Source organism: Paraburkholderia sp. GAS32 (genome assembly GCF_050434225.1).
Taxonomy (GTDB): Bacteria; Pseudomonadota; Gammaproteobacteria; order Burkholderiales; family Burkholderiaceae; genus Paraburkholderia; species Paraburkholderia madseniana.
This window is the reverse complement of the sequence record NZ_JBNPVS010000068.1, coordinates 1-40,441: the sequence shown is the minus strand read 5'-3', so window position 1 is coordinate 40,441 and position 40,441 is coordinate 1. Positions and strand designations below refer to the sequence as shown.

The 40,441-nt window shown below is 61.3% G+C and carries 35 protein-coding genes and 1 pseudogene; 16 read left to right on the top strand and 20 right to left on the bottom strand.

Annotation, left to right across the window (positions count from 1 at the left end; translation table 11 throughout):
- Positions 1-237 precede the first annotated feature (237 nt).
- The gene (locus P3T25_RS44635; RefSeq protein WP_429363808.1) at positions 238-1,086 is read right to left on the bottom strand and encodes a LysR substrate-binding domain-containing protein; all 849 of its coding nucleotides are present in this window, start codon (positions 1,084-1,086) and stop codon (positions 238-240) included.
- Positions 1,087-1,189: 103 nt separating this feature from the next.
- On the opposite strand from P3T25_RS44635, the gene P3T25_RS44630 reads away from it, so the two are divergent.
- Positions 1,190-1,849, top strand: a complete 660-nt coding sequence (locus P3T25_RS44630; protein WP_429363806.1) for a LysE family translocator — start codon at positions 1,190-1,192, stop codon at positions 1,847-1,849.
- Between the two features lie 91 nt (positions 1,850-1,940).
- Here P3T25_RS44630 and P3T25_RS44625 read toward each other — a convergent pair whose 3' ends face one another.
- Positions 1,941-2,747, bottom strand: a complete 807-nt coding sequence (locus P3T25_RS44625; protein ID WP_429363804.1) for a helix-turn-helix transcriptional regulator — start codon at positions 2,745-2,747, stop codon at positions 1,941-1,943.
- Positions 2,748-3,042: 295 nt separating this feature from the next.
- Here P3T25_RS44625 and P3T25_RS44620 point away from each other — a divergent pair, with 295 nt between their 5' ends.
- On the top strand, positions 3,043-3,423 hold the full coding sequence (locus P3T25_RS44620; RefSeq protein ID WP_233468880.1) for a hypothetical protein: 381 nt from the start codon (positions 3,043-3,045) through the stop codon (positions 3,421-3,423).
- Positions 3,424-3,585: 162 nt separating this feature from the next.
- Here the strand turns inward: P3T25_RS44620 and P3T25_RS44615 are convergent, their stop codons facing one another.
- Positions 3,586-4,827 carry an NADH:flavin oxidoreductase/NADH oxidase family protein gene (locus P3T25_RS44615; RefSeq protein WP_171927154.1) on the bottom strand — a complete coding sequence of 414 codons (1,242 nt, stop codon included), beginning with the start codon at positions 4,825-4,827 and terminating at the stop codon, positions 3,586-3,588.
- A gap of 212 nt (positions 4,828-5,039) precedes the next feature.
- Here P3T25_RS44615 and P3T25_RS44610 point away from each other — a divergent pair, with 212 nt between their 5' ends.
- Positions 5,040-5,645, top strand: coding sequence for a TetR/AcrR family transcriptional regulator (locus tag P3T25_RS44610; protein WP_429363802.1), 606 nt, complete (start codon positions 5,040-5,042; stop codon positions 5,643-5,645).
- A gap of 17 nt (positions 5,646-5,662) precedes the next feature.
- On the opposite strand, the gene P3T25_RS44605 is transcribed toward P3T25_RS44610, so the two are convergent.
- Positions 5,663-6,316, bottom strand: coding sequence for a protein-L-isoaspartate(D-aspartate) O-methyltransferase (locus P3T25_RS44605; RefSeq protein WP_429363800.1), 654 nt, complete (start codon positions 6,314-6,316; stop codon positions 5,663-5,665).
- Positions 6,317-6,559: 243 nt separating this feature from the next.
- Between P3T25_RS44605 and fusA the strand changes: the two genes are divergently transcribed.
- A complete protein-coding gene (fusA, locus tag P3T25_RS44600) occupies positions 6,560-8,611 on the top strand; it encodes an elongation factor G (protein WP_429363798.1) in 2,052 nt (683 codons plus the stop codon).
- A 35-nt stretch (positions 8,612-8,646) separates the two neighbouring features.
- A pseudogene (locus P3T25_RS44595) lies at positions 8,647-8,748 on the top strand (DUF1989 domain-containing protein); the annotation flags it as partial.
- A gap of 7 nt (positions 8,749-8,755) precedes the next feature.
- On the opposite strand, the gene P3T25_RS44590 reads toward P3T25_RS44595, so the two are convergent.
- Together P3T25_RS44590 and P3T25_RS44585 are read right to left on the bottom strand one after the other, a co-directional pair.
- Entirely contained in the window at positions 8,756-9,532 is a 777-nt protein-coding gene (locus P3T25_RS44590) for a maleate cis-trans isomerase family protein (protein WP_429363796.1), read from the bottom strand.
- On the bottom strand, positions 9,529-10,773 hold the full coding sequence (locus tag P3T25_RS44585) for a D-amino acid dehydrogenase (RefSeq protein WP_429363794.1): 1,245 nt from the start codon (positions 10,771-10,773) through the stop codon (positions 9,529-9,531). Before P3T25_RS44585 ends, P3T25_RS44590 begins: the two co-directional genes overlap by 4 nt.
- Before the next feature lie 284 nt (positions 10,774-11,057).
- Here P3T25_RS44585 and P3T25_RS44580 point away from each other — a divergent pair, with 284 nt between their 5' ends.
- The 4 genes from P3T25_RS44580 to P3T25_RS44565 are packed head-to-tail and all read left to right on the top strand — an operon-like array spanning position 11,058 to position 15,708.
- Positions 11,058-12,251, top strand: coding sequence for a branched-chain amino acid ABC transporter substrate-binding protein (locus P3T25_RS44580; RefSeq protein ID WP_154560682.1), 1,194 nt, complete (start codon positions 11,058-11,060; stop codon positions 12,249-12,251).
- A gap of 25 nt (positions 12,252-12,276) precedes the next feature.
- On the top strand, positions 12,277-13,176 hold the full coding sequence (locus P3T25_RS44575; protein WP_154560683.1) for a branched-chain amino acid ABC transporter permease: 900 nt from the start codon (positions 12,277-12,279) through the stop codon (positions 13,174-13,176).
- Positions 13,177-13,180: 4 nt separating this feature from the next.
- Positions 13,181-14,989: an ABC transporter permease subunit gene (locus P3T25_RS44570; protein ID WP_154560684.1), complete on the top strand. Its 1,809-nt coding sequence runs from the start codon at positions 13,181-13,183 to the stop codon at positions 14,987-14,989.
- On the top strand, positions 14,977-15,708 hold the full coding sequence (locus tag P3T25_RS44565) for an ABC transporter ATP-binding protein (RefSeq protein ID WP_168435708.1): 732 nt from the start codon (positions 14,977-14,979) through the stop codon (positions 15,706-15,708). The genes P3T25_RS44570 and P3T25_RS44565 overlap by 13 nt, the downstream gene beginning before the upstream one ends.
- Positions 15,709-15,786: 78 nt before the next feature.
- Here P3T25_RS44565 and P3T25_RS44560 read toward each other — a convergent pair whose 3' ends face one another.
- From P3T25_RS44560 to betC, 3 genes are all read right to left on the bottom strand, one after another.
- The gene (locus P3T25_RS44560) at positions 15,787-16,935 is read right to left on the bottom strand and encodes a porin (protein ID WP_154560685.1); all 1,149 of its coding nucleotides are present in this window, start codon (positions 16,933-16,935) and stop codon (positions 15,787-15,789) included.
- 323 nt (positions 16,936-17,258) lie between these two features.
- A complete protein-coding gene (locus P3T25_RS44555; RefSeq protein ID WP_429363790.1) occupies positions 17,259-18,212 on the bottom strand; it encodes a choline ABC transporter substrate-binding protein in 954 nt (317 codons plus the stop codon).
- Between the two features lie 40 nt (positions 18,213-18,252).
- Positions 18,253-19,800, bottom strand: coding sequence for a choline-sulfatase (gene betC / locus P3T25_RS44550; RefSeq protein ID WP_429363788.1), 1,548 nt, complete (start codon positions 19,798-19,800; stop codon positions 18,253-18,255).
- 151 nt (positions 19,801-19,951) lie between these two features.
- Between betC and P3T25_RS44545 the strand changes: the two genes are divergently transcribed.
- The 4 genes from P3T25_RS44545 to purU all read left to right on the top strand — a co-directional run bounded on the left by P3T25_RS44545 (position 19,952) and on the right by purU (position 22,590).
- Positions 19,952-20,866 carry a choline sulfate utilization transcriptional regulator gene (locus tag P3T25_RS44545; protein WP_429363786.1) on the top strand — a complete coding sequence of 305 codons (915 nt, stop codon included), beginning with the start codon at positions 19,952-19,954 and terminating at the stop codon, positions 20,864-20,866.
- A gap of 60 nt (positions 20,867-20,926) precedes the next feature.
- Positions 20,927-21,244, top strand: a complete 318-nt coding sequence (locus P3T25_RS44540; protein ID WP_211610447.1) for a type II toxin-antitoxin system RelE/ParE family toxin — start codon at positions 20,927-20,929, stop codon at positions 21,242-21,244.
- A gap of 3 nt (positions 21,245-21,247) precedes the next feature.
- On the top strand, positions 21,248-21,547 hold the full coding sequence (locus P3T25_RS44535; RefSeq protein WP_266259186.1) for an addiction module antidote protein: 300 nt from the start codon (positions 21,248-21,250) through the stop codon (positions 21,545-21,547).
- Between the two features lie 167 nt (positions 21,548-21,714).
- Positions 21,715-22,590, top strand: coding sequence for a formyltetrahydrofolate deformylase (gene purU, locus P3T25_RS44530; protein ID WP_408326828.1), 876 nt, complete (start codon positions 21,715-21,717; stop codon positions 22,588-22,590).
- Between the two features lie 86 nt (positions 22,591-22,676).
- Here purU and P3T25_RS44525 read toward each other — a convergent pair whose 3' ends face one another.
- The 10 genes from P3T25_RS44525 to P3T25_RS44480 all read right to left on the bottom strand — a co-directional run bounded on the left by P3T25_RS44525 (position 22,677) and on the right by P3T25_RS44480 (position 35,213).
- The gene (locus tag P3T25_RS44525; RefSeq protein ID WP_429363782.1) at positions 22,677-23,534 is read right to left on the bottom strand and encodes a glycine betaine ABC transporter substrate-binding protein; all 858 of its coding nucleotides are present in this window, start codon (positions 23,532-23,534) and stop codon (positions 22,677-22,679) included.
- A gap of 143 nt (positions 23,535-23,677) precedes the next feature.
- The gene (locus tag P3T25_RS44520; RefSeq protein ID WP_429363780.1) at positions 23,678-24,946 is read right to left on the bottom strand and encodes an FAD-binding oxidoreductase; all 1,269 of its coding nucleotides are present in this window, start codon (positions 24,944-24,946) and stop codon (positions 23,678-23,680) included.
- A 33-nt stretch (positions 24,947-24,979) separates the two neighbouring features.
- On the bottom strand, positions 24,980-26,290 hold the full coding sequence (locus tag P3T25_RS44515; protein ID WP_429363778.1) for an aromatic ring-hydroxylating oxygenase subunit alpha: 1,311 nt from the start codon (positions 26,288-26,290) through the stop codon (positions 24,980-24,982).
- A 73-nt stretch (positions 26,291-26,363) separates the two neighbouring features.
- Positions 26,364-27,155, bottom strand: coding sequence for an electron transfer flavoprotein subunit beta/FixA family protein (locus P3T25_RS44510; protein WP_154560692.1), 792 nt, complete (start codon positions 27,153-27,155; stop codon positions 26,364-26,366).
- The gene (locus tag P3T25_RS44505) at positions 27,152-28,330 is read right to left on the bottom strand and encodes an electron transfer flavoprotein subunit alpha/FixB family protein (RefSeq protein WP_429363776.1); all 1,179 of its coding nucleotides are present in this window, start codon (positions 28,328-28,330) and stop codon (positions 27,152-27,154) included. The genes P3T25_RS44510 and P3T25_RS44505 overlap by 4 nt, the downstream gene beginning before the upstream one ends.
- A gap of 4 nt (positions 28,331-28,334) precedes the next feature.
- Positions 28,335-30,248, bottom strand: coding sequence for a (Fe-S)-binding protein (locus tag P3T25_RS44500; RefSeq protein WP_429363774.1), 1,914 nt, complete (start codon positions 30,246-30,248; stop codon positions 28,335-28,337).
- 2 nt (positions 30,249-30,250) lie between these two features.
- Positions 30,251-32,314, bottom strand: a complete 2,064-nt coding sequence (locus tag P3T25_RS44495) for an FAD-dependent oxidoreductase (protein WP_429363772.1) — start codon at positions 32,312-32,314, stop codon at positions 30,251-30,253.
- A gap of 40 nt (positions 32,315-32,354) precedes the next feature.
- Positions 32,355-32,891, bottom strand: a complete 537-nt coding sequence (locus P3T25_RS44490) for a DUF5943 domain-containing protein (protein WP_154560696.1) — start codon at positions 32,889-32,891, stop codon at positions 32,355-32,357.
- A gap of 57 nt (positions 32,892-32,948) precedes the next feature.
- Complete coding sequence (locus P3T25_RS44485; protein ID WP_007177107.1) at positions 32,949-33,920, bottom strand: dipeptidase; 972 nt, start codon at positions 33,918-33,920, stop codon at positions 32,949-32,951.
- A gap of 18 nt (positions 33,921-33,938) precedes the next feature.
- Positions 33,939-35,213, bottom strand: coding sequence for a serine hydroxymethyltransferase (locus P3T25_RS44480; RefSeq protein ID WP_429363769.1), 1,275 nt, complete (start codon positions 35,211-35,213; stop codon positions 33,939-33,941).
- A 456-nt stretch (positions 35,214-35,669) separates the two neighbouring features.
- On the opposite strand from P3T25_RS44480, the gene P3T25_RS44475 reads away from it, so the two are divergent.
- Entirely contained in the window at positions 35,670-36,665 is a 996-nt protein-coding gene (locus tag P3T25_RS44475; protein WP_154560698.1) for a GlxA family transcriptional regulator, read from the top strand.
- 140 nt (positions 36,666-36,805) lie between these two features.
- Here P3T25_RS44475 and fdhA read toward each other — a convergent pair whose 3' ends face one another.
- Positions 36,806-38,005: a formaldehyde dehydrogenase, glutathione-independent gene (fdhA, locus tag P3T25_RS44470; RefSeq protein WP_093644447.1), complete on the bottom strand. Its 1,200-nt coding sequence runs from the start codon at positions 38,003-38,005 to the stop codon at positions 36,806-36,808.
- Positions 38,006-38,257: 252 nt separating this feature from the next.
- Between fdhA and betI the strand changes: the two genes are divergently transcribed.
- Complete coding sequence (gene betI, locus P3T25_RS44465) at positions 38,258-38,845, top strand: transcriptional regulator BetI (RefSeq protein ID WP_154560700.1); 588 nt, start codon at positions 38,258-38,260, stop codon at positions 38,843-38,845.
- Positions 38,846-38,876: 31 nt separating this feature from the next.
- Complete coding sequence (gene betB, locus P3T25_RS44460) at positions 38,877-40,346, top strand: betaine-aldehyde dehydrogenase (RefSeq protein ID WP_429363766.1); 1,470 nt, start codon at positions 38,877-38,879, stop codon at positions 40,344-40,346.
- Positions 40,347-40,441: the final 95 nt, after the last annotated feature.

The window sequence follows — 40,441 nt, the reverse complement described above, 5'->3', positions numbered from 1 at the left end:
CTACCATATGCGCATGTCACGGTTGCGGTATGTAACGTCGTGAGGCCGTGCGCTGAGCAACGGCCCAGAACATACCAAAAGTGTTGATAATTTATATTATGTCAAACAACAAGTACTCGACGACGCCATCACGCCAAACATCTGGCATGAAGGTGTGTTCACGCTTACAGGGACACAGCGGTAAAGCGCAGACAATCGGCGTTTTTAATGTGGCGATTCGGCCATCGAGCGACCGCTTCAAACCCTCAAATCAGCCAGAATCTGTTCAGCAAGAAAATCGCAAGGCGGTCGCCTAGACCGCGCACTGCGGGCCAAAACGACTTCGAGGTCATTCAATGGCGGCAGCCCTTCGTTCTGTGATAGCTGAACGAGGTGCGCCGGTACGCTGCATCTTGCAAGAGGTGCGATCGCGAGCCCTGCTTCGACCATGCTGATAAGGCCCAACAAACTCGGGCTTTCGTAGGACATCCGGTATTTGATATTTTCGCGCTGGAGCGCGCTGATGGCGTGGGCACGCGCAGTACTGCCATGTGCGAAAACGGCAATCGAAAGCGGGCGCTCTTTCCACACTTTTCTTGCTGGCGACCCGACCCACACCATTGGCTCGAATCGGATGAATTCGCCCGCGACGCCCCTTGTTTTCGTGAAACAAGCCAGGTCGAGCGTGTTGTCTTTAAGCAATGGAACAAGCTCACTGCTTGGCAAACCGATCACCCGAATTTCCACACGCGGATGAGCAACCGCGAACTTTGCCAGAACCTGCGGCAGCAACGATGAAGCGTAGTCGTCAGGAACACCGATGGTTACGCGGCCCTTCATCTCCGGGCGAACTACCGACGCCCATGCTTCCTCGCGCATCGCAAGCATTCGACGCCCATAGTCCAGGAGCGTCTTGCCCTCTGCGGTAATCGCTACGTTGCGGGTGCTTCGCACGAAGAGCGGTTTTCCCAGCGCTTTTTCAAGCGCCTTTATCTGCATGCTCACCGCCGACGGCGACCGACGCACGGACTCCGCACCTCGAACAAACGATCCTGTATCGGCGACCGCCACCAACATTTCAAGCACGTCCAGATCGAGTTTTTTCACTTTAGTCAGAAAATCTGAGTAATAGATTCAGTTTAATGCGTTTTACTGGAGTATGCATCAAAGCGATACTACGACCGATGAGCACTTGGGGGAGCCCGGGAAAATGCACGGTACGGTTTCGATTTACGGATTTCTGGCGGTCGGCGGAATGCTTGCTGTGACACCGGGGCCGAACATGATCTACGTGATGTCGCGCTCGATTGCGCAAGGACGCACGGCCGGGCTTATTTCGCTTGCGGGCGTCATGCTCGGATACCTCTTCTATATGTTTGGGGCAGCGTTCGGCATCACCGCCTTTTTCCTGAGCGTGCCTTATGCAGGCAGCGTTCTGGGCGCAGGGGGCGCTGCGTATCTGTTCTATCTGGCATGGCAGGCTGTGAAGCCTGGTGGCCGCTCTCCCCTGGAGGTTCGTGAGTTGCCTCGCGAACAACCTCGCCGGCTCTTCGCGATGGGCGCAACGACTAGTCTGCTGAATCCCAAGCTCGCGATGATCTTTCTGTCCCTGCTGCCGCAATTCATCAACTACCAGGACGGCAGCGTTCTCAGGCAATCGCTCGTGCTCGGTTCGTCGTTGATTGTCGCGTTCGCATCCGTCAATGGTTTCGTGGCGGTCTGCTCTGGGAGCATGGCGACGTTCCTCTCCAGTCGCCCGGGACTCCTGCAGGCTCAACGCTGGACTATGGGCGTTGTTCTGGTTGCCCTCGGCGCACATATGACCATCGATGCATTGAAGGTTTGGCATCATCTGATTGCTGCTCTCTGAATAGATTTGCGGCGAGCACGCGAGGTGGGGCATCGTCGATATAGAGCTACGCCTCGCGTCAGGTCGAGAGCGACCGCTACGCCCGGCTCTGTCACCGCCCTTCCCCGGCGACATATTGAACGCTGCGTCTGTATTGGCTGGGTGTCACGCCTTGCTGACGAACAAAGAAACGCGTGAAATTTCCCGGCGAGTCAAAGCCCAGATCGAGCGCGATATCCCGAAGTGCCATTTCGTGCTGCGAAACACTTTCGATCGACAGGTCCATCCTCAGCATGCTGCTGAAAGTCGCGGGCGTCATGCCTGTCTGCTTGTGGAATAGATGGAAGAAATGCGGACGCGATAGCCCAACCCGTTGTGCAAGATCGTCGAAGTCGGGTGTAAGGCCCATCGCCTGTTTCATTGCTTCGATCGCACGACGAATCCTGATGTCGTACGCGATACCGCCAACGAGTCCGGCTGCTGAAAGTACGTTCCCTTGGGGCGATTTGCCGACCAGTTCGCCTGTCATCTCGGCGATCAGCCCTTGGACCGCTTCAAGCGACCGGCCCTCACGGTCAGTCAGAATATCGAGCAGGTCAGAATGAAGACGGCTGAGCTTCCCCTGCAACAGCACGGAAGAACTCGGAAAGAACCGGGGATGAATACTGTACGCGAAACGCCGGTCGACATCCCTCAACCAATCCGGCTCGAGATAAAGTGCGAGCAGCACCGTCGACTGCGATTGTGGGCGATGCTCATAGAAATGCGGCTCCCACGCATTCACGAGTAGCACGTTCTTGTCTGACAAAACATACTCACGATTGCGGACCCCGAACTGGATGTCAGGACCGCCTTCCTTGAAGATGACGTGAGAAACCCGATGTGCATGGAGGACCATGCTCTTGTCCAGCAGCAGCAACGCCACCCTTCCGAACGGCCCGTGAATGATTCGTAAAGGTTCCGACATGTAATGCCTCCTGCCGTCCTGATGAATTCAAAGCGTTCGCAGTGTCTCGGCCGCATCGCGCAAAAAAGTCACCATACGGAATGATAAATCGGCCTTGTCTGTGACAAGTCTGCATACGGCCGGAGCCTCTACAAGTGGGACATTCGCCTACTCTGCGTACAGGCCCTCTTGCACCGCAGCTATCGAAGTACGGCCTGACGGCCGACCAACACGTTTTGAAGTCCGAACGTGAATGGCGTTTGCTGCAATGCAGGATGCCTCTCGCTACATTCGCACACTCAAGGAGACGATCATGGCTGGTGTCGGCAGTGAAAAGGTATTTGAGAATGACAAAGTCATTGTATGGAACTTCGTTCTCGCTCCAGGCGAGGAAACGCCGGTACATACCCACACGCTTTCATACATGTGGTACGCGATCGAAGGTGCGCCCTTGCATATCTTCGACGAAAACGGCGGGGACCTCGGCATCTTCGAAGTGCCGACGGGCGCGATTTACTCACTCAAATGCGAGAACGGGTATCTGGAAGTGCTGTCCGAAATCGGCAAGGGCGCCAAGGTCCCCGCGACGCACAAGGCACGCAACGAGGGTAGCAACCCATACCGCGAAGTGCTGGTCGAGTACAAATAGCAGTACACCTGACTGAGTCTGTCCTGGCAGTATTCCCGAACGCCCCTTGATGCGAGGCGGTGTTCGGGCGATGCTGCAACTCCGCAGAAAACGCGATGCAAGCTTCACGCGCCGCTCGATGACGCGATACGGAAAACCGGTGGCTCCAGATCTGACAATGACTTAAGCGCGATGCTTCAGCAATGCGGTTATGTTGCGAGTCTCGATCTCCGTGAACTGCTCCACGGCATTGGCACCATCCAGCGACAGATCCGGGTCGAGCCCGTCTGCCAGACGCTCAAGCTGCATGTTATTCCATGGCAGAAGATGAAACGGATGGAGCGCAGCCTCGGGACTAAGCGCACGATCAACTTCACCAGCGAGAATGCGTTTCGGAATCTCAGGATCGGCAATGATCGGACGGCCGAGCCCGATGACATCCAGTTCACCACGCTCCAGCGATTCGATCATGGCTGCCGTCGTGCGAAATCCGCCGACCACCATCACGGGCATCTTCGCTGCGGCACGAACGGAGGCGGCAAAATCCACGAAAAAGGCTTCACGCTTGACGGTGCTTTCGCGCGGTGCGTCTTCCCCCTCGTCCATTAGCGTAAGGCCCGCGATCTTCGGCTGCTCAAGCGAACCGCCCGATAGCTCGAGCAGATCGAGCGAAGAATCGTTGAGCTTCTTCACGAGTTCGATGCACTCGGCGTTGGTGAACCCGCCCTTCTGAAAATCAGATGAATTGAGCTTCAGCGCAACCGGAAAGTCCGGACCAACGGCGGAGCGAACCGCAGCCAGCACCTCGAGCACGAAACGGGAGCGGTTTTCAAGCGAACCTCCCCAGCGGTCCGTGCGCTTGTTGGCGAGCGGGCTAAGGAACTGCGAAATCAGGTAGCCGTGCGCCCCATGCAACGAGACACCGGTGAAACCCGCCTCGCGCACTTTCCTGGCTGCGAAGGCGAATTGCCCGATGGCCTGCTGAATCTGCTCTTCCGTCATTTCGCGCGGCGTGGCGAACGAAAAGCCGGCGCCCCGCATCACGTCGATATCCACTGAAGAAGGCGCAAGGGGTGACGTGTTGATCGCGTCTTGCACCTGCCGTCCGGTATGACTGAGTTGAGCCCAGAAATGCGCGCCTTCCGACGTCCCCGCAGCGGCGAGCCGTGCGAGTTGTTCCTGTCCACTGTCATCGTCGATCACGATATTGCCCGGGCGCTCGAGATGCCACCGGTCCACCTGAATATTGCCGGAGAGAAGCAGCCCGGCGCCAGAACGCGCCCAGCGCCTATACAACGCTTCAAGGCGCGGCGTGGAATGATTGTTAGCGTCGGCCATGCCTTCGCTCATGGCCGCCTTGACGAGGCGGTTTGCGAGAATCGCGCCGCTGGGCAGCCGCAACGATTGTGAAAGAGGATTACTCATCTGAATGTCCATCGGGAAACGGTCACATGTAAGCCGAGCCCTTGCCCAGAAAGGCAAAGTCGACCCGGCACAGTAACGACAGCGATCGCTGTCGTTTGTTGTATAGTGATCGCTGTCGTATCATTCGTCAAGCAGATAAAAGAGGGACACTTATGGTCAAGACCTGGTCGGACGACAATCCGAAAGCCGCCCTGATGTCGCGCAAGCGAACGATGATCGTCGACGCCGCGCTGCGGGCTTTCCTTGAAAACGGCTATGCCGAAAGCTCGGTCAACCGCATCGCCGCGGACGCCGGTGTGTCCATCAAGACGCTATATCGTCACTTCGAGAGCAAGGACGATCTGTTCAGTGCAGTGATGCAGGCGGCCTGCTCGCCTTCCGGCGCACAGTCGGCTGACGCGTCAGAACCCGCACAGCCGGGCGAACCAACCTGGTTTCGCGAACCTCCGGCCGTCGCATTGCCAATTGCGGGCAGCGATTATTTACGACACGCTCTTTCGAAAGAGCAGTTGGACCTTTATCGCGTCGTCACGCGGGACGCACCTCGCTTCCCCGAACTGGCGCGCCGCTATCGCGAGGAGGTGACGGGCACGCGCGACGCATTGTTCACGAGCTATCTTGATCGATGGCTGCCTGTCACGGGCTGGGAAGTAAGAGATAAGTACGGCGCCGGCGCAACCTTCGCGGCACTCCTGAAAGCCACGCTTTTCGACGATGCATTGCTTGGTTTAAAAAGCCCCAGCGAAGAAGATATCGCCGAATGTGCGGGTGATGCGGCCGTCCAGATGCTCGCGCTCATGGAAGCCGGTCGGCTCTAGCGTTGTTGTACCGCTACCTAGTAATCTGCCCAACCGTCCTCACCAATTAGCGGTACGAAGCTCACTTCGCCCAACCAGCACTCGTGATAATCCTGTTCCCCGTGCCGCACCAGTTTGATCAATCGTTGATGGTGACGCTCGCGCCCTACCGGCATCACGATCCGGCCACCAATCGACAGTTGCAAACACCACGCCCGCGGGATACGCGGGCCGCCAGCCCCGGCGATAATCGCGTCATACGGCGCATAGTCGCTCAAACCGACCGTGCCGTCGCCAAGATGAACGGTCACGTTAGAAATGCCCAACCGCGCGAGCGTCTCGCGAGCGGAGTCGGCGAGCACCGGATCGCGCTCAACGGAATGGACGTGCTCCACGATTGCCGCTGCAATTGCCGCGGCATACCCCGAGCCGGTGCCGATGTCGAGAACCCAGTCGCGCGGACCCAGTTCGGCCGCCTCCATCATCTGCGCGACGATGGCGGGCTGCGAAATCGCTTGCTGGCCCGCGATGGGCAACGCGCTATCGTCGTACGCGAATTCACGGAGTTGCGCAGGTACGAATTCTTCGCGCGGCACACGGCGCATCGCGGATAGCACATTGGAATCGCGAATGCCCCGTCCCGCGATTTGCCGTACAACCATCCGCTCCCGGGCTTCGCTGAAATCGATCATTGTGGCCTCCGTCTGAGGGTCGCGCAGGCTTTGCAGCAGGCTGCGCATAGCTTCCACCAAACGATTCAATTTTGCGCCTCGTTCGACGTTGGCGAACGCGCATCGGCCTTGCGTTCGACGCGGCCCGACGAATCAGGTATTCGATGGCCACGCGCTTAAGGGTCCGCACTGATGGCATCGTATGGCACACCGGTCCGTTTTCGCCAATAATGGCCCCACATCCACTACTGGACGAGGGCGGCCATGCATTACAGCCCCGACGCCATCCGCACCATCGCTCTGGTCGGCCATGCCGGATGTGGCAAGACATCGCTTGTCGAAGCCCTGCTCCACCAGGGTGGTGAGTTACGCGCCCCCGGCAGCGTGGAACGCGGCAACACGGTCTGCGATTTCGACCTGCTCGAACGCAAATATCACCACTCCCTTAACTCCGCCGTCGCCCACCTGCACTACCGGGATACCCGCATCTATCTGCTGGATACGCCCGGCTATCCGGACTTTTCCGGGCTGTCGATCAGCGCCCTGCCCGCTGTAGAAACCGTCGCCATTGTCATCAACGCGCAGACCGGCATCGAAATGACCACCCGGCGCATGATGGCGTGGGCGGAAAAACGCAAGCTCTGCAGAATGATCATTGTGAATGGTATCGATCGCGAAAAGGTCGATCTTCCGGGGCTTCTGACGCAAATCCAGGAGACCTTCGGCAAGGAATGCCTGCCCATCAACCTGCCGGCGCAAAGCGGCGGCCAGGTGGTGGACTGCTTTTTCACCCCCGCCGGCGAGGCCGACTTCCTGTCTGTTGCGGCGGCGCACAATGCGCTGGTCGATCAAGTGGTCGAGATCGATCCTGCTTTGATGGAGCTTTACCTGGAACAAGGCGAAGCCATCAGCCCGGAGCAGTTGCATGAGCCCTTCGAGCGGGCGCTGCGCGAAGCTCATCTGGTGCCGATCTGCTTCACGTCAGCGGCCAACGGTGCCGGCATCGTGGAATTGCTCGACGTGTTCGTCCGGCTCCTGCCCAATCCCATGGAAGGCAACCCGCCCCTCTTCTACCGCGATGCCGGCGGCCGCCAGGAAGTCGTGCGTGCCGAACCGGCCGCCGACAAGCATGTATTGGCCCACGCCTTCAAGATCGTCATGGACCCTTACATCGGCAAGATGGCCGTGTTTCGCGTCCATCAGGGCACGATCAGGCGGGATAGCCAGCTCTATATCGGTGACGCGCGGCAATCGTTCAAGGTCGCTCATCTGATGATGCTGCAGGGCAAGGAACACGTGGATGTTCCACAAGCCGGCCCAGGCGATATCTGCGCCACGGCCAAGATCGACGAGATCGGCTTCGACGCCGTGCTGCACGACGCCCCCGAAGACGGCAACATCCACCTGACCCCGCTCGACTTCCCCACACCCATCTATGGACTCGCGATCGAGCCTGCGCGCCGAGGCAACGAGCAGCGCCTCTGGGAGATTCTGCAAAAGCTGAGTGCGGAGGACCCATGTCTGCGCATCGACCACCCGGTCGGCACCAACGAGACGGTGGTGCGCGGTCTGGGCGAGTTGCACCTGCGCCTCATGCTGGAGCGACTATCCGAGCAGTACAAGCTCGAGGTCGTGACGCGGCCACCTAAGATCGCCTATCGGGAAACCATCGGCGCCAAAGCCGAGGGACACCATCGCCACAAGAAGCAAACCGGCGGTGCCGGTCAATTCGGCGAAGTGATGCTGCGCGTGGAGCCACTGCCGCGCGGTACGGGTTTCGAGTTCGTCGACGCCGTCAAGGGCGGCGCCATCCCCGGCCAGTTCATGCCCGCCGTGGAAAAAGGCATTCTTCAGGTTATCGACAGTGGGCCGCTGGCCGGCTTTCCGATGCAGGACGTGCGCGTCACCGTGTTCGACGGCAAGAGCCATTCAGTCGACTCCAAGGAAGTGGCATTCATTTCCGCCGGCCGCAAGGCCTTCATCGACGCGGTGCTGAAAGCTCAGCCCGTCCTGCTCGAACCTATCGTGGACATCGAGGTGATGACCCCGGAAGCCGCGATGGGTGACATTATCGGCGACCTGTCCGCCAAGCGCGGGCAAGTCCATGGCACACGCTCGGCCGCGGGCAACGTCGTGGTCGTCGCAGGCCAGGTGCCGTTGTCCGAACTCAACGACTATCAGTCGCGGCTGAACGCCATCGCAGGCGGGCACGGTAACTACAGCATCCAGCTCAGCCACTACGATCCGGTACCCCCCGCCCAGCAGGAGCGGATGGCGTCGCAACACAAGAAACAGGGCGACGGCGCGGCGCAGTGACCGCCCGCGCGTGCCCTTCCCCATGCTTCTGCACGACAACAGAAGGTCCGCAGGTGGCCGACCTGAACATGTGGAATCGGCACGATCCGCGCGAGCGCATGTGGGCCTCGCGCACGCGTCAGTTGCAGCAAGCGCACGCGCCAGTCACAGCGCAAACAACCTCCCACGCTGAGGTTCGCGGTCTTCCACGCCCGCGAGTCGCAACGCGTGCCAGGCCATCGCGAAGTTGCTCGATATCACCGGCTTGCCGATCCTCGCTTCAAGTTCTGGAACGAGTTCGGCGATCCGCAAGCTCGTGCACGACACGAAAACGGCGTCCACGTCCGGGTGCCGTGCAAGGCGCTCGACAGCAGATTGCAGAGACGCAGTGTCGATCCGCGCCACTTCGTTATCGTTTGCATGTTCGAACGACGCCATGCGCGTAATGCCGACGCCGCGCGCCTCGATGTAGTCGCGCATATAGTCGTTGATCGTACGCACATAGGGCGTCAACAGTGCCGCGCGCTGGACACCCAGTGCGCGTAGCGCAGCAAGCGCAGCGGTAATCGGCGTGGTGCACGCCACGCCCGGGCGCGCTTCGCGGATGCGCGCGAACACGTTTTCCTCGCCGATCACCATCGAGGCCGACGTGCAGCCAAACGCCACGACATCGATCCGCTCCGCCGGACGAATCAGCGCGACCGCCGAAGCGATGCGCGCGTCCATTTCCGCGAGGCGCTCCGGCGTGATGTCCGGCGAGTTGAGCACGCGGCTCTCATAGAAAGCCACCCCATCCTGAGTCAGCAGCTTGCGCCACTCGTATTCGATCGTATGGTCGGTGGCGAGCACCACCAGTCCAATCGCGGCGCGCCGGCAAATGCCGTCGTCCAGCGCGAATTCGAGCCTGACGTAGGCATCGTCCTGCAGTGGTTTCGTGCTCATTTCAGTGTCATCCCTGTCATGTCGAGTTCGGGCTGGCGACCGGCCATGATGTCGGCCAGCAGTTTTGCAGTGCCGCACGACATCGTCCATCCCATGTGCCCGTGGCCGGTGTTCAGGTACAGGTTCCGGTGACGCGTGCGGCCGATCAGCGGTGTCCCTTCGGGGGTCATCGGGCGCAGACCGGCCCAGTACGACGCGCGGCTGTAGTCGGCGCCGTCGGGGAACAACTCGCGGGCGACCTGCAGCATCTGCGTGAAATCAGCGGGCGTGTGGCGAGTGTCGTAGCCAGTGAACTCGGCGGTCGCGGTAAAGCGTAGCCGTTGGCCAAAACGCGCCCACGCCACGAGATTGTTTTCGTCGACGCCCCCCAGATCCGGCGGACGATGCTCGGGTCCGACAGGAAACGTGGCGGAATAGCCCTTTACCGGGTACACCGGCAACCGGTAGCCCAGGCGGCGCGCCAGGATGGGCGACCAGGAACCGAGTGCGAGGACGAACTCGTCGCCCAGGATGAGGCCCGTCGGCGTGTGCACGCCAACGACCCGATCGCCGGACGCTTCGATCGCGCTAATGGGTGTATCGAATTCGAAACGCACGCCGACACGCTCACACGCCGCCTTCAGCTCGCGGGTGAACAAATGCGCATCGCCGCTTTCATCGGTTGGACAATAAATCGCGCCCGCGATCCTGTCACGGGCATGCGCGAGCGCCGGCTCGCGCGCGGCCACCTGCGCCGCATCGAGCGTTTTGAGCGGCAGCCCGTTGTCCGCCAGGATCGACATGTTCTGCGTGCCTCGCGCGAAAGAAGCTTCGTCGCGATACAGGTACAACAGGCCGCGACTGATGCGATCGTATTGCAGGTGTTCGGCCGCGGTCAGTTGCTGCAGTTGACTCTGTGCGTAGCGGCACAGCCGCACCTTACGCGTGGTGTTCTGACGTGAACGCTCCGCCGTGCAATTGCGCAGGAACTGAAAGCACCAGGCCCACATGTGAGGGTCCGCGTTCAGCTTCAGGCGCAGCGCCTGCCCGTCGACGAAGAGCGATTTCAGCAGAATTTTCGGCGCCCGCGGAGAAGCCCACGTGTACGAATGTCCGGGCGCGACCAGCCCGGCGTTGGCAAAGCTGGTTTCGAGCGCGACGCCCGGCTGGCGGTCGATCACCGTCACCTCGCGGCCCTCCCTGGCGAGGTACCAGGCGGCCGTGACGCCCGCAATTCCGCCCCCCAGCACAACGGTTTTCATGGCTGACTCAAGCCCCATGCAGAGCACTTACTCAATATAACGTGGTCGCTACGTTTTTGTACGGTGTCCTATACGCGGATACCCTATACCAGCGAAAGGTGCGGCGAGTTCTATCATGAAAAAACACGCTTTCATGGTAGCGCTGCGATGAGACCGCGAGTCGGGCCGTTGAACTGGCAGATTACAACTTGCATGCGACGTACGTTTCCATCCGTTTTCTGATGCCACCGGGATAGCCGTGTGGTGGATCGCTCCGATCCCTTTCACAATAAGGAGTTTCCAACATGATTGCTCAGAAGAATGGCAGGCCGGCCGCAAGTCGCGTCCTGCGCCAAACGACAATCGCGGCATCGGTGGCTCTGGCCGCGCTCGCCGGCATGGCCCCCAGTCCGGCACAAAGCCAGACCATCAAGATCGGCGTGCCCGTGCCGCTATCGGGCAGTTCCGCCAATGCCGGCACGGACATTCTCAACGGCGCCAAGCTTGCCGCCGCCAAGGTCAATGCCGCGGGTGGCGTGCTCGGCAAGCAGATCGAACTGGTGCCCGAGGACGACGCCTGCGACGCGCAGACTGCCGTGCAGGCGGCACAGAAGCTCGTGGACGCGGGCGTCGTTGCAGTGGCTGGCGGGTACTGCTCCAGTGCGGCGCTGCCGGAACTGACGACCTTTCATCGCGCCGGAATTCCCTATGTGCTGGACGCGTCGACCAATCCCAAGCTGACCGAGATGGGCTACGACAACGTGTTCCGCACGATTGGCCGAGACGACGAACAGGGGCCGTTTGCAGCCAGTTTCATGAAAAACTCGCTACACGCGAAACGCGCGGCCGTGATCAACGACAACACGACCTATGCCAAGGGCCTCGCCGACAACACCGTGGCCGCCCTGAAAAAGGACGGTGTCGAGGTCGTCTACGACGACGCCATCACGCCCGGTCAGATGGACTACTCGCCAACGCTGACCCATGTCGCCTCACTGAAGCCGGACGTGATCTACTACACCGGCTATTTCTCCGAAGCTGGCCTGCTCGTGAAAGAGGCTCGGCAACTCGGCCTGAAGATGACCTTGATGGGCGGCGACGGCACCAACGACCCAACGCTGATGAAGACAGCCGGCCCCGCGGCCAATGACATGATCATCACCACGGCGCCGCTGGCGCAGTTCCTGAGCGGCGCGCACAGCTTCGTCGACGACTATACAAAGGCCTACGGGCAAGGGCCTGGACCGTATTCGGTCTACGAATACGATGCCGTCGGCGTCACGGCGAAGGCGATCGCAGACGCAAAGTCGGCGACGCCCGCCGCGATCACGGCCGCCCTGCACAAGATCTCGAACTACCAGGGCGCAACTGGGACGATCGGCTTTAATCCGAAGGGCGACCGCAGCGTGGCGGTGTACATCACCATCATCGTTCGCGGCGACAATTTCGCCCCCTACCAGAAGCAGGATGCCGCGGGGCACTGGATGGCGATGAAATAGGCCCCGTCGCGCCGCGCGCCTCGCCATGAGCAACTTCTTCCAGTTCGTCATCGAAGGGCTGACGATCGGCTCGTTCTATGCGCTCGTCGCCCTCGGCTACACGATGGTCTACGGGATTATCCGGCTGATCAACTTCGCTCACGGCGACTTGTTCATGGTGGGTGCGTTCATCGGTTGGACCGGTCTGACGGTGCTTGCCGCAGCACACCTGCCGCTCGCGCTGGCGCTGCTGATCGCCCTTGTGGCCGCGATGACGGTCACGGGCGCACTCGGCCTCGCCATCGAACGCGTGGCCTACCAGCCGCTGTTGCGCGCGCCGCGGCTATCCATTCTGATCACCGCACTCGGCGTCTCGCTGGCACTGGAAAACGGCGTGCTGCTGCTTTACGGCGCCGGTTTCAACACCTATCCCCATGTGCTCAGCCAGGCAGGACTCGAATTCCAGGGCGTACAGATCACGTTCGCCCAGGTCAGCATCATCGTCGCCAGCTTTGCGTTGATGCTCGCGTTGTATTTCTTCGTTCACCGCACCTTCGTCGGCACCGCGATGCGCGCGCTGGCGATCGATCAGGACGCGGCGCGTCTGATGGGTATCAATGTCGAGCGACTGATCCAGTTGACCTTCTTCCTGGGCTCGGCGCTGGCCGCCGTGGCCGGCGTCATGGAAGGGCTCTACTACACGCAGATCAATTTCTTCATGGGCTTCGTGCTGGGCCTGCGCGCCTTCACCGCTGCCGTGCTTGGCGGCATCGGCAATATCCCGGGCGCAATGGCGGGCGGCATCCTGATTGGCCTGCTGGAGTCCTTTAGCGCGGGCTATGTCTCATCGCGGTGGACCGATGTGCTCGTGTTCGGCGTCCTGATCGCCGTGCTCGTGATCAAACCGACGGGTTTGTTCGGCGAGCGCGTCGTCGAGAGAATGTAGCGCTATGAGCGCCATGCAGGGGTTATCGCATCGAGCTCGTCCTGCCGGCGTCGCGCTGCTTATCGCCGCGATGGCGCTACCCGCTGTCGCCAGCAACTATATCGTCGATGTCGGCCTAACCATCGCCACCTATTCGATCCTGGGCCTCGGGCTGAACATCGTGGTGGGGTATGCCGGCTTGCTGGATCTGGGCTATGCCGCCTTCTTCGCCATCGGCGCCTACACGACGGCGCTGCTGGAAACGCTGTTGCACTTCTCGTTCTGGGAAACGCTGCCGTTCAGCCTCATATTTGCCGGTGCTTCCGGCATCGTCATCGGCTACCCTACCCTGCGCCTGCGCAGCGACTATCTGGCCATCGTCACGCTCGGGTTCGGCGAGATCACGCGCATCGTTGCCACCAATCTCAACATCACGGGCGGCCCAAACGGGATCTACGGCATCGCCAGCCCCAGCCTGTTCGGTTATGAAATCAGCTCGCCGGCTGCGGTCTACGAACTGGGCATCGCGTTCCTCGTGTTGGTGCTCGTGTTTGCGATCCGGCTTGGCCAGTCGCGGCTCGGGCGCGCCTGGACGAGTATCCGCGAGGATGAGGCGGCTGCCGAGGCCGTCGGCGTGCCGACACTGCGCGTCAAAATGCTGGCGTACATCCTCGGCGCGTTGATCGGCGGCCTCGCCGGAAGCCTGTTCTCCGCACGCTTCGGGACCATCGACCCGACCGGCTTCACTTATCTGCAGTCCGTGACGATCCTGATCGTCGTCGTGCTGGGCGGCCGGGGAAGCATTCCGGGCGTGATACTCGGTGCAGTCATCGTCGCCGGCCTACCCGAGGTGCTGCGTTTCCTCAACCTCTGGCGCATCTTCGGTTTTGCGATCGGGCTCGTGATCCTGATGCTGCTCAGGCCGCAAGGGCTATGGCCGGCACCGCTGCGCCGGGTGGCGGCACCGCGCGCGAGTACGGGCGATCCCGAAGCCCTGCCGCCCCGGGAAAAGGTCACCGATGAAATCCTGCTCGAGGTGCGCAACATGCAGCGCCGCTTCGGCGGCGTGCAGGCGGTCGGCGGTATCAGCTTCACCGTGCGCAACGGGGAAATTCTTAGCCTTATCGGCCCTAACGGTGCGGGCAAGACGACGGTGTTCAACTGCCTGACCGGTGTGATCCGCCCGACCGGCGGCCAGGTGCTTTGGCGCGGGGCCTCGCTGGCAGGCGGCGCGCCGCATCGCATCGTCCACGCCGGGATGGCGCGCACCTTCCAGGGCATCCGTCTGTTTGCCAACATGACGGCCTTCGAGAACGTGCTGATCGGCATGGATCATCGCCTTCATACGCCGCTCGTCGCCGAATTGCTGGCGTTGCCCTCCGCTCGCGCCGAAGAAGCGGATCATGCGGCAGAAGGCCTGCGCTGGCTCACGTTTGTCGGGCTCGAGGCGCGCGCGGGCGAACGCGCGGCCGACCTGCCCTATGGCGATCAACGCCGGCTGGAGATCGCCCGCGCCCTTGCCAGCAACCCGCACCTGCTGCTACTGGACGAGCCGGCAGCGGGGATGAACCCGACCGAGAAGCACGCGCTGATGGAATTGATCCGGCGGATCCGGGATTTCGGCGTGACTGTGCTACTGATCGAACACGACATGATGCTGGTGATGAGCGTGTCAGACCGGATCATCGTCATGGACCACGGCGTCATCATCGCCGAGGGGACGCCATCCGAGATCCAGGCCGACCCGCGCGTGATCGACGCCTATCTCGGCACGGCCGAAGCCGACGAAGCAGCCGACGATGCCGCCGGGGAGAAATCGCTGTGGGACTCCTAGAAATACGCGATCTGCACGTGGGCTATGGGAACGTGGAGGTTCTCCATGGCATCTCGCTGGACGTCGGAGAAGGCGAGATCGTGGCATTGCTCGGCAGCAACGGGGCGGGAAAGACCACGACACTGCGCGCCATTTCCGGCCTGATTCGCCCCCGTGCGGGACAGATCGTGATGGCCGGGCACGCTCTTGCCGGACTGCGCGCACACCAGATCGTGGCGCTCGGTCTTGGTCATGTGCCGGAAGGCCGCCGCATGTTCGGGGCACTGACGGTGGAGGAAAATCTGCGGCTCGGAGGCTATCTGATCCGGCGCGACAGCGCGGTACTCGAGCAGCGAATAATGGACGTGTATCAGACGTTCCCGCGGCTTGGCGAGCGGCGCAGCCAGCTTGCGGGGACGCTGAGCGGCGGCGAGCAACAGATGCTGGCGATCGCCCGTGCACTGATGCTGCGGCCACGCATCATCGTGCTCGACGAACCGTCCATGGGGCTGGCGCCGAAGCTGGTTCGAGCGATTTTCGGCATGATCGCCGACATCTGCAAGGAAGGCACGTCGATCCTTCTTGTCGAACAGAACGCGCGCCAGGCGCTGCGCATCGCGCAGCGGGCCTACGTGCTGGAAAGCGGCCGCATCGCCCTCGCGGGCCCGGCCCACGAATTGGCACAGGACAACCGGGTTCGCGCAGCCTATCTGGGCGGCAGCGCTGTCGCCACGGAGTGACGCCGGCGCTGATGGGGTGTTGCTCCGAGATCCACAGCGCCTGGCTGGCACTTGAGTGCCAGCCCCACCGCAGATGCGTCAGAACGAATGCCGCATCCCGATCCGCACATCGGACTGCGTATTCGACGACGACGGCGCGAAGCTATAGCCGATCACCGCATTCACGCCATTCGACGCACGCAGATAGTCGCCGGAAATATACACATCGGTCCGTTTGGACAACAGGTAGTGCAGTCCGAGCGAGCCCTGGTTCCAGTGATTGCCTTCGAAGCTCGTGTGCTGATAGCCGCCATACAGCGAAAGCGCAGGCGTGAAGTTATACGACGCGCCCCCTTCATAAACCTGCATGTGCGAAGTCTGCCCGAAGCCCTTGATCGTCGTGTAGGTGAAATCGCCGGTGAGCATCAGGTCGCCGATCGTGTAGGCGGCGCCGACCGCAAACGCGCCTTGCTTGTCCACCGGGAATGCCGACGAGCTAAACAGATCCGTCACCGCGCCAGTGGCCGGATCGACGGAAACGGTCGGCTGGCCGAGGAAGGTGCGCGTGCCGATCATCGCGTACGGGTCGAACGCATAGATGCCGAACGGATTGTTCAACTGTGTATAGGCCAGGCCCATGTTGAACGGACCGTGGTCATAATGCGCGCCCACGCTCCATGCGCTCTTCTGATGGAAGTTGCCGGCGGTGTTGCCGAACGAGTACATGCCGCCGAAGGTGAAGCCGGCGAAATCATTGGACAGGAACTTCACCGAGTTCGGCAGACGGTCGCCGTTCATACGGTCGAAGTCGCCCTGGTGAATGGCGTAGCCGCTCGCCCATGCGGAGATGTTGTACAGATAGACGAACTCTTCGGTCATATCGAGCTGGTTACCGAACGAGAATGTCCCCCACGAGTTCTTGATGCCGACATAGGCCTGACGTCCGAATTCAGCACCGCCGAATCCCAATTGCCCATTGCCCAGGTGGAAACCCGATTCGAGTACGAAAACCGCTTGCAGGCCGCCGCCGAGATCTTCCACGCCTTTGAAGCCGATCCGGTTGCCGTACGAAATGCCGTCGTCGAATTTGAACTGGTGTGCGCCACCGGCATTGTTCACGTAGGTGATACCGGCGTCCAGAATCCCGTACAGGGTGACGCTGCTTTGCGCATGGACCGCCGTCGGTGCGCATACCGCGCTTGCCGCGAGGGCGAGTCCCGAAAGACTAACGGCATTTCTCTTCTTCATCTAATTCTCCCCTGCTCTTTGCCTGCGTATTTCGTTAGATAAAGCGATCCCTGCTGCGTGCTGTCTTCCAACGCGCGGCGCTTCTCGCATGACGGGCAGTTCGAAATCGGCTGAGACTGATTGAAACGATTGAAGCTCACTAACGCTGACCAGGCCGCCAAAACTGACTCAGCCGGCCAGGCTGTTTGAAGCTATCGGCACTGCATACGATCATCTGCATGCCTGCATCGACGGGTCAAGAATAAGTGTCCAGATTTAAGAGGATTCGACCGGATGCGACATGAATCTGTCGAGTAGCGACCTCGTAGTCAGGAATGCCGGGGTTATTTCACACCGAGTGCGGTTTGCACCGCTTGCAAGCCATTGGCGCCGCTGGCGGTGTTCACGCCGTCGAGCCATGACTTCAGCAATTCGGGGTGGCGCTTGAGCGCTTCGGTGGCGGCCGTGTCGACACCGGTCTTCTTCTCGAGCACCTCGGTGATCACGCCGTTTTCCAGATCGACATTGAATGTGAGTTGCCTGAACAGGCGGCCGACATTCGGACACTGCTCGGCGTACCCGCTACGCGCAACGGTATTGACCGTGGCGCCTCCGTAGTTCGGCCCGAAGTACCTGTCACCGCCGTCGAGGTAAGTCAGCTTGAACTTCGTGTTCATCAGATGCGGCTCCCATGCAAGGAACACGATCCATTTCTTCTCACGCACCGCGCGGTCGACCTGCGTGAGCATGCCGGTCTCGCTCGATTCGACGAGCTTCCAGCTACCGAGCCCGTATGCCTTGTCGTCGACCATCTTCTTGATGTTCTGATTGGCCGGCGCCCCCGGTTCGATGCCATAGATCTTGCTGTCGAACTTGTCGGCGTTCTTCGCAAGGTCCGCGAAGGAATGCACGCCCGCGGCCGCCACGTAGTCCGGCACCGCGAGCGTGAACTTCGCGTTGCTCAGATTCGGATGCACGACCTCGATCGATTTTTCATCCTCGAACGGCTTCACGACCGGTGCTTGCGCCGGCATCCAGTTGCCGAGAAACACGTCGATCTGCCCTTTCTTCAGGCCTTGATAGGTGATCGGCACCGACAGGTTCGACACGTTCTGATGGTAGCCGAGCGCCTTCAACAGCACACCGGTCATCGCATTGGTCGCGTCGATGTCGGTCCAGCCGGGACCCGCCATGTTGACCTGCGTACAGGACTGCGGTTCCGCGGCAGCGGCAAAGGTGGCTGCCGCGCACAGCAGCGCAACGCCGGATACAGCCTGTTTGAAGAGCTTTTTCATCATGTCGGCTTCCTGTAGGTGGGATGAATCGTGAGCGGAGACATCAGCGCGTTACAGCGGGAAAACGCGCCATCGCTTCGAGCGTGTCGAGGTCGATGTGATTGCGCATGTAGCGCTGGCTCGCATCGACATGCGGCTGCCAGTCCCATGACGCGACCGTGCCCTGCGTCGTGGCCTCGAAATGGAAGCGGCGGCGGCGCTGGCTTTTCAGTACGTCGTTGTGCAGCGCGGCGAGGTTCCAGCTTTGTGCGATCTCCTCACGAAATGCTGAGACCTGTGATGCATATTCGGCGCGCGCGGCGAGGTTCTCGCGTTCGAGCGGGTCCGTTGCCACGTCGTACAGTTGGTCAGGATCGGCAGGTGTGTGAATGAATTTGAAGCGCCCGCGTCGCAGCATCACGATTGGCGCTATAGCGCCTTCCGCCAGGTATTCACCGATCGCTTCGTCGTGGCCGCCGTGGGTGCCTTGTGTGCCACGCAGATGCGGTACGAGACTTTGACCATCGAGCGAATCCGGCCAGACTTTTGGCTGTTCGCCGCGCGCCAATTCCACTAACGTGGGCAGCAGATCGAGATGCGAGACCGACTCGTGCACACGATGCGCGTCGAAACGCTGCGGCGCATGAACGATCAAGGGTACGCGGCAGCCGCCTTCGAAGAACGTCATCTTGTACCAGAGCCCGCGCTCGCCTAGCATCTCACCGTGGTCGGACGTCACCACGATAACGGTGTCTTTCGCGAGCCCTGCCTGTTCGAGCGCCTCGAGGATCGCACCGAACTGGTCATCGACGTAAGAGATCGCGCCGTAATAAGCCCGTCTTGCATTGCGGATCTGCTGGTCAGTCGGCGGCGTGCGGTCGGTTTCGCACACGTGGCGCAGGCGCTTCGAATGCGGATCGGCTTCATCGAGCGAATCGCGATGCGCGGGCAGATCGATGTCTTCATCCGCATACATGTCCCAGTACTTCCGCGGAATCGCGTATGGGTCATGCGGATGCGTCAGCGAGGCGACCATGCAGAACGGCCGTGCATCTTTGCCGGCATGCCGCTCACGTGCGATATCGAAGAGCTTCTGCCGCGTGGTGAAAGTGACTTCATCGTCGAAGTCGAGTTGATTCGTGCGCACGCATGGGCCCGCGTCGATCACCGAACTCATGTTGTGGTACCACGTGGGGCGCGTTTCGAAATCGTCCCAGTTCGGCGTCCAGCCGAAATCTGCTGGATAAATGTCTGTGGTGAGCCGCTCTTCGAATCCGTGCAGTTGATCGGCCCCGCAGAAATGCATTTTGCCGGACAGGATCGTGCGATACCCGTCGGCGCGAAGATAATGCGCGAACGTCAGCGTTTGCGACGGAAATTCTGCTGCATTGTCATAGGCGCCGATCGCGGACGGCAGCTTGCCCGATAGAAAAGAAAAGCGCGACGGCGCACACAGCGGGCTGGCGCAATATGCCGAGTCGAATACCACGCCCTGCTTCGCGAGGCGATCGAGATTGGGAGTCTTCGTTAGACGATGTCCGTATGCGGCAAGCGCAAACGGCGTCATCTGGTCGGCCATCAGAATAAGGATATTCTGTTTCGTGTCATGCATTGGAGCGTGCCTCGAATAGAATCGCAAATAGGGGTGCGGGTGTCGCTGCAAGCGGGAAACCGGTGTGCCGGTCCCCGCGTGAACACCACTATTGCCGTCCAATTCGCTGCTGTGAAGACGGCAAATCGTTATGTGCCTATAAGGGGGCCTTATGTCGAGGCAGGATCGCTTGCCGCCGATGCAGGCGTTGACGATGTTCGAATCCGCAGCGCGTCTCGCGAGCTTTACGGCGGCTGCACGCGAGCTGGGCTCGACGCAACCTGCGGTCAGTCAGCGCGTGGTGCAACTCGAAGAGGCACTCGGCGTACCGCTGTTCGAACGCGGCCATCGCGGCGTCACGCTGACGGAAGACGGTGTGCGTCTATTCGAAGCGGTGCGCAACGCCCTCGACACCATCCGCCTCGCCACCGCCGAGATCCGCGCGCGGCGCACGCCGCAAACTCTCACGCTATCCACCGACTTCGGTTTCGCGACCTACTGGCTGATGCCGCGCCTTTCGCAGTTCAAAGCGTTGATGCCGGACGTCGACGTCAAGATCATCACGTCGCAGAGCGTGTTCGATCCGTCACACAATCAGGCGGACATTGCGATTGCGTTCGGCGATGAAGATGCGGACCTGAGCGCGCGAGGCGCGCTCAAACTATTTCCTGAGCGTGTCACGCCGGTGTGCAGTCCGGTTTTTCTCGCGGCGCATCCGCAATTGCGCACGCCGTCGGACCTGTTGAGCTTGCCGCTGCTGCATCTAGAACCTACCCAGCCGGCGCGCTGGCTGTCGTGGGCCGACTGGTTCGCCGCGCAGGGTCTCGATGCGCCGGCCGCACATCGCGGCATCACGTTCAACAGCTTTACGCTCGTGGCCCACGCGGCGATCATGGGCCAAGGCGTCGCGCTTGGTTGGGCGCCACTGGTCGACGAGCTTCTTGCCACGGGGCAACTCGTAGAACTGTTCGACACGCCGGTGGTGACGGAGCGCGGCTATCTGCTCGTCACGCAGCGCGCGACGACACCCGCGGTCAGCGCATTCCGCCAATGGCTGCTCGGCGAATGTGGGCTTGACGCTGAGTGAGGGCGGCGCCTCAGAAAAGCGATGACGGGCCGTGAACCATGGTTGACGTACATGTAATCCATGGATTACACTTTCTGCATGTTGAATATCCGCACTACCGAGACATTTGATGCCTGGTTCGACGGCTTGAAAGACCGGATCGCCAAGCGCCGCATTCAGGCCCGCATCGACCGTCTGGCGATGGGTAATCCCGGCGACACGAATTCCGCAGGCGCGCCGATTACCGAACTGCGGATCGATCACGGTCCCGGCTATCGCGTCTACTACGTGCAGCGCGGCGCAGTGCTGGTGATCCTGCTGTGTGGTGGAGACAAGTCGACTCAACCTGCAGATATCAAAGCCGCACACAAGATGCTGGCGAACCTTGAATCGGAGTGAACAATGGAAAAGATCAAAACCCGGCAGTGGAATTCGGCCGAACACCTGAAGACCGAAACGGACATGGCTGAATATTTCGAGGCCTGTCTGCTTGAAGGCGGCGACGACCCTGCATTCCTCGCGCATGCGTTGGGCGTGATCGCGCGTGCACGTGGCATGGCGCAGCTCGCCCGCGACACCGGAATTTCGCGCGAAGGTCTCTACAAGGCGCTGTCCGAAGATGGCAATCCCAGCTTCGCGACGATCATCAAGGTGATCCGCGCCCTCGGTCTGGAGCTGCACGCGGCACGTGCCCACGCCTGAGATTGATTTGCGCTTGGGGCGCGCTGCCCTTCCCCCCAACCTCCCCTGACGCTCCCATTCCAGCGCGACGGCGGTTAGCTTCTATCCCCCTGTACCGCTGATTTGCTCTACTGCGATGATGCATGCCGCGTCCCGCGGCGTTGCCCTATTGCCTAAGTGGAGAGCGCATGTCCGCCGATTCCCGTCCCGATCAACTGGTTCTCACGGTCGCCTGTCCGAGCGCGGCGGGCCAGGTTGCCGCCGTCGTCGGCTTTCTCGACCGGCACCATTGCTATATCGACGAACTGACCGTTTTCGACGACGACCTCAGCGAGCGCTTTTTTGTACGCTGCGTGTTTCATGGCGTCGACACCAACGAGACCCTGCACATCGCGGCACTCAAGCGCGAATTCCAATCGATCGCCGAGCGCTTTCGGATGACATGGGCGATGCATGACGTCGGCACGCGACCGAAAGTGCTGATCATGGTGTCGAAACTGGAACACTGTCTCGCCGATCTGCTGTTCCGCTGGCGCATGGGCGAGCTGAAAATGGATATTGTCGGCATCGGCTCGAATCATCGCGATCTGGAACCGCTCGCGCAGCAACACGGCTTGCCGTTCCATCATCTGCCGATCAGCGCCGATACCAAACCGCAACAGGAGGCGCGCTTGCTCGATCTGTTCGAAACGTCAGGCGCTGAATTGATGATCCTTGCGCGCTACATGCAGATTCTTTCCGGCGAAACGAGCCGTGCACTCGCGGCACGCGCGATCAATATTCACCATTCGTTTCTGCCCGGCTTCAAAGGCGCGAAGCCTTATCACCAGGCGCATACGCGCGGCGTGAAACTGATCGGCGCAACGGCGCACTTCGTCACCGACGATCTCGACGAAGGTCCGATCATCGAGCAGGTCGTGGAGCGCGTCGATCACTCATACAGTCCAGAGCGGCTGCTTGCAACCGGACGCGACGTCGAATGCATCACGCTTGCGCGGGCCGTGAAGGCGTTTATCGAGCGACGGGTGTTTATCAACGGCGATCGGACCGTCGTGCTGCAATAAACGGAAACGCCGCTCGAGAGCGGCGTTTTTTTTTGCAGAGGTTGCCGCTCAAAACAAGCGGCAATTCACTCACCTGAAATACGAAATCACTTCACCCAGCTATCCACACGATCTCCGTGCGCACTGATCCACGCGTCGGCAGCAGCCGTCGGCTTCTCGCCGTTTTGCGTCGCCAGCATCACGCTGTCGATCTCGCCCGGTTTCCATTGGAACTTCTTGAGGAACGCGACGACCGTCGGCGCCTTCGTCGCCAGTTCGGGATTCACGACGCTATCCACGTGCTCCGCCTCGCCGAATACCTTCTTCGGATCGTCGAGGAATTTGAGCTTGTACTTCGCGAACATCCAGTGCGGCTTCCAGCCAGTCACGATAATCGGCTTGCTCGCCGCTTCCGAGCGTGCCAGTTCAGCGGTCATCGCGCTGCCCGAGCTCGGCATCAGTTGATAGTCGAGCCCGTATGCCTTGATCGCTTCGCTGGTTTTCTGCATCACGCCTGCGCCGGCATCGATACCGACAATGCGTGAGCCGAATTCCGTCTTCTTCGCCTCCAGATCGCCAACGCTCTTCACGTCAACGTTATCCGGCACGATCAGACCGATCTTTGCATCGTTGAAATTGGCACCCAGGTCGACGACTTTATCCTTGAAGTTGTTCCAGTACGCGCCATGCGTGACCGGCAGCCATGCGGACAGCGTCGCGTCGAGGTCGCCGCGCGCCACGCCTTGCCACATCACACCGGCCGCGACCGGCACGAGCTGCACCTGATAGCCGAGGCGCTTTTCGATCACGCGCGCGGCGACATTTGTGGTTGCAACGCTGTCGTCCCAACCCTCCACATAGCCGATCTTGATGGTCGGCTTGGAATCGGCCGACACACTCACGCTGCTTGCCGCCAGCGCAGCACTCAACGCGCTCAACACGAATATCTTTCTGATCAGTCTCATCACCGTTCTCCCGTTCGCCATCCAAACTACCCATTGAGCATTTAGAATCGCCAACCAGAATTGCCGGGTAGCGTTGTTTTCCGACATCCAGTTGTCCGCAGGCGACTTCGACCGCGACCGCGAGTCCGGGTCCCGCTCTTGTCTTACTTATCGACGACGAGATCGCTCAACGGCTTGCTGCAGCACAGCAGCACCATGCCCTGATCGACTTCGCGCTGACGAATCCCGCCGGCGTGTTTCATTGCGACTTCGCCGGACACCAGCTTCACCTTGCAGGTACCGCACATACCCTGCGTGCACGAGGACGGAAGCCGTATGCCGGCCTTCTTCGCCGCGTCGAGTACATGCTGGCCGCTGCCGCATTCGATCTCGCGGTTGCTTTTGGCGAAACTCACCTTGAACGTCGTTTCTATTTCCACCGGCGTGACCGGCACCTGCGCGGGTGCAAATCCAGCCGCGTGTTCACGCGCTTCGACAAAGCTCTCCGCGCTAGCTGTGGGTGCCTGCAATGCATCGCCGACATGCGCAGTCGTCAATTGCGCGGCCACTTCGCTGATCGTCTCGAACGAGAAGCTTTCCTCGTGGTAATGGCTGCGATCGAAGCCGCCTTCGTCCAGCAAATGACGGACTGCCTGCATGTAGGGCGCCGGACCGCAGGTGAAAATCTCGCGATCGAGAAAATCCGGCGCGATGAGTTTAAGCAGCGGCAAGGTCAGAAAACCGGTGACGCCTGGCCAATTCGTGCGCGCACCAAGCCGCTCACAGACAAACGCCGTGCGAAAATTGGCCTGATTCGATGCAATCAGATCGAGTTCGCGCGCGAAGATGATGTCGTCCGGCGTGCGGGCGCTGTGCACGAACACGATGTCGCTATCCTCACCGAGTTCGTGATGCGCGCGACTCATCGACATCAGCGGCGTAACGCCGGAACCCGCCGACAAGAATAGAAACTTACGCGCCGGATGCCGCGCACAGGTGAATTCGCCGGACGGCCCCAGCACACGAACCTCCATACCCGCGTGCAGATTGTCGTGCAGCCAGTTCGATACCTTTCCGCCCGGCACACGCTTCACGGTGATGGAGATCGTGTGCGGGCGCGTGGGCGGCGAGGAGATCGTATAGCAGCGATTTACGGCCTCGCCGTCAATCTCCAACTCCAGCGTGATGAACTGCCCCGGCTCGAACACGAACGCCCGCTCGGACGGTGCGCGAAAAAAAAAGCTCTTGACGTCGTGCGTTTCCTGACGGACCTGGCAGCACACCAGCGTCTCGTCGGTATCGCTGTTCCAACGCGCCGGCAACGTCTCCCAGAACCGCGGCCGCGTGACCCGGCTTGAAGTTTCGCGGCTTGAAGCCTCATGGTTCGGAGCCGGCTCGGGCCTGAGCTGAAGCGTCGCCTGATCGCGCATCATTATTTTCTCCCGCTCCTGGTTGCGGTATCGCGCTCAGCGCATGAAAGACACGACTTTTTCGCCGTGCGAAACCGGCGCATCGCCGGCATCATGGGTTTGGGGCGCATTGCTGTAGTCCGCAATACGGCCGATGTACCACTCGCAGAACTTCTCGACGAGGCCTTCGGTGAACGGCGAGTACGGACCCGGTTCGTAGGCGCTGCTGGTCGCGCCGCGTTGCGAGTACTCCACAAGCGCACGGTCCTGGTCATTGGTGGCGCGCCACACGGCCGTGAGATTGTTCACGTCGTAATCGATGCCTTCGCGTGCATCTTTGTGGACGAGCCACTTGGTGCGCACCAGCGTTTTGCCCGCCGACAGCGGAATCACCGAGAAGCTGACGATGTGATCGCTCATGAAGTGATGCCACGAATTCGGTTGCGTCCAGAACGAGAGACCACCGAGGTCGGCCTGCTCGAAACCGCCGAGCAACTTCTTCGAGGCCACCTTCGCGTCCATGGTCTGCGATTCGCCGTCGCGATCGAGCGGCAGGCGTTGCGTGCGGAAACCCGTCACCAGATCCGCCAGACGGTCGATTTCCGCCGACGGCAGTTTCATCGCCTCCCATTGCGCGGTACGGCGCGCCACGGTCTCTTCGAACGCGGCCATGCCTTCTTCGTTGGCGGGCGTGCGCTGATACCCAAAACCGTATTCGTAAAGCGAAATCGTCAGCTCGGGATGATTCGCGACGCAGTGGTAGCACTCGCGATTGTTCTCCATCGTGAGCTTCCAGTTGCCCTCTTCGATGATATCGATCGTCGCTGCGACCTTGCAGCCGGCGAGATCGTGCGGCAGCAGGTACGGTTCCATCGCGGCGCGCATCACGGCGAAGTCGGCGGGTGGCTCATCCGCGAGACAGATGAAGATCAGACCGGCGAGATTCTGGAGGTGCACCGCTTTCAGGCTGTGCTTGCAGCGGTCGAACTGATCGCCCATATGCTCGGCGAACATCAGATCGCCGTTCAGGTTGTAGGTCCAACTGTGATACGGGCAAACGATATTGCCGAGCGAACCCTTGTCCGTATTGCACAAACGCGCGCCACGATGGCGGCAAACGTTGTGGAACGCCCGCACCTCCATGTCGTCGTCGCGTACGATCAGAATCGAATCGTTACCGATTTCCACCGTGATGTAGTCGCCCGGTTCCGGGACATCCGGTTCCACCGCGACCTGAATCCAGTGCTTGCGGAAGATCGCCTCCATGTCGAGCGCGAAAATCTCGTCGCCCGTATAGAACGGCGCTTCCAGCGTGTGATTCTTTTTGCGGCGTTCGATCATTGCGCGAACGTCTGCCGAAACTTTCATTGTGTGCTCCGTTGCATGTCACGTCTGGCGCTGCGCCAGGCCCTCCTGGTCGCATGCTGGCCCGAACCGGAAATCAGTAATCCACAAGTTGATGCTCGCGCAAATACGCGAGGATCACTTGTGCTTTTTCGACGGAACTCCCTTCAATTACGACGCTGCCACCGCGGCTTTCGGTCGTCGTGGCCGAGAGCATGCGGGCATGACCCGAGCGCTTCTCGGCGGCGGCGAGACGCACCGGTTTGGCGGTCGCGGGACGGATTGTCCAGGCGGGTTCGTCGGGGTTAGCTGAGGCCGCGCGTCCGGACGCATCTGTCGCGACTGGACGGATCGTGCCTTCGCGCAACCTTGCATAGGCGTAGCTCGGCGCCGTGTTGGCCATCGGATGCACGGCGATCAAGGCCGGCAGCCGCACTTCGACGCGGCGGCGCAAGCCTTTCGGCATGAATTGCCGGACTTCGGCGCAGCCGTCGCGAATCGTCAGATCAACCGCTGCGCCGACCAACGGCAACTCAAGCGCACTGGCGACGCGATACGGCAGCATGCCGCTATCGAAGGCGCCTTCGGCACGGGTGCCGGTCAATACGAGGTCGTAGCCGCGTAGACGTGCGGCGAGCGGTGCTAGCGCATCGCCTCGCCATTCAGGCGTTGCCGGCACTTCCAGCACCTCGACAGTGCGCGCGCCGAGTGCCAGATATTCCTTGAGCGCCGGATTCGACGGATCGCCCGCGTGCAATACGTCGAGCGTCGCGCCGTGCGTTTTGGCGAGCGAGAGCGCTATCGTCAGCGCGGCGGCGTCGTTGCGGCTGTAGCGCGCGGTGCCGCTGACCGGGTGCCGCCCCACAGAAACCAGTACGGCGATTTTCATGCAAGCGCTCCTTCCGCAACAGCCGTTGAATTCAATAGCGCAGCCCCCGTGCCGCGTGCCGTGCGTGCAGCCGCCGCGGCTTCATTCAGCGCCGCGATGGTTTCCTGCGCGTCGGCGATGACGGTCAGATTGGCGCGTTTGGCGATTGGCGCGCTGGCGTCAAGATTCACCGCGATCACGTGCCGGCAATCCTTGATGCCCTGCAGGTGCTGAACCGCGCCGGAAATGCCGAACGCGATATAGACGCTCGCTTCGACGGTCTTGCCGGTGGCGCCAATCTGCTTGTCGCGGGTGAACTTGCCGTCGTCCACGGCGACGCGGCTTGCGCCGATCGCAGCGCCTAATGTGGCCGCGAGGCTCTCGAACGCGGGCACATCGCTGACGCCGTTGCCTGCCGAGACGATGAAATCCGCCTCTTCGAGCGCGAGCTGGGCGGCGTCGATCTCCTCGATGCCAAGATCGCGCACGATGCCTTTGGACGACGCCGGCTCGCCATCGAAACGCCACACCACTCGCTCACCCGCACCGACAAATGGCAACTTCGGATCGACCGCGTTCGGTGCGAGCAAAACGACCTCAGGAAGCGCGCGTGAGGCGAACGTCGTATTCGTCTGAATATAAGCCGCGACATGTGCTGCATCGATTTCGACGACATGTGTCGCGACGCTTGCGTTCGCGGCGGCCGCATAACGGCGGCCGAGATCGCCATCGCCAGTGGCGTTGTCGGGCAGAAAAATGTGCGCCGGCGCATAGGCCGCGACGCACGCGGCCAGTGCGTTCAGCTCGTCGAGCGGCGCGAAAACGCGGCGGTCGAACATCGGCAACTCGATCAGCTTGTCGGCACCGAGCGCGGCGGCGTCGCCGCTGAACTCACCGAATACGAGCAGTACGACTTCGGTTGTCGCGTCCGCGATCAGCGCAGCGGCGGCCAGGGTCTGGCGCGCGTGATCGTCCAGCGCGCCGCGGTCCGCGTGGGCAGCCACCAGCAGCACACGCTGCGCTGCAGCCGTCGTGCGGCGCGGTTTTGCGTGCTCGCGATGCGCCGACCCCGTCGAGCCATGCGCCACGAGTTCCGTCGAGCCGGCAACAGCCGTCATGCCAAGCGTAATGCGCCTGAGCCCATCGGCCGTAATCGTGAACGGCCGGCGTGGATCGATTCGTTTGAGATTGTTCATGGCGTTACTCCAGCGCCGCTGCAACCAGTTCGGCGACGTCCAGCACTTCCGGACGCGGGCCGACCACGCCTTCGAGCATCGCCGTGCAATTCGGGCAACCCACCGCGACGATCTCCGCGTTGATCGCGCGGGCGTCGTCGATACGGATGTCCGGAATGCGTTTTTTCCCGGGGATGTCAGTCAATGGCGCACCGCCACCGCCTCCGCAGCAACGTCCACGCATACCGTTGCGTTCCATCTCGACCACCTTGATGCCGATGGATTTCAGCAAACGGCGCGGCGCTTCCGTCTCACCGTTATAGCGGCCCAGATAGCACGGATCGTGATACGTGATCTTGCGGTCCGCGAACGCGGCGACCGCCTTCGGGGACAGCTTACCGCTCGATACCAGTTCTTCGATCAGTGCCGTGTGATGCTGGACCTCGTAGAAACCGCCGAGTGCGCGATATTCGTTGCGCAGGCTGTGCAGTACGTGGGGATCGGCGGTAACGATCTTGCGGAACGAGTACTGCGAGAGCGTGCCGATCAGCCGTTGAGCGAGTTGCTGGAAGGTCGCTTCGTCGCCGAGACGCCGTGCCGTGTCGCCAGTATCGGTTTCGACGCCGCCGAGCACCGCGTAGTCGATCCCTGCCCGGTTCAGCACCTTGACCAGCGCACGCAGCGTGCGCTGATAGCGCATGTCGAACGCGCCTTCGCCGGCGATCAACAGCACGTCCACCTGCCGACCCGGTTGCGCGACCTGTACTTGCAGATCGACCGCCCAGTCGTAACGCGCGCCGATGTCATAACCGTTCGAACTGCCGGTCTCGCGCAGATTCGCGAGCGTAATCGGACCTTTGCCCGGTACGCTGCCTTCGACCAGGGTCTGGTTGCGGCGCATATCCACGATCGCATCGACGTGCTCGATCAGCATCGGGCACTCCTGCACACAGGCACGGCAAGTGGTGCACGACCACAGCGTGTCCGCTTCGATCAGGCTCGATATGAGCGGCTTGTCCGGCGCGCCACCGTGTTTGCCGACCGGAATGCCAGGCGTCGGGCTGCCGGCATAAGCTTCGTCCGTGCCACCGACCATTCCGGTGACGAGATCCTGAATCAGCTTCTTCGGATTAAGCGGCTGCCCAGCGGCAAACGCGGGGCACGCCGCTTCGCACTTGCCGCATTGCACGCAGGCGTCGAAGCTCAGCAACTGGTTCCAGCGGAACTCGACCGGCTTGCCGACGCCGTATTCCTTCGCGTCGAGCAGCGGCGCCTTCAATGCGGTCGGCGGCACGACATCGTTATCGTTGCGCTCGGCAAAACGCTCCTGACGCGGGTGAAAGGCAAGGTGCAGCAGCCCGGCGAGCGCATGTTTCATCGGACCACCGCGAGCCGCTCCGAAGGTCATCGTGAACGCGCCGACTGCGATCAGCAACGCGACGATAATCGCCAAAGCACCCGACATCGCCGCAGCCGGCAGCGCAATGAATAGCGCCAAACCGAGCGCGAATGACCCAAGCAGCAGCGGCAGATGATCCCAAGGCCCACGCGAGAGCCGTGCCGGAACCGCCTTCGCGCCATGCCGCCGGCGCCAGACGAACACCGCGCCGACCAGCATCACCAACGCGGCCAGAAAGATCAGCTTGTCGAGCCACGGCGAGTAGATCGCAAGACCGTAGTTGACGAACACCAGCGCCATCGCGAGGATCGCGCCGCCCGCCGTCGCGACGTGCGTCTTCGCGATATACGGGTCTCGCGCGACCACATGGTGGAGGTCGACGAAATAGCGCTTCGGGATCGCCAGCAGATTGGTCCAGCCGTACGCGCCCGCTGCGGTGGCGCGGCCTTCGCGCCAGTAGGCAGCGCGTTTGGCGAGCGCGAACGCGAGACCCGCTACCGACAACCACAGCAGGACGGTGATGACAAACACGGGGCTCATCGTCAGAAATCCTTGCAAAGGCGCAGCGCGTCGTAGATAGCGCCGTGAATGTTATGCATGGAAATGCAGTCGCCGACGCGGAACAGCAGGAAGCGGCCGTTCCCGATTTCTTCGCTGAGCGACGGTTGCGGCTCCGACGCGAAGAGCTTGTGCACGTCCACCTGGCCGCGATTCACCGACTCGGGCTTGAGCGTCCAGTAGAGCTGGTCGTTCGGCGTGCTGCCGTTCTCGATCACCACCTGATCGACCGCGCGCTCTTCCTGCTCTTCCGTGTACTCGTTGCGGATCACGGCGATCTTCTTGCCGTCTTCCTCGTACACCTTGTCGAGCCAGTAGTTCGGCGTATGAATCACACCTTGCGCATAGAGACGCCGATAGAAAATCGGGAACGTGGTGCCGCCGACATCGTCGGCAACCTTCACGTCAGGCGTGACGATCTCGACATTCGAGCCGCGGCTCGACATGAAATCCGCGACGCCCGCGCCGGCATGCGTGCTGACGCCGTCATACACCAGCACGTTCTTGCCCGGCTCGACCTTGCCCGACAACACATCCCATGAACTGACCGCGAGCCCTTCTTCGACGCCCCACGCTGCGACTTGCGACGTGAACGACGAGCCGCCCGTGGCCAGCACGACGATGTCCGGCTTCTCGGCCATGATGGTTTTTTCGTCGGCGGCAACACCGAGACGCCGATCGACGCCGAGACGCTTCGTTTCCATATCGAACCAGCGCACGATGCCCGCCATCTGCTCGCGCTGCGGCGCTTTCGCGGCCAGCATGATCTGACCGCCGACGTAGTCGTTCTTCTCGAACAGCACCACGTCATGACCGCGCGACTTCGCCACGCGCGCCGCTTCCAGTCCGGCCGGACCCGCACCGACCACGACCACCTTGCGCTTCGGCCCACTTGTCTTCGCGATCACGTGCGGCGTGGTTTCTTCACGCGACGTCGCGGCGTTCTGCACGCACAGTACATCCAGGCCGTTGTACTGGCGGTCGATGCAATAGTTTGCGCCGACGCATTGTTTGATCTCGTCCTCGCGGCCGTCGCGGATCTTGATGACCATATGCGGATCGGCGATCTGCGCGCGCGTCATGCCGACCAGATCGACCATGCCGCTTGCGAGCAGACGTTCCGCCTGGCCCGCGTCGCGGATGCTTTGCGCATGCATCACCGGCAGCTTCACCACCGACTTGATCCCGGCCGCGAGATGCACGAACGGCTCGGGCGGCAGCGCCATCGGCGGCATGCAGTTCGCCAGCGTGTTGTGCGTATCCGCGCCGGAACCGATCACGCCGAGGTAGTCGATCAGACCGCTTTCGCTCATCGCCTGGGCGATCTCTTTCAGTTGTTCGTGATCGAGACCGTCTTCATGGAATTCATCGCCACACATACGCAAACCGACGCAGAAATCCGCGCCTACCGCTTCGCGCACGGCCTTCAACACTTCCGTGCCAAAGCGCAGGCGGTTCTCGAGCGAACCGCCCCATTCGTCGGTGCGGAAATTCGTGCGCGGGCTCCAGAACTGATCGATCAGGTGCTGGTGGGCCGCCGAAATCTCGATGCCGTCCATGCCGGCATCCTTCACGCGCTTTGCGGCCGCGGCAAAGTCTGAAATGATGCGACGAATCTCTTCCACTTCGATGATCTTCGCGTTGCCGCGGTGCACCGGTTCACGCACGCCCGACGGTGACATCAGATGCGGCCAGTGCTCGCCATGAAACGCCGAACGACGGCCCATATGCGTTGCCTGAATCATGATCTTCGCGCCGTGCTGATGCATCGCTTCGGCGAGCCGGGCGAGCGGGTCGATGATCTTGTCGGTCGAGAGATTCACCGACTTCCACCAGCCCTGCGGGCTGTCGATCGACACCGGGCTCGAGCCGCCGCACACGGCGAGGCCGACGCCGCCCTTGGCCTTCTCTTCGTAGTAACGGATATAACGATCGCCGGGCAGACCGCCCGGCTCCGCATACACCTCGGCGTGCGCGGTGCTGACGATGCGGTTGCGCAAAGTCAGTTTGTTCAGCGTGAGAGGCTTGAAAAGGTTCGGGTAACGCATCGCGATCGACCTCGGAATGAATAGGCTGTGTGCGTTGTTGTTACGACGCGAGCGGCGACACTTCGAACACGCAGTGATCGTGGCCTTCGGCCGCGCAGCGCGCTTCCTTCGAATGGGACGGCGGACCCTTGCGCTGTCCATCCGGCGCGGTGTCGTTGACCCAGTCCATCGCGCCCGCGAACCAGCCGGCGAACATGTAGCAAAGTTTGCCTTCCTTGCCCGGCTGCGCAAGCACGAACGACGAGTGGTGCAATTCAATGCGGGCACGCGAGCTGGACGGATCGGCTTCCGTGATCGTGAAGAGGCCCCAGCCGCGTTGCGACAGGCGGTTCAGGTAATGCTCGAACACCGCCATGCCCGCAATGCCGTGCTGCTTCGCTTCCTTGTCGCACCAGAAATACGCGGACTTGTAGCCGGCTTTGTAGAGAATCTCGGCATACGTGTCGATGCCGAGCGCTTCCTCGACAGCCGTGTGGTTATTCGTGAAGAAGTGACGCGGCACGTAGAGCATCGGCAGCGCGTCTGTGGTCCAGACGCCGGTGTTCGGATCGACGTCGATAGGCAGTTGGGGTTGCATGTGAGGGCTCCGTTTTTTATGGGGTGACGTTCGATAACGTGGAAAATAAGGTGGAAATCAAACTTTCCAGACTTCGCCGAACACGCGCACCCAGTTTTCACCCATGATCTTCTTGATGCGCGTCTCGCTCCAGCCTGCGCGTTCCATCGCGGCCGTCAGGTTCGGAAACTCGCCGATCGTGCGAATGCCTTCCGGATTCACCACTTTGCCGAAGTTCGTCAACTGGCGATAACGGCCCTTGTCGTGCGTGATCCAGTCGAAGAACTCGGTGCTATAGCCTTGCGTGAAGTCCGTACCAATGCCGACCTGGTCTTCGCCGATCAGGTTCACCACGTATTCGATCGCTTCGATATAGTCTTCGACGGTCGCGTCCGGGCCACGCTTGAGGAACGGCGCGAACATCGTCACACCCACGAAACCGCCTGCGTCGGCGATCTCTTTCAGTTGCTCATCGCTCTTGTTGCGCGGATGCTCTTTGAGCCCCGACGGGCAGCAATGCGAGTAGCACACCGGCTTGTTCGAGGCCGCGATCGCTTCGGACGACGTCTTGCCGCCCACATGCGAGAGGTCGACCATGATGCCGACGCGATTCATCTCCTGAATCACTTCGCGGCCATAGCCCGACAGACCGCCGTCGCGTTCATAGCAGCCCGTGCCGACCAGATTCTGCGTGTTGTAGCAAAGCTGGACCACGTTCACGCCGAGGTCTTTGAAGGCCTCGATATAGCCGAGGTTATCTTCGAACGCATGCGCGTTCTGGAAGCCGAAAATGATGCCGGTCTTGTTCTCTTTCTTGGCGCGCAAGATGTCGTCGGTGGTGCGCACGAGCGTCAGGATCTCGCCGTATTCGCGGATCTGTTGTTTCATCTCGGCGATGTTGTCGACGGTTTTCTGGAAGCTTTCCCAGACCGACACTGTGCAGTTCACTGCGGTTACGCCGCCCTTGCGCATGTCCTCGAACACCGAACGCTCGAACTTCGAAATGTTCAGGCCGTCGATGATGATGCTGTTGTCGTGCAGAGTGCTCATCGTTTGCTCCAGGCGTGCTTAGTAGATGGGAAAGCGTTCGCACAGCGCGAAAATTTCGCGGCGCACGCGTTGTTCTGTTGCGGCATGGCCTTCCGGATGATCGCGCAGTGCATCGAGCACCTCGACGATCAGCCGCCCGACTTCGCGGAACTCACTCACGCCGAAGCCGCGCGTGGTGCCCGCCGGTGTGCCGAGGCGAACGCCTGACGTGACCGTCGGTTTCTCGGTATCGAAAGGAATGCCGTTCTTATTGCAGGTGATGCCCGCGCGTTCCAGCGCCTGTTCGACCTGATTGCCTTTGAGGCCCTTCGGGCGCAGATCGACTAGCAGCAGATGGTTGTCCGTGCCGCCCGTGACCAGATCGACGCCACCCGCCTTCAACACTTCGCCGAGTGCCTGCGCATTCGCGAGCACGTTATCTATGTAGGTTTTGAAACCCGGTTGCAGCGCCTCGCCGAGCGCCACCGCCTTGCCGGCGATCACATGCATCAGCGGGCCACCCTGCAAGCCCGGAAACACTGCAGAGTTGATCTTCTTGGCGATGTCTTCGTCATTCGTCAGAACAAAGCCGCCGCGCGGCCCGCGCAACGTCTTGTGCGTGGTCGACGTGACGACATGCGCGTGCTCGACCGGATTCTGGTGGCGGCCGGCCGCGATAATCCCGGCGATGTGCGCCATATCCACCATCAGCTTCGCGCCCACGCCATCGGCGATCGCGCGCAACCGTGCGAAATCCAATGCGCGCGGATAAGCCGAAAAGCCCGCGATCAGCAGCGCCGGTTTGTGCTGCTGCGCGAGTTCCTCGATCTGCTCGTAATCGATCAGCATCGTGTCGCGATTCACGCCGTATTGGACCGCGTTGAACCACTTACCCGACATTGCCGGCTTGGCGCCGTGGGTCAGGTGGCCGCCCGCGTCGAGCGACATGCCGAGCACCGTGTCGCCCGGCTTCACCAAGGCGAGCATCACGGCGCCGTTGGCCTGCGCGCCGGAATGCGGCTGCACGTTGGCGAATTTCGCGTTGAAAATCTGCTTGATGCGATCGAGCGCCAGCGTTTCGACCACGTCGGCGTATTCGCACCCGCCGTAATAGCGCTTGCCCGGATATCCTTCCGCGTATTTGTTGGTCAGCACCGAGCCCTGCGCTTCGAGCACCGCGCGCGACACGATGTTTTCCGACGCGATCAATTCGACTTGCGACTGCTGGCGCTCCAGCTCTTTCAAAATGGCGCCGCGCACCGCCGCGTCACGCGTGGCCAGCGATTCTTCGAAGAAAGGATTCGGGTTCGACATGGAAAGTCCGTGGGGTGGTTGGCGAAGGACCGGAAGCGGCTGTGAAGCCTGGCTATGAAGCGGGCTGCTGATCGGGCTGTGAAGCCCTGCTGCCACCGGTCTGCATTGGGTCTATTCTTGACTCTCGCCCCGCGCGCCAATTTACGAATTCAGACGCGTTCTTTGCCTTTTCCGCCATGAGCGACCTTTTTCGACAAGTCACGATGGCAGGTTTCGAACGATCGTTAGCTGTTCGCGCTTTTGCTGCACTGCAGCTGATCGTTGTGCGCAGTTCGAGTGCGCGTGTGGACTCAGGTAGCTCCGTTCTGGTGCCTTTCGTGTAGCGATCCGACTGTATTGATGCGCAACCGAGGGTTTAGCCTGATGGCACGTTAGTTGCGCTCGTCCTCAAAATTGCAGGAGTCGCCGCCCCCCACGGCGACGCGACATTACAGATTCGAAGGATTCATTTCCCCCATGTCCACCGATCGCACGGCGTCGCTGTCGCACTTTGCATTCATGCCGGTGCCGAACTTCACGATGATCGCGTTCACCAACGCGATCGAAGTTCTCCGCATGGCGAACTACCTGACTGGACAAACGCTTTACCGCTGGTCGATTGTGAGTCCCGAAGGCGGCCCGGTGATGGCGAGCAACGGCCTCTCGGTCGATACCGGTCCGGTCGAGTGTGTCGGTCAGCCGGATATCGTGTTCGTGGTCGGCGGTATCGACGTGCAGCGCGCCACCACCCCTGCCCACCTCGTCGCGCTGCGCCGCTTCGCCCGCATGGGCAGCGTGCTCGGCAGCCTGTGCACCGGCACCTATGCGCTGGCGCGTGCCGGCTTGCTGGCCGGTTACGCGTGTGCGATTCACTGGGAGAACATGTCGGCGCTCAAGGAAGAGTTTCCCGACACGCGCTTTCTGAAAGAACTGTTCGTGATCGATCGCGATCGCGTCACGTGCACGGGTGGCGTGGCGCCGCTCGACATGATGCTCAACCTGATCACGCCGCGGGTCGGTACAGCGCGCGTCACACAGATCGCGGAGCAGTTCATCGTCGAACACGTGCGCGATAACAGCGCCCAACAGAAAATGCCGCTGGTGGCGCGACTTGGATCGGCCAACAAGTCGCTCTTCGAAGTGATCTCGCTGATGGAAAACAACATCGAAGAGCCGCTTTCGCGCGAAGAACTCGCACGACTCGCCGGCATGTCACAGCGGCAATTGCAGCGCCTGTTCCGCGAACATCTCGGGATGACGCCGACGCATTACTATCTGACGCTGCGCTTGCGGCGCGCCCGCGAGTTGCTGCTGCAGACCGACATGTCGATCATGCACATCACGATGGCTTGCGGCTTCCAGTCGGCTTGCCACTTCTCAAAGAGCTATCGCGACGCGTTCGGCACCGCGCCGACGCGCGAACGGCGCAAGCAGGCGCCGTCGCTGGCTGCGGCGCCGGTGATGGCGGCTTGAGTCGATTGCCTCACTGATTGAAAACTTCACCGTCTGAGAACACAACACATGCGTCGAACGGGAACCCGCTCAACGCATGCGTCGTGATCACGCTGTTCTGCCTTGCGTGACAAAGTCTCAGGCAGGATCCCTTTCCGCCCTTAAGCCGCTTTCAACAGCCCGTGCGGGTCGATCACAAACTTCTTCGGCGCGCCGCCATCGAACTGCCGGTAACCGTCCGGGGCCTGGTCGAGCGAGACAACCGTCACGTTCACGATATCCGCAATCGGCAAGCGGTCCCACAGGATCGCCTGCATCAGATTGTGGTTGTACTTCATCACCGGCGTCTGCCCGGTGTGGAACGAGTGCGACTTGGCCCAGCCGAGGCCGAAACGGATGCTCAGGCTGCCTTTGCGGGCGGCGGCATCGGTGGCGCCCGGATCGTCCGTTACATACAGACCCGGAATGCCGATCGCGCCCGCAGCTCGCGTGATTTCCATCAGCGAATTGAGCACCGTGGCCGGCGCTTCCTCATGCGAGCCGCTGCTGCCATGGCCGTGCGCCTCGAAACCGACGCAGTCCACCGCGCAATCCACTTCGGGCTTGCCAAGAATCTGTTCGATCTGCTCGCCTAGCGTCGCGTCCTTCGACAGGTCGATGGTCTGGAAACCCATCTTGCGAGCATGCGCGAGACGCGCCTCATTCATATCGCCGACGATCGTGCAGGCCGCGCCCAGCAGGCGCGCGGATGCGGCCGCCGCCATCCCTACCGGCCCTGCGCCCGCAATGTAGACGGTGGCGCCCGGCTTCACGCCTGCCATCACCGCGCCGTGATAGCCGGTCGGTAGGATGTCGGACAAACACGTCAGGTCGCGGATTTTAGACATCGCCTGGGCGTAGTCGGGGAATTTCAGCAGATTGAAGTCGGCGTACGGCACCAGCACGTACTCGGCCTGGCCGCCGATCCAGCCGCCCATGTCCACGTAGCCATAAGCCCCGCCGGCCCGCGACGGATTCACATTCAGGCACACGCCGGTGTGCTGCGCCTTGCAGGTCGGACAGCGTCCGCAAGCGACATTGAACGGCACCGACACCAGGTCGCCAACCTTCAACGTTTCAACGTCGCGGCCCACCTCGATCACCTCGCCGGTGATCTCGTGACCGAGTACGAGGCCGACCTCGGCGGTCGTGCGGCCGCGCACCATGTGCTGATCGGAGCCGCAAATATTCGTGCTGACCACCTTCAGGATCACGCCGTGACCGATTGACCGGCCACGCGGATCGACCATCTTCGGAAAGTCGATCGACTGAACTTCCACCTTGCCCTGCCCTAGATACACGACGCCGCGATTGCTGCTCATTTGTCTGTCTCCATGTCTCGTGAGCGGCGCGTCTGACTCTACGTGACGCGCCGTTCAACGAGCGTAGCGCCCGCTGAAACAAAGGACATGTACCGAACACGACACCGGTTTGGCAGGAACCGACACGCCGGGCGCAACCGACGCCCACGCTGATGCAACCCGGTTTTTATTGATTGACCGTTCAATATAAAAAAACTAGTATTCCCCATCGAACACTTGGGCGGCCGGCCTGCGCCTGCCGCCTCCAGCACCATGCCCAAACTTGGAATGCGCGAAATCCGCCGCGCCCAACTGATCGACGCAACCCTGCTGACCATCGACCAGACGGGCCTCGCCGGTGCAACGCTCGCTTCGGTCGCGCAGCGCGCGAGCATTTCCACCGGCATCGTCAGTCACTATTTCGGCGACAAGGACGGTTTGCTCGAAGCCACCATGCGCCATGTGCTGCGCGATCTGTGGCAAGCCACGTCAAGACGCCGCCGTGCAGCGAAGGCGGATCCGCGCTCGAAATTGCGCGCGGTCGTTGCGGCGAATTTCGACGCCGAGCAGACCAGCGGCCCGGTCATGAAAACGTGGCTCGCTTTCTGGTCCGAGAGCATGCATAAGCCGCAATTGCGGCGGCTTCAATACGTGAACACGCGGCGTTTGAACTCGAACCTGTGTGCGGATTTTTCTAAAGCGCTGCCGCGTCCGGCGGCGCGCCGTGCGGCGAGCGGCCTCGCGGCGTTGATCGACGGGCTGTGGCTGCGCGGTGCTTTGTCCGGTGAGCCGTTCGATACCAAGGCGGCGCTGCGCGTCGCGAACGAATACATCGATCTGGTGCTGGAAGCACGCAGCTAGACCGGTGACATTTACAGAAAAGGAGCAACTCATGGCGGTATTCGAAACGCAACGTCTCTACATAGGCGGCGCCTACGTCAACGCGACCAGTGGCGAGACCTTCGACACGCTCGACCCCGCCACGGGCGAAACGCTCGCCGCCGTGCAACAAGCCTCAGCGGCCGACGTGGATCGCGCGGTGCAATCCGCACGCGACGGCCAACGCGAGTGGGCCGCGCTCACGGCGATGCAGCGCTCGCGCATCTTGCGCCGCGCGGTCGAGATCCTTCGTGAACGCAACGACGAACTCGCCGCGCTTGAAACACGCGACACCGGCAAGGCGATTGCGGAGACCAGGGCGGTCGATATCGTCACCGGCGCGGACGTGATCGAGTATTACGCGGGGCTGGCGACCGCGATTGAAGGTCAGCAGATTCCATTGCGGCCCTCTTCGTTTGTTTATACGCGGCGTGAACCGCTGGGCGTGTGCGCAGGTATCGGCGCATGGAATTACCCGATCCAGATTGCCTGCTGGAAATCGGCGCCTGCCTTAGCAGCCGGCAACGCGATGATCTTCAAGCCGAGCGAAATCACGCCGCTGTCCGCACTGAAACTCGCCGAAATTTATACCGAAGCCGGTGTACCGGCCGGTGTGTTCAACGTCGTGCAAGGCGACGGCCGCATGGGGGCGATGCTCGCCGCACATCCCGACATCGAAAAGATTTCATTCACCGGTGGTGTTGAAACGGGCAAGAAGGTGATGTCGCTGGCAGGCGCCTCGTCGTTGAAAGAAGTGACGATGGAACTGGGCGGCAAGTCCCCCCTGCTCGTCTTCGACGATGCCAACCTCGAACGCGCCGCCGACATCGCGATGAGCGCCAACTTTTTCAGCTCCGGTCAGGTCTGCACGAACGGCACACGTGTATTCGTGCAGCGTAGCGTGCTGGAACGGTTCGAAGCGCTGGTGCTGGAACGTGTAAAGCGGATTCGCGTCGGCGCGCCCACGGACGTCGACACCAACTTCGGCCCACTGGTCAGCGCCTCGCAATTGCAGAAAGTGCTCGGCTACATCGAGAGCGGCGTGCAGGAAGGCGCGCGGCTGATTGCCGGCGGCAAGCGGCTGACGGAAGGCCATTTCGGCAACGGCCAGTACGTCGAACCGACGGTTTTCACCGGCTGCCATGACGACATGCGTATCGTGCGCGAAGAAATCTTCGGCCCGGTGATGAGCATCCTTGTTTTCGACGACGAAGACGAAGCGATCTCGCGTGCCAATAACACCGCTTACGGTCTTGCTGCCGGTGTCGTGACTGAGAATCTGGCGCGTGCGCATCGTGTGATCCATCGGCTCGAAGCGGGTATCTGCTGGATCAACACCTGGGGCGAGTCGCCCGCGGAAATGCCGGTGGGTGGCTACAAGCAATCGGGCGTCGGCCGTGAGAACGGCATCACCACGCTCGAACACTACACGCGCATCAAGTCCGTGCAGGTCGAACTCGGCCCGTATCAACCGGTGTTCTAATCTTACTGTGTCAATAAAAAGCGATACCTGGTAGTATGAAGTAATAGAGACTGCGGGCGATCGCAATGACAGAAGAGATCGATGAATTTGAAGCG

Coding starts and splice junctions, on each gene's coding strand:
- P3T25_RS44630 (WP_429363806.1), top strand. CDS start 1,190: ATGCACGGTACGGTTTCGATTTACGGATTTCTGGCGGTCGGCGGAATG.
- P3T25_RS44620 (WP_233468880.1), top strand. CDS start 3,043: ATGCAGGATGCCTCTCGCTACATTCGCACACTCAAGGAGACGATCATG.
- P3T25_RS44615 (WP_171927154.1), bottom strand. CDS start 4,827: ATGAGTAATCCTCTTTCACAATCGTTGCGGCTGCCCAGCGGCGCGATT.
- P3T25_RS44610 (WP_429363802.1), top strand. CDS start 5,040: ATGATCGTCGACGCCGCGCTGCGGGCTTTCCTTGAAAACGGCTATGCC.
- P3T25_RS44605 (WP_429363800.1), bottom strand. CDS start 6,316: ATGATCGATTTCAGCGAAGCCCGGGAGCGGATGGTTGTACGGCAAATC.
- fusA (WP_429363798.1), top strand. CDS start 6,560: ATGCATTACAGCCCCGACGCCATCCGCACCATCGCTCTGGTCGGCCAT.
- P3T25_RS44590 (WP_429363796.1), bottom strand. CDS start 9,532: ATGAGCACGAAACCACTGCAGGACGATGCCTACGTCAGGCTCGAATTC.
- P3T25_RS44585 (WP_429363794.1), bottom strand. CDS start 10,773: ATGAAAACCGTTGTGCTGGGGGGCGGAATTGCGGGCGTCACGGCCGCC.
- P3T25_RS44580 (WP_154560682.1), top strand. CDS start 11,058: ATGATTGCTCAGAAGAATGGCAGGCCGGCCGCAAGTCGCGTCCTGCGC.
- P3T25_RS44575 (WP_154560683.1), top strand. CDS start 12,277: ATGAGCAACTTCTTCCAGTTCGTCATCGAAGGGCTGACGATCGGCTCG.
- P3T25_RS44570 (WP_154560684.1), top strand. CDS start 13,181: ATGAGCGCCATGCAGGGGTTATCGCATCGAGCTCGTCCTGCCGGCGTC.
- P3T25_RS44560 (WP_154560685.1), bottom strand. CDS start 16,935: ATGAAGAAGAGAAATGCCGTTAGTCTTTCGGGACTCGCCCTCGCGGCA.
- P3T25_RS44555 (WP_429363790.1), bottom strand. CDS start 18,212: ATGATGAAAAAGCTCTTCAAACAGGCTGTATCCGGCGTTGCGCTGCTG.
- betC (WP_429363788.1), bottom strand. CDS start 19,800: ATGCATGACACGAAACAGAATATCCTTATTCTGATGGCCGACCAGATG.
- P3T25_RS44545 (WP_429363786.1), top strand. CDS start 19,952: ATGTCGAGGCAGGATCGCTTGCCGCCGATGCAGGCGTTGACGATGTTC.
- P3T25_RS44540 (WP_211610447.1), top strand. CDS start 20,927: ATGGATTACACTTTCTGCATGTTGAATATCCGCACTACCGAGACATTT.
- P3T25_RS44535 (WP_266259186.1), top strand. CDS start 21,248: ATGGAAAAGATCAAAACCCGGCAGTGGAATTCGGCCGAACACCTGAAG.
- purU (WP_408326828.1), top strand. CDS start 21,715: ATGTCCGCCGATTCCCGTCCCGATCAACTGGTTCTCACGGTCGCCTGT.
- P3T25_RS44525 (WP_429363782.1), bottom strand. CDS start 23,534: ATGAGACTGATCAGAAAGATATTCGTGTTGAGCGCGTTGAGTGCTGCG.
- P3T25_RS44520 (WP_429363780.1), bottom strand. CDS start 24,946: ATGATGCGCGATCAGGCGACGCTTCAGCTCAGGCCCGAGCCGGCTCCG.
- P3T25_RS44515 (WP_429363778.1), bottom strand. CDS start 26,290: ATGAAAGTTTCGGCAGACGTTCGCGCAATGATCGAACGCCGCAAAAAG.
- P3T25_RS44510 (WP_154560692.1), bottom strand. CDS start 27,155: ATGAAAATCGCCGTACTGGTTTCTGTGGGGCGGCACCCGGTCAGCGGC.
- P3T25_RS44505 (WP_429363776.1), bottom strand. CDS start 28,330: ATGAACAATCTCAAACGAATCGATCCACGCCGGCCGTTCACGATTACG.
- P3T25_RS44500 (WP_429363774.1), bottom strand. CDS start 30,248: ATGAGCCCCGTGTTTGTCATCACCGTCCTGCTGTGGTTGTCGGTAGCG.
- P3T25_RS44495 (WP_429363772.1), bottom strand. CDS start 32,314: ATGCGTTACCCGAACCTTTTCAAGCCTCTCACGCTGAACAAACTGACT.
- P3T25_RS44490 (WP_154560696.1), bottom strand. CDS start 32,891: ATGCAACCCCAACTGCCTATCGACGTCGATCCGAACACCGGCGTCTGG.
- P3T25_RS44485 (WP_007177107.1), bottom strand. CDS start 33,920: ATGAGCACTCTGCACGACAACAGCATCATCATCGACGGCCTGAACATT.
- P3T25_RS44480 (WP_429363769.1), bottom strand. CDS start 35,213: ATGTCGAACCCGAATCCTTTCTTCGAAGAATCGCTGGCCACGCGTGAC.
- P3T25_RS44475 (WP_154560698.1), top strand. CDS start 35,670: ATGTCCACCGATCGCACGGCGTCGCTGTCGCACTTTGCATTCATGCCG.
- fdhA (WP_093644447.1), bottom strand. CDS start 38,005: ATGAGCAGCAATCGCGGCGTCGTGTATCTAGGGCAGGGCAAGGTGGAA.
- betI (WP_154560700.1), top strand. CDS start 38,258: ATGCCCAAACTTGGAATGCGCGAAATCCGCCGCGCCCAACTGATCGAC.
- betB (WP_429363766.1), top strand. CDS start 38,877: ATGGCGGTATTCGAAACGCAACGTCTCTACATAGGCGGCGCCTACGTC.